The sequence below is a fragment of the Rhodanobacter sp. OR92 genome, assembly GCF_000427545.1.
GTDB classification, from domain to species: domain Bacteria; phylum Pseudomonadota; class Gammaproteobacteria; order Xanthomonadales; family Rhodanobacteraceae; genus Rhodanobacter; species Rhodanobacter denitrificans.
In genome coordinates this window covers 1-56,519 of the sequence record NZ_ATYF01000017.1, presented here as the reverse complement: position 1 = coordinate 56,519, position 56,519 = coordinate 1, and the positions used below count along the sequence as shown (strand labels likewise).

The window sequence follows — 56,519 nt, the reverse complement described above, 5'->3', positions numbered from 1 at the left end:
CACGATGATGGAACACATGGTCGACGAACACTTCGTGCGCCCCGAACAGCGCGACAGCATCTGGTTTGGCGACGACGCCTCCGTGCTGTTCGACTGGATGCAGAGCTATCAAGGCAGCTACATTCCCAAGTGGATCGACACCAGCAGCGTCAGCGCCTGAGCGGCTGGCGAGGGACATCAAGATGACCAGCTTTCGCGCATTTCGCATCCACCACGACGACGCCGGTTACCGCGCCGGCGTCGAAACCATGGACGCCGCCGCGCTGTTGCCCGGCGAAGTGCTGGTCAAGGTTGCCTATTCCTCGGTGAACTACAAGGACGCGCTGGCCGGCACCGGCAAGAGCCGGATCCTGCGCACCTATCCGCTCAACGGCGGCATCGACGTGGCCGGTCACGTGGTCGCCTCGACCGACCCCACCTTCAGGGAAGGCGACGCGGTGCTGTGCACCGGCAGCGGCCTGTCCGAGACACGCGACGGCGGCTACGGCGAATACGCGCGCCTCGACGTGCGCTGGACGATTCCGCTGCCGCCGGGCCTGAGCCTGCGCGAGAGCATGATCCTCGGCACCGCCGGCTTCACCGCCGCACTGGCCCTGCTGCACATGCAGGACAACCGGCAAACGCCGGCGCTCGGCCCGATCGCGGTAACCGGCGCCAGCGGCGGCGTCGGTCAACTGGCGATCGACATCTTCAGTCGCGCCGGTTACGAAGTACATGCGATCAGCGGCAAGGCGGACCACTTCGACTTCCTGCGCAGCCTCGGCGCCACGGACTGCATCGACCGCCACCAGCTCGCCTTCAGCGGCAAGCCGATGGACTCTGCCCGCTTCGGCGGCGCGCTGGACAACGTCGGCGGCGGCATGCTCGGCGGCCTGCTGCCGCTCATCGCGCCGTACGGCAACGTGGCGATCTGCGGCAACGCCGGCGGCATCGCATTCGACAGCACGGTGATGCCGTTCATCATCCGTGGCGTGAGCCTGCTCGGCATCGCTTCGGCCGGCACCGCCCGCGAGCTGCGCGACAGGGTCTGGCAGCTACTTGCTGGCGACTGGAAGCCGCGGCAGTTGGAACGCATCGTCACGCGCGAAGCGGGCCTCGACGAACTGCCCGGAGTGTTTGCGCGCATGCTCGCCGGCGACTCGTTCGGGCGCACCCTGGTGCGTATCGAAGGCACGCTTTGACGAAGCCATGCTTGGAAGTAGCATCACCACGGCTTAGAATTAACGAAACTCGCAGGGACTATCACCTTATGGCACGCATCCTGATCGTCGACGACTCCCCGTCGCAATTGCTGGGTATCAAGCGGATCGTCGAGAAACTCGGGCACGAGACCCTTTCGGCCGAGGACGGCGCCGCGGGCGTGGAAGTGGCCAAGGCGGAAAAGCCCGATCTGATCCTGATGGACGTGGTCATGCCGAACCTCAACGGTTTCCAGGCAACCCGCACGATCAGCAAGAACGCCGATACCGCGCACATCCCGATCATCCTGGTCACCACCAAGGACCAGGAAACCGACAAGGTCTGGGGCATGCGCCAGGGTGCCAAGGCCTACGTGACCAAGCCGATCAAGGAAGAGGAGCTGCTCAAGGCGCTGCAGGAGTTCCTGCCGGGCTGATCCGCACCGAATCGGGTTCACGAAAAACGGCGCCTGCAGGCGCCGTTTTCGTTTGCGCCGTCCGCACGGCTCAGCGGCGCGGATCGAAGTGCTTGAACGCCTCGTGCAACGCCTCGTAAGCCGTCCGCTGCTGGTCGTTCTCCGCCGTCGGCGCACGAATCGACAGCTCCACCAGCTGGTCGCCCGGATTCGCGCCGGGCATCCCGCGCCCCTTCAGGCGCAGCTTGCGTCCCGACTGCGAGCCGGCCGGAATGCGCAGGTCGACCGCCCCGGCCAGCGTCGGCACCGGCACGGTGGCGCCCAGCGCCGCTTCCCATGGCGTGATCGGCAGCACGTGCACCACGTTGCGGCCCTCCAGACGGAAACGCGCATCGTCGCGGATGCCTACTTCCAGCAGCAGGTCGCCGCTCGGCCCGCCGGCCATGCCGGCCTGGCCCTGGCCGGACAGGCGGATCACCTGGCCCGGCTGGATGCCGGCCGGAATCTTCACTTCCAGCACGCGCTCGCCGCCGGCGGAGTCATGCATCGACAGCCGCGTGCGGCCGCCGTCGAACGCGGTTTGCAGGTCGATCTGCACCGAGGCCTGCACGTCGCGGCCGCGACGCGCCCGCGGCGGCCCCCGATGCCCCTGGGCCGCCCCGCGACCGAACAGGCTCTCGAAGAAATCGCTGAAGTCGCCGTCGTCGCCGCCGAAACCCTGCTGACCCTGCCAACCCGGGGGCGGGCGGAACTGCTCGCCCTGCCGATAGCCGCCGGCCCGCAGCTGGTCGTAGGAGCGCCGTTTCTCGGCATCCTTGAGTACTTCGTTGGCCTCGTTGACTGCCTTGAATTTTTCCTCGGCGCCGGCTTCCTTGTTCTTGTCCGGGTGATATTTGCGCGCCAGCTTGCGATACGCGGCCTTGATCTCGGCCTCGCTGGCGTCGGGCTTCACGCCCAGGATCTCGTAATAATCTTTGAATTCCACGCACCACTCCGCCGATTCGATTTCCTGCACACGCGACGACCCGTCGCGGATCATCGTCCGCGGCGGGTCGCCTGCGCAACACTCGCGGAAATGCCTCAGCTGCCGGTATTGATGGTGATGCGGCGCGGCGTGGTCTCGGCCTTCTTCGGGATGACGATCTCCAGCACGCCATCCTTGCCATGGGCGGTGACGCCGTCCGCATCGGCACTGTCGGGCAGCGCGAAGCGGCGATGGAACAGTCCGTGCGAGCGCTCCAGGCGAGTGAACTTGCCGTTCTGCTCAGTGTTCTCCACGGTGCGCTCGCCCTTGATGGTGAGGATGCCCTTCTCCATGCTCACCTCGATCCTGCCGGGCTCCACGCCCGGAACATCCGCATAGATCACGAAGCGCTTGTCCTCTTCCTTGATGTCCACGCGCGGCGCCCACTGGCTGGTCACCACGTTGGACTGGTCCGTCTCGGCCGGGTTGCCCAGCAGGCGATCGAACGCCTCGCGGATGTCGCCGACGTTGGCCATGCTTGCCGGGTTCCACGGAAAGTTGCGACTCAGATTCATGTTCGTATCTCCTCGTCGGTGGGAAATTGCGGCTCACTGCCGCCTGCCCGGGAAATGGGTTTGCATGGCCCTCGATTCAAGGCGACAAGCTTCATCCCGCGGCGCTAGCATGGCGGAATCGCCAACGAAGGAAGCCCCCCCATGACCATCCAGATCGGTCAGCCGCTGCCAGATGTCGAGCTGTCGACGGTCGGCGAAAATATCCACCCCTGCCGCACCGGCGAGTTGTTTGCCGGAAGCCGCGTGGTGCTGTTCGCCGTCCCCGGTGCCTTCACGCCGACCTGCTCCAACCGGCACCTTCCCGGCTACGTCGAACGCTACGCCGACTTCCACGAAGCCGGGGTGAAGGTGATGTGCCTGGCGGTCAACGATGCCTATGTGATGCAAGCATGGGCTCTCGCCCAGCAAGTTCCCCCGGGCCTGCTGATGCTGGCCGACGGCAACGCCAGCTTCACCCGCGCGCTGGGGCTGGAACTGGACGGCACCGCCTTCGGCATGGGCCTGCGCGCGCGGCGTTTTGCACTGTACGCGGAAGACGGCGTGGTGCGCCTGTTGCAGGTGGAGGCGCCCGGCGAGCTGCGCGCCTCCACGGCCGAGGCGATGCTGGCGGCGATCCGCCGGTAACTTTGCCGATGCCCCCTGGTGCACAGACGAGCAGCGCAGGGATAAAGTCGCTTAAATGAATGTAACCTATAGGTTGCTTTATGGAACTGATAGGTTATATGTTCACCCCGAGCACGATGACTCGAAAACCGCCGGGAGAAGCGACATGCAGCACACGGATAATCAGACAGACAAGCTGGTAAGGAACGAGCGCCGCGGAGTGTGGCTCGCCCTGATCGTCGTCCTCGTTCTGGCCTCGACGCTCGTGCTTGGCAGCGATACCAGGCGCGCGCTACTTCAGGCACTGGCCATCGCCATCGTATTCGCCATCATCTGGCTGGGCCAGCAACGGACGCGCGGCATGAAAAACGCCATCCGGGAAAGACGCGATGCTGTCATGCGTGATGAATTGCGGCAGTCGGCGATCACCCACGCCTGCAAGTCGGCGTTTTTCACCGTACTGGGAGCGCTGGCGTCGTTCTGCTTGCTGAGCGTACTGGTGACCATCAGCGTGCCCGGTCAGCTGGTGGCGGCACTGGTCATTGCGCTTGCGGCGACCGCCTTCCTCGCGGTTTTCCTGCTGCTCGACCGGGGTTGATCCATGCATGAAGAGCGACTGGCGAACCGTCTGAAAATCCTGCGCGCGGAAAAAGACTTGACCCAGAACGCATTGGCCGACCTGATCGGAACCACGCGCAAATCGATCAATGCAATCGAAATGGAGCGGATGGTTCCATCGACCTTGCTCGCACTCAAACTGGCACGTGCGCTGGACACCCCGGTCGAGCAGTTGTTCTTTCTGACGAAACCGCATGGCCGGACTTGACGATCGTCGGCCGGAATGGAATGGGCCCCGCGACACCCTCCGCCCAGAGAAAAACCCCGGCGTGCCGGGGTTTTTCTCGTTTCAGGCGTGGCTTGGATTCACTCGTTGGCGGCCGAAGGCTCGACGACCTCGGCATCCTCGCCGTTGTCCTCTTCCGCATCCAGCCGCATCACGCTGACCAGCGTTTCGTCCGCAGGCAGCCGGATCAGGGTGACGCCCTGGGTATTGCGGCCGAGCTGCGAGACCTCGGCCACGCGGGTACGCACCAGGGTGCCCTTGTCGGAAATCAGCATCAGCTCGTGCGCCTCGGTGACCTGCACCGCGGCAACCAGCGCGCCGTTGCGCTCGGAGCACTGGATGCCGATCACGCCCTGGGTGCCACGCCCCTTCTTGGCGAACTCGGCCAGCTCGGTACGCTTGCCGTAACCGCGTGCAGTAGCCGTGAGGATGTCGCCTTCCGCCGCGACGATCAGCGACACCACCTCGGCGCCGCCAACCAGCTTCATGCCGCGCACGCCGGTGGCCGTGCGTCCCATCGAGCGCACGGTGTTCTCGTCGAAGCGGTTGACCTTGCCGTTGGAGGCGAACAGCAGGATGTCGCTGTTGCCGTCGGTGAGCTCCACGTTGACCAGCGCGTCGCCCTCGTCGAGCTTGATCGCCTGCTTGCCCTTCTGCAGCTGATAGGCGAACTCGGTCAGCGGCGTCTTCTTGACCGTGCCGTGACGGGTAGCGAAGAACACGTAACGGTCGTCGCTATATTCGCGCACCGGCAGCACTGCCTGCACCTTTTCGCCCTCGCCCAGCGGCAGCAGGTTGATGATCGGCTTGCCGCGCGCGCCCGGGCCTGCCTCCGGGATCTGGTAGACCTTGAGCCAGTAGACGCGGCCGGTGCTGGTGAAGGTGAGCAGCGTGTCGTGCGTGTTGACCACCCACAGCTGCTCGACCACGTCCTCATCCTTCAGCGCCGAGGCCGAGCGACCCTTGCCGCCGCGCCTCTGGGCGCGATACGTGCTGGCCGGCTGGCGCTTGACGTAGCCGGTGTGCGACAGCGTGACCACCATGTCCTCCGGCGCAATCAGGTCGAGGACGTTGAGGTCTTCCTGCGAATGCTGGATCTCGGTGCGCCGCGCATCGCCGAACTCCGCCTTGACCGCCTCCAGTTCCTCGCGGATCACTTCGAGCAGGCGGTTCGGGTTCTCCAGGATCTCGATCAGGCCGCGGATGGTCTCCAGGATCTGCCGGTACTCGTCGGAGAGCTTTTCCTGTTCCAGCCCGGTGAGGCGGTGCAGCCGCATCGCCAGGATTTCCAGCGCCTGCGCCTCGGACAGCTGATAGCCGTCGTCTTTCAACCCGTCGCGCGGATCCATGTCTTCCGGGCGCGATGCGTCGGCGCCGGTGGCGGACAGCAGGGCCCGCACCAGGCCCGCTTCCCAGCGCCGCGCCACCATGCGCTCACGTGCCTCCGCCGGCGACGACGAGGTCTTGATCAACTCGATCATCTCGTCGATGTTCGCCAGCGCGACGGTGAGGCCTTCCAGGATGTGCGCACGGGCGCGCGCCTTGCGCAGGTCGAAAATGGTGCGGCGGGTGACCACCTCGCGCCGATGGCGGATGAACGCCTCGAGGATGTCCTTGAGGTTGAGCAGCTTCGGCTGGCCGTCCAGCAGGGCCACCATGTTGATGCCGAACGTTACCTGCAGCTGGGTCTGCTGGAACAGGTTGTTCAGCACCACGTCGCCCATCGCGTCCTTGCGGATCTCGATGACGACGCGCATGCCGTCCTTGTCGGACTCGTCGCGCAGTTCGCTGATGCCTTCGAGCTTCTTCTCCTTGACCAGCTCGGCGATTTTCTCGATCAGCCGCGCCTTGTTCACCTGGTACGGCAGCTCGTGGACGATGATCGTCTCGCGGCCATTCGACTCGGTCTCGATCTCGGCCTTCGCGCGCACCAGGATGCGGCCGCGACCGGTGCGGTACGCCTCGATGATGCCGGAAGAACCGTTGATGATGCCGTGGGTCGGGAAGTCCGGGCCCGGGATGTAGTGCATCAACTCGTCGATCGAGAGCGTGGGCTCGTCGATCAACGCGATCGTCGCCGCGATCACCTCGTTGAGGTTGTGCGGCGGGATGTTGGTGGCCATGCCGACCGCGATGCCGGCCGAACCGTTCACCAGCAGGTTCGGCACGCGCGTGGGCAGCACCAGCGGTTCGTGCTCGCTTTCGTCGTAGTTCGGGCCGAAATCGACGGTTTCCTTGTCGATGTCGGCCAGCAGCTCGTGGGTGAGCCGCGACATGCGCACTTCGGTGTAGCGCATCGCCGCGGCGCTGTCGCCGTCGACCGAACCGAAGTTGCCCTGGCCGTCGACCAGCAGGTAGCGCAGCGAGAACGGCTGCGCCATGCGCACGATCGCATCGTATACCGACTGGTCGCCATGCGGATGGTACTTACCGATGACGTCACCGACCACGCGGGCCGACTTCTTGTACGGCTTGTTCCATACGTTGCCGAGTTCGTTCATCGCGAACAGTACGCGGCGATGCACGGGTTTCAGGCCGTCACGCACATCCGGGAGTGCGCGGCCCACGATCACGCTCATGGCGTAATCGAGGTAGCTCTGGCGCATCTCGTCTTCGATGTTGACGCGAATCACTTCTTTGGCGAGCTCTGCCATCAATCGGCTTCCCTGATAACGAAAAAAGGGTGCTGGCACCGCGCCTCAAGCGCATGCGCCATGCGACCCGAAATCAACCTTGAAAGTATAGCATGGGCGACATCAAAAAGACAGGATTTAATCCTTTAGAATCAGATATTTATATCGACGCCTTCACACTCCCGCGACCATCCGCGCAGACTGTCGACAAATTGAGCAGCCACGCTTCCGCCACGCTTGCCGGCGACGCGCCCCCAGCCGCTAAAAAACATCCAGTCCGGCAGGCTCAGCAGCCGAACATGGCCTGCATGGCGATACTGTTCGGCCGCTCGATCACGCCGCGCTCGGTGACAATGGCGTCGATCAGTTCCGCCGGCGCCACGTCGAACACCGGGTTCCACGCCTGCGCTCCTTCGACCACGGTGCGGCGGCCGCCGGTGCTGAGCAGTTCGGCCGGGTCGCGCAGTTCGATCTCGATTTCCTCACCGCTGCCGGTGGCCATGTCGACGGTGGAAGACGGCGCCACCACCATGAACTTCACGCCGTGGTACTTCGCCGCGATTGCCAGCTGGTAGGTGCCGATCTTGTTCGCGGTATCGCCGTTCGCGGCGATCCGGTCAGCGCCGACGATCACCCATTGCACCGCGCCGGACTTCATCAGATGCGCGGCGGCGGAATCGGCGATCAGCTGTGCCGGGATGCCGTCGCGCACCAGTTCCCACATGGTCAGTCGGGCGCCCTGTTGCCACGGCCGGGTTTCGCCGGCGTAGACGCGCGCGATCCGCCCCGCCGCCACGCCGGCGCGAATCACGCCAAGTGCAGTGCCGTAGCCGGCCGTGGCCAGCGAGCCAGTATTGCAATGGGTCAGCACGCCCGAACCGGTCGAGATCAGCGCGGCTCCCAGTTCGCCCATCCGGCGGTTCGCGGCAAGGTCTTCATTCTGGATCGCCTGCGCCTCGCGCAGCAGTGCGCCGGCATCGGCACCGGCCGCGATGCGTTTCTTCATCCGGTCCAGCGCCCACATCAGGTTCACCGCGGTGGGACGCGCGGCGCGCAGCATGGCCAGCACCGGCTCCAGCGGTGCGCCTTGCTGCGCCGCCATCGCCACGCCCCACGCCGCGGCAATGCCGATCGCCGGTGCGCCGCGCACGGCCAGGTCGCGAATGGCCTGGGTGACCTGCGCGGCGTCGCGGCAGTCGATCCAGCGTTCCTCACCGGGCAGCAGGCGCTGGTCGAGCAGGCGCAGGTGGTCGCCCTGCCACTGCACGGCGCGGATGGAGTCGTGGGTTTCGGCGGCGATGATCATCCGGCCATTATCGCCCGTCGTGCACGCCTTGCGCACGACGGACGAGGGCGATTCAGTCGCGCTGGCGCAGCCACTGGTGGATCGCCGGCGGCACTTCGCGCTGCGCGCGGCTGGACACGTAGATGCCGATGTGGCCGCCCTTGAACGCGAGCTGGGTGTAGTCGGCGGTGCCGACGTGCTTGCCCAGTGCGCGTGAGGCATCCGGCGGCACCAGGTGGTCCTGCTCGGCGAAGATGTTCAGCACCGGCTGGGTGATCAGCCCCAAGTCCACCGTCCGGCCGCCGATCTGGAGCGTGCCCTTGACCAGCTTGTTGCCCTGGTAGAAATCCTTGATGAACTGGCGGAACGCTTCGCCAGCCTGGTCGGGCGAGTCGAAGATCCAGCGCTCCATGCGCAGGAAGTTCTCCAGCTCGACCGGATTGTCGAGGATGTCGACCATGCCGATGTACTTCTGCTGGTTCAGCCGCAGCGGCTTCAGGGTCAGATAGACATAGTTCATCAGCCCGGCAGGGATGTTGCCCATGGTGTCGACGAACAGGTCCACGTCCATGCGGCGGCACCAGTGCGACAGCATGTTGTCCGGCGTGTGGAAATCCACCGGGGTGACCATGGTGATCAGGTTCTTCACCTTGTCCGGGTGCAGCGCGGTGTAGCACAGCGAGAACGCACCGCCCTGGCAGATGCCCAGCAGGTTGATCGCCTCCAGGCCGTGACGCGTGCGCACCGCATCGACGCAGCGGTCGAGATAGCCGTTGATGTAGTCGTCCAGGGTCAGCCAGCGGTCCGCGCCGTCGGGATAGCCCCAGTCGATCAGGTAGACGTCCTCACCCTGCTCCAGCAGGTTGCGCACCATCGAGCGGTCGGCCTGCAGGTCGGTCATCCACACCGTGTTGACCAGCGCGTAGACGATCAGCAACGGGGTCTTCGCCGTCGCCTTGCCGAGGCCGGTGAAGTGCCACACCTTCAGCTTGTCCTCGCTGTAGACCAGCTCGCGCGGAGTGTTGGCGTACTCGGGCTCGTGCATGTTGCGCAGGTTCGCCATGCCGGCGGTGAGCTTGCGCTGGAACGTGGCGATGTCGGCCAGTACTTTGGCCGGGTCGATGCGCATCGGCGTCTGCATGACGAGCCTCCTTTACTTGCGCTTGCGCGGGCTGGGAACGGCTGCGGCGGCAGGTTTGCGGACCGCTTTTGCCGACGTCTTCCTTGCCGCCGCCGCGGCCTTCGAGGGCGCGGCCTTGCTCGTCGCCGGCGCTGCGGCTTGGCCGCCGGCCAGCTGGCGTTTCAGCGCCGCCAGTTCCCGGCGCAGCGCCACGATCTCGTCGTCACGGTCGACGGACGCACCGGCACGACTGGCGCGGAACTCACGGCGCAAGGCCTGCAGCCGCTCGCCGAGGCTGGACACCTCGCTGCGCGTCGGCACGCCGAGTTGCTGGCACAGCTGTTCAGTCTGCTGCTGTTGCAACTGGCGCACGCGCATCTGCGTGTTGACCATCTCGCCGTAGACCTCGCGGAACTCGTCGGACAACGCGATCTCGGCATAGGCCTCTTCCGAGGCATCCACCCACAAGTCGTACAGCCCCTTCAGCGAGTCGATCTGGCGGCCCGGTTCGGCCAGCTTGTCCTGCAGGCGCTGCATGCCTTGCGTGTTGGCGCGCTGGATCAGTTCCTGGTAGCGGACGGATGCCCGCATCGACTCCAGCAAGGCCGTGGCCAGCGCCTGCTGCTGCATCTGCTGCTCGCGATTCAGGCCGAACGCCGGTGTCGGCCCGCGCATGCCCGGCAGGTCGCCGAAACCGGCGGGGCGGGCTGCCTGCAGCCAGGACTGCCATTGCCGCATGAAGCCTTCCGCACCGGCGCTGTCGATGCCGCCGAACGCCTGCGCAAACGGCTGCTGGGCGCCGCCGAACATCTGCTGCAGTTGCTGGCGCCAGTCGCTGCCGGGCGACGGAGCCGCGCTGCCGGCAGCGGCCGCCTGCATCCAGTCGAAGTAGCCCTTCAGGCCAGCCAGCGTGCGTTCCACCATGTCGTTGCCGGCGACCGGCGCCGGCGGTGGCGCAAACGGATTGGCGGCGGGCTGCTGCTGGAACTGGCGCGCCCAGGCATCCCACGACTGCTGTGCCAGCGCCTGGTAATCCCTGATGAAATCGTTTGCCGGGTCGACCATCGGTGCATTCTCCTGCAAGATCCATCCATCCTAGCAAAAGCGTGTTGCACAAAATCACCGACGCCGAAACGTACAAGGCCCGGCATCGGCCGGGCCTTGCGGAACCGCCTTGTCCGGGACAATTCAGACGCCGGCGCGCTCTTCCTCGGTCACCGCCTTCATCGACAGGCGGATGCGGCCCTGCTTGTCCACTTCGAGCACCTTGACCTTGACGATGTCGCCTTCCTTCAGCTTGTCGGATACCTTCTCGACACGCTCGTCGGAGATCTGCGACACGTGCACCAGGCCATCCTTGCCCGGCATGATCGTGACGAAGGCGCCGAAGTCCATCAGCTTGGCCACCTTGCCTTCGTAGATGCGGCCCGGTTCGACGTCGGAGACGATCTGCTCGATGCGCTTCCTGGCGGTTTCACCCGCGTCGCGATTGACCGAACCGATGATGATGGTGCCGTCGTCGCTGATGTCGATGGTGGTGCCGGTCTCCTCGGTGATCGAGCGGATGGTGGCGCCGCCCTTGCCGATCACTTCGCGGATCTTGTCCGGGTGGATCTTGATGGTGATCAGGCGCGGGGCGTACTCGCTCATTTCCGCGCGGGCGGTGCTGATCGCCTTGTTCATCTCGCCGAGGATATGCAGGCGACCGCGCTTGGCCTGGGCCAGCGCCACCTTCATGATCTCCTCGGTGATGCCGTCGATCTTGATGTCCATCTGCAACGCGGAAATGCCCTCGGCGCTGCCGGCCACCTTGAAGTCCATGTCGCCGAGGTGATCCTCGTCGCCCAGGATGTCCGAAAGCACGACGAAGTCGCCGCCTTCCTTGACCAGGCCCATCGCGATGCCGGCCACCGGCGCCTTCAGTGGCACGCCGGCATCCATCATCGCCAGCGAGGAGCCGCACACCGAGGCCATCGACGAAGAGCCGTTGGACTCGGTGATTTCCGAGACCACGCGCAGCACGTACGGGAACGCCTCGATGCTCGGCTTCACCGCCTGCACGCCGCGCTTGGCGAGGCGGCCGTGGCCGATCTCGCGACGCTTCGGCGCACCGAAGCGGCCGGCCTCGCCCACCGAGAACGGCGGGAAGTTGTAATGGAACAGGAACGGATCCTTCGACTCGCCACCGGGCGCGTCGATGATCTGCGCGTCGCGCGTGGTACCCAGCGTGACCACGACCAGCGCCTGCGTCTCGCCGCGGGTGAACAGCGCCGAGCCATGCGTGCGCGGCAGCACACCGACGCGGGCGGTGATCGCGCGCACGTCGTCCAGCTGGCGGCCGTCGATGCGTACCTTGGTCTTCAGCACGCTGTCGCGCAGGGTGTGGTATTCGAGTTCCTCGAATTCCTTGGCCATCGCGGCGGCGGACCAGCCGTTCTCTTCGGCCTGCGCCTTGAGCCCGGCCAGTACATCGGCCTTGATCGCGGAGATCGCGTCGCGACGCTCCAGCTTGTCGCGCACCTGGAACGCGGCGGCCAGCTGATCGCCGACAGTGCCCTTGACGGCGGCAACCAGCGATTCGTTGCGGGCCGGTGCCTGCCAGTCCCACGACGGCTTGCCGGCCTCGGTGGCCAGCTCGGCGATCGCGCGGATCGCGGTCTGCATCTGCTGATGGCCGAACATCACCGCGCCGAGCATCACGTCCTCGGACAGCAGCTGCGCTTCGGATTCCACCATCAGCACGGCGCCGGCGGTACCGGCGACGACCAGGTCCAACTGGGAGGTCTTCAGTTCGGTGGCCGACGGGTTCAGCAGGTACTTGCCATCGGCGTAACCGACGCGGGCGGCGCCGATCGGGCCCTTGAACGGGATGCCGGCCAGGCTCAGCGCGGCGGAAGCACCGAGCAGCGCCGGGATGTCGCCGTCGACCTCGGGGTTGAGCGAGACGACCTGCGCGATGACCTGCACTTCGTTCTTGAAATCTTCCGGGAACAGCGGACGCACCGGACGATCGATCAGGCGCGAGGTGAGCGTCTCCTTCTCGGTCGGACGGCCCTCGCGCTTGAAGAAGCCGCCCGGAATGCGGCCGGCGGAATAGAACTTCTCCACGTAGTCGACGGTGAGCGGGAAGAAGTCCTGGCCTTCCTTCTGCTTGGCGGCGGCCACGGCGGTGACCAGCACCACCGTGCCTCCCATGCTGACCATCACCGCACCGGACGCCTGGCGGGCAATTTCGCCCGTCTCCAGTGTGACTTCGTGATTACCGTACTGGAATGACTTGGTTACTTTTGCCACGTTGGAATTCCTGAGTTTTATTTGAGAGTGCGGCCAAGGATGGCCGCTTCTTGATCTCAGCGTTCACGGACGAACGCACAAACTACTCCCGCACGAATTACCGACGCAGGCCGAGGCGTTCGATCAGGGTCTGATAGCGCGCAAGATCGCGGTCCTTCAGATAGCTGAGCAGGCGCTTGCGCTGGTTGACCAGTTTCAGCAGGCCACGACGGGAATGGTGATCCTGCTTGTGTTCCTTGAAGTGGCCGGTGAGGTGGTCGATGCGGGCGGACAGCAGGGCCACCTGGACTTCGGTCGAGCCGGTGTCGTTCGGCACGCGGCCGAAATCAGCGATGATCTTGCCGGTTTGTTCTGCGGTAAGAGACATGAGGTATACGTTTCCTTGAAAGGCGATGCGAAGCTTGCGCTTGCATCATCGCAATGACGCAAGCGCAAGCTTCGCCTAGTTGAGTGAAAGCGTTGAAATAACTTGCCTATTCTACTGATGGGAGCGGTGTTTCAACAAGAGCGCGGCGGCTCATCGAAGCAAATCGGTCAGTCTGGCGGCAGGTTGAAGCCGCGCACGATGCGCGCACGTCCTCCGGCATCGGCTTCCAGCAGCGCCAGCAGTGCGCCATCGCTGGCATACGCCACGCAGCGCCCGACTTCCGGCAGGCCCGGCAGCGCGATCTGCTGGCCGCGCGAGATGGCCATGCTCTGCGTCTCATCGAGCCGCAATACCGGCAGATCGGACAAGCCGGCGGAAACCGGCAGCAACCAGGCCAGCAAGGCCTCGTCGCCCTGTTCCGCCGCCTGCTCCAGTTGTGCCAGGGTCACCATTTGCGGCTCGCGGAACGGCTCTACCCAGATCCGGCGCAGCGCGGTCAGATGGGCGCCGCAACCCAGGTCCTCGCCCAGATCCACCGCCAGCGAGCGGACGTAGGTACCCGAGCCGCACTCCACCAGCAACTGCAGCGTGTCGCCGTCGCGCGCCAGCAGCTCCAGCCGGTATACCTCCACCTCGCGCGGCGGCACCTCCACGGTTTCGCCACGGCGCGCCTTCGCATACAACCGCTCGCCGCCCTGCTTCAACGCGGAGTACATCGGCGGCACCTGCAGGATACGCCCGCGCAGCTCGACCAGCGCCGCCTCGATCGCGGCAGCACCGAGCTGCGGCACCGGGCGTTGCCGAACGACCTCGCCCTCGCTGTCGGCTGTCTCCGTGGTGACGCCGAGCCGGCACTCGGCCAGATAGGCCTTGCGCGCCCCCAGCAGGCTGCCGGCCAGCTTGGTCGCCTCGCCGAAGCACAGCGGCAGCAGGCCGGTGGCCAGCGGATCGAGCGCGCCGGTATGGCCGCCCTTGGACGCGCGCAGCAGCCGCCGCACGGCTTGCAGCGCCTGGTTGGAGCTCAGGCCCCGGGGCTTGTCGAGCAGCACGATGCCGTGCAGGTCGCGGAACTGGATGCGCGGCGGGCGGCTCATCGGCTCGGCGGGACCCCGTACTGACCGGTTCAATCGTGCTTGTCGCCGCCCGGCGGCGCCAGGTCGCGCGCCTGCTGGCGCAGCAGCGATTCGATGCGCTCGCCCTTGTCGACCGAATCGTCGTACTTGAACTTCAGCTCGGGCACCCGGCGCATGCGCATGCCGCTGTGTGCCAGCGCATGCCGGATCTCGTGGCTCAGCTCGTTGAGCGCCTTCACCGCGGGCAACCCCTGTTCGGGCAGCATCGTGGTCACCCATACCGTGGCCCAATCCAGGTCACGGGTGATTTCCACGTCGCACACGCTGGTCGACGGCAAGCCGTGATCGCGTACGGCCGCGTGCACCAGCAAGCCGAGCTCACGGCGCAGTTCGGCACCAATGCGGTCGGTACGTTTGAAATCACGGGAGGGCATGAAAAACTCCGAAGGACAATCTTCCTTCTCCCCTCGGGAGAAGGTGCCCCCGAAGGGGCGGATGAGGGTTCCCGACCCTGAGTGAACTCTGCATCGGGAAGGCTGCGCAAACCGTGAACCCCACCCCGCCCCTCTCCCGACAGGAGAGGGGCTCAAGGTCAAAGCGTGCGCGCCACTTCGGTGCGTTCGAAGCACTCGATCTGGTCGCCCGGCTTGACGTCGTTGTACTGCTTCACGGCGATGCCGCACTCCATGCCGTTGCGCACTTCGTCGACGAGGTCCTTGAAGCGGCGCAGCGATTCCAGCTCGCCCTCGAAGATCACCACGTGGTCGCGCAGCACGCGGATCGGCTTGCTGCGCTTGACCACACCCTCGGTGACCATGCAACCGGCCACGGCACCGAATTTCGAGCTGCGGAACACGTCGCGAACCTCGGCGGTGCCGATGATGTCCTCGCGCACTTCCATGCCGAGCAGGCCGGTGGCCGCCTGGGTCACCTGGTCGATCACGTCGTAGATGATCGAGAAATAACGCACATCCAGACCGTTGGTCTCGATCACCTTGCGCGCCGAGGCGTCGGCACGCACGTTGAAGCCGATCACCAACGCCTTCGAGGCGGCGGCCAAGGTGGCATCGGACTCGGTGATGCCGCCGACGCCGGAAGCCACCACGTTGACCCGTACGCGATCGTTACCGATCTGGGTCAGCGATTCGCGCAAGGCCTCGACCGAGCCCTGCACGTCGCCCTTGACCAGGATGTTGAGCGTCTGCTGCTCCTCGCCCTGGCCCATTTTGGCGATGATGTCCTCGAGCCGGTTGCTCTTGCTGACCATCCGCGTCTCACGCCGCTTCAGCTGGCGCTCCTCGGCGACCTCGCGAGCCAGGCGCTCGTCCTCGACGGCAACGAAATCGTCGCCGGTTTCCGGCACTCCGGACAGGCCCAGCACCTGCACCGGGATCGACGGGCCGGCTTCGGCAACCTGCTTGCCGGTCTCGTCGATCAGCGCGCGCATGCGGCCGTATTCGACGCCGCAGACCACGAAATCGCCCTTGCGCAGCGTGCCCTGCTGCACCAGCACGGTGGCCACCGGACCGCGGCCGCGGTCCAGGCTGGATTCGATCACCACGCCGGAGGCGCGGCCATCGACGACGGCCTTCAATTCCATCACTTCGGCCTGCACCGAGATCGCGTCGAGCAGGTCCTCGACGCCCATGCCGGTCTTGGCCGACACCGGCACGAACTGCACGTCGCCGCCCCAGTCTTCCGGCACCACTTCCTGTGCCACAAGGCCCTGCTTGACGTTGTCGGGGTTCGCGCCGTCCTTGTCCATCTTGTTGACGGCCACGATCAACGGCACCTTGGCGGCGCGCGCGTGCTTGACCGCTTCGATCGTCTGCGGCTTGACGCCGTCGTCGGCGGCCACCACCAGGATCACGATGTCGGTCGATTGCGCGCCACGGGCACGCATCGAGGTGAACGCGGCATGGCCCGGCGTGTCCAGGAACGTGATCACGCCCTTCGACGTCTGCACATGGTACGCACCGATGTGCTGGGTGATCCCGCCGGCCTCGCCCGACGCGACCTTGGTGCGGCGGATGTAGTCGAGCAGCGAGGTCTTGCCGTGATCGACGTGACCCATGATCGTCACCACCGGCGGCCGCGAGACCTTCTCGCCCTCCAGCTCGATGGTCTGGGTATGCGCCGCCAGCGTCTCCTCGGCGTTGTTCTGGTTGTCCGCCACCGGCGTGTGGCCGAGCTCCTCGACCACCAGCACCGCGGTGTCGTGGTCGACGGTCTGATTGATGGTCGCCATCACGCCCATCTTGAACAGCGCCTTGACCACCTCGGAGCCCTTGACCGCCATCTTCTGCGCCAGCTCGGCGACGACGTTGGTATCGCCCACCACCACTTCACGCACCACCGGCGCGGTGGGCCGCGAGAAGCCGTGAGGGCCGGTCGGCCCAGCACCGCCCCCGCGCAACGGCTCGCGGCCGCCGCTGCGGCCCGGCTTGCCGCGCTTGCTGCTGGAAGAGCGGCGGGCCCGGTCGGCCTCGCTCAAATGCATCTGCCCGCCGGCAAAGCGCTTGCCGGCGTCGCGGTCTTCCTTGCTGCCGACGCTGTCATTGCGCTCGCGCGGATGCTTGGGCTTGCCGCGACCGGCATCGCCGGCAGCGGTCGGAGCAACGGCACCACCGGCCACCACGGCACGCGCCGCGGGGGCGACCGGTGCAGCGGGAGCCGCGGCCGGCTTGACCGGCTTTTCGCGTTTGCGCGGCTCATGGATGCGCGGCAGGATCATGCCCAGGTCGCGCTGGTCGATGCGCTGGACGGCTGCCGCCGCGTCATCGCCGGCGGCCACGGGCGCCGCCTCGGCCGCCGGCTCCGGCGTCGCCTCGACGTGCTCGACCACGGCCGGCTCGACTGGGCCGGCCGGCTCCACCTCGTGCTGCTCTTTCTCGGCTCTCCGGCGCTGTTCGTCCAGGGCGTGCTGCGCCTCCGCCTGGCGGCGCTGCTCGGCCTCGGTCCGCTCGCGCTCTTCCTGCTCGCGCTGCTGCTGCGATTCCTGCAGCTTGCGCACGGCATCCTCGCGCTCGGGCTCGGCGCTGGCTTCCTCGGCGATCACGCTGCGCTTGACGTAGGTGCGTTTGGCGCGCACCTCGACATTGACCGTCTTGGCTGCACCCGTGGCACCGCGGCCGCCCGGCGCAGCCACCTTCAGCTCGCCGACCGTGCGGCGCTTCAGGGTGATCTGGCGTGGTGCGCTGTCGTCGACCTCGGCGGCGGCTTCGCTCTTGCCATGCGTGCGGCGCAGGAAGCCGAGCAGCTTCACCTTCTCGGTGCTGCTGATGACCTGCTCCTGGTCGGAGAATTTCATGCCTGCCTCGCCAAGCTGGGTCAGCAGCTTGTCGACCGGCATACCCAGCACCTGGGCGAGTTGTTTGATCGTGACGTCCGACATCGTGTTCTTTGCTCCGCCGTTCCCGCGCCTATCGTCTGTGCGGCATCATCTGCGCCGCCACCTCCATCCGTGGTGAAAGGCTTCGGAGGAAGCCTTTCCCGGCAACCCCTCCGGGGTTGCCGCCGCCCGCGGTTAGCCACCCTTCTCCAGTCGCGCGATCATCGGCGCACGTGCAGCCATGATCAGTGCCGCGGCACGCTCTTCGTCCATGCCTTCGATGTCGATCAGGTCGTCCACCGCCAGGTCGGCCAGGTCGTCGACCGTGGTCACCGCACGCGCGGCCAGTGCAAAGGCGGTCTCCTCGTCCATGCCCTCCAGCGCCAGCAGTTCTTCGGAAGGCTGATGTTCGTCGACGCCCTCCTCCACCGCCAGTGCCTCGGTCAGCAGCGCGTCGCGGGCGCGGGCGCGCAGTTCCTCGACGATGTCCTCATCGAAGCCCTCCACCGCGAGCAACTCGGCGCTGGGCACATAGGCGATTTCCTCGATGCTGGAGAAGCCCTCCTGCACGAGGATCACGGCGATCTCCTGGTCCACTTCGAGCTTGTCCATGAACAGCTGGCGCGCAGCCTCCTGCTCGGACTCGCTCTTGGCGGTGACCTGGTCCTGGGTCATCACGTTGAGCTGCCAGCCGGTCAGCTTGCTGGCGAGACGCACGTTCTGGCCACCCCGGCCGATCGCCTGGGACAGCTTGTCCTCGGCCACCGCGATGTCCATCGAGTGCTTTTCCTCGTCCATGATGATGGACTGCACTTCGGCCGGCGCCATCGCGTTGATGACGTACTGCGCCTGGTTCTCGTGCCACAGGATGATGTCGACGCGCTCGCCGTTGAGGTCGTTGGAGACCGCCTGCACGCGCGAACCGCGCATGCCGATGCAGGCACCGATCGGATCGGTGCGGCTGTCGTGGGCCAGCACGGCGATCTTGGCGCGATCGCCCGGATCGCGCGCGCAGCCCTTGATCTCGACCAGGCCCTGGCCGACCTCCGGCACTTCCAGCTTGAACAGCTCGATCATGAATTCCGGCGCCGCGCGCGACACGAACAGCTGCGGGCCGCGGGCCTCGGAGCGCACTTCGTACAGGTAGCCGCGCACGCGGTCGCCGACGCGGGCCGATTCGCGCGGAATGGTCTTGTCGCGCGGGATGAACGCCTCGGCGTTGCTGCCCAGGTCGAGGTAGATGTTGCCGCGCTCGACGCGCTTGACGATACCGGTGACCAGTTCACCCACGCGATCGGCGAAGGCGTCGACCACCTGCTGGCGCTCGGCTTCGCGCACGCGCTGCACGATCACCTGCTTCGCGGCCTGCGCGGCGATGCGGCCGAATTCGGCGTTCTCGATCTGATGCTCGATGTACTCGCCCACCTTGGCGTCGGCGCGCTCGTCCAGCGCGTCCATCAGGCGCAGCTGATACGACGGCGATTCCATCTCGCCGTCGTCGGCGATGACTTCCCAGCGACGGAACGTCTCGTATTCGCCGGTGTTGTGGTCGATCGACACGCGGATGTCCGGCTCCTCGTCCGGATAGCGCTTCTTCGCGGCCGAGGCCAGCGCGGCCTCCATCGCCTCGAAAATCACTTCCAGCGGCACGCCCTTTTCATTGGCGACCGCGTCGACGACCAGCAAAAGTTCTTTGCTCATTGCTGCAACTCCGTAGGCACCCCGTCCGGATGCCGATGTTTGAATTGTTGCGTTCGTCCCGAAACGCAAAATTTGGAACGCGGCCGTGGATGGCCGCACTGATCACTTCTTGCCGGGCGCCTTGCCGCCGCGCTTGGGCTGCGGCGCGTAACCGAGCGCCACCCAGTCCGGTACCACACGCGCGCTTTCCACCAGCGCGTGCTCGAATTCGAACGTCTTGCCTTCGGCTTCCAGCACAACGCGCCCGCCTTCGGCCGAAACCAGCTTGCCGCGCAGGCGACGACGGCCTTCCAGCGGCGCCTTCAGCAGCACCTTCACTTCCTGCCCGCCCGCCCGCGCAAACTGTGCGGCGTTGAACAGCGGCCGATCCAGGCCCGGCGAGGAAACTTCCAGCACGTAGTGGCCGGGAATCGGATCCTCCACGTCCAGCAGGGCGGACAATTCGCGGCTCGCGGTCTCGCAATCCTCGATGCCGACCTCACGGCGTTCGCCGTCGCCCGTTTCCCTGTCCAGCAAATCCAGGTAGACGCGCAGGGTACTCTGCCCGTGCGACGGGGTGAACTCCACGCCGAGGCATTCCAGGCCCAGATCGACCAGTACCTCGCTGAAACGTTGTGCCAGTGCCTGCGTATCCATGGGTAGCCTTCCCGGATCACTCTTCCAGAACAGCAGAAACAAAAAATGGGCTCCAACGGCCCATTTCCCTATCTCGCCGATGTTCCTCCTCCTCAAGCAGCTCTTTCCGGCGCACGTGACCGCCAGCGGCGACCCGGCACGACGCATCCTTGCGCCCAACAAAAAAGCCTCACGAGGAGGCTTTCTTGCACCAAGAAAGATCTGGTAGCGGGGGCAGGATTCGAACCTGCGACCTTCGGGTTATGAGCCCGACGAGCTGCCAGACTGCTCCACCCCGCATCAGAGTCCGAAGAGTTTACCGGGGTGGCCGGTTTCTTGCAAGCCTCGAATCCGCTGCTTTCGGTGCCGGGCCGCAATTCACAACCCGAACGCGCGCCGACACCAACCCAGCAGCGGGCCCCAGTACAGGCCCAGCACCAGCAGCGACAGCGCGTTCAGCGACAGCACCACGCGCAACGGCCGGTCCGGCTGTGCCTGCAATGCGCCGCCCTCCTCCGGCTTGTCGAAGTACATCGCCTTGACCACGTACAGGTAGTAGTACAGGCCGATGATGGCGAACACGATACCGACGATGGCCAGCCACAGCATGTTGGCGTGGATCGCCGCCTCCAGCACCAGCACCTTGGCCCAGAAGCCGAACAGCGGCGGCACGCCGGCCAGCGAGAACATCGCCAGCAGCATCAGGAATGCCATCCACGGCGATTTCTGGTTCAGCCCCTTCAGGTCGGCAATTTCCTCGCACTCGAAACCCGCCCGGGTCATCGCCAGCATCACGCCGAACGCGGCCACGCCCATCAGCGCGTAGCAGATCGCGTAGAACATCGCCGCGGCATAGCCTTCCGGACCGGCGGCGGAAAGGCCCAGCAGCAGGTAGCCCATGTGCGAGATGGTCGAATACGCCAGCATGCGCTTCAGGTTGGTCTGCACGATCGCGACCAGGTTGCCGATCGCCAGCGAAGCGACCGCCAGCACCGCCAGCATCAGTTGCCAGTGCTGCGACAGGTCGCCCATGCCGGCATCGAGCAGGCGATAGGCCATGCCGAACGCGGCCAGCTTGGAACCGGAGGCGATGAAGGTGGTGACCGGGGTGGGCGCTCCCTGGTAGACGTCGGGAATCCACATGTGGAACGGTGCGGCGCCCAGCTTGAAACCGATGCCGACGATCATGAAGATCAGGCCGAACAACAGCAAGGTCGGCGCCGTGGTGTAGCTCATCACGTTGTGCAGCTGCGCCAGATCCAGACTCGGCGTGCCGCCCATGCCGGAGGCGCCGTAGACCATCGACATGCCGTACAGCAGCATGCCCGAGGCCAGCGCACCCAGCACGAAGTACTTGATCGCCGCCTCCGGCGGCAGTTTCGCATCGCGGTTCAGCGCGACCAGCGCGTACGACGACAGCGACAACAGCTCCAGCCCCAGGTACACGGTGACCAGGTTGCCGGCCGAAACCAGCAGCATGATGCCGATCACCGCGAAGATCATCAGCGTATAGAACTCGCCGCCAAGCAGCTTGCGGTCGATCAGGTACGGGCGCGCGTAGACGAACACCATCGCGGTGGTACCCAGCGCGAACACCTTGAGGATCTCGGCCACGTCGTCGCGCACGAACATGCCGCCGAACGCGGTCACCGTTTGCGGCGGCTGGCCGGCGACCACCAGGTAGATCGCCACCAGCAGCACGGCGATCGAGATCCAGTGCAGCAGCGGGCGCTGCGCGGGCTTCATGAAGGCGTCCAGCAACAGCAACAGGCACGCCGCTGCCACCAGGTAGAACTCCGGCAGCAGGATCAGGATGTCATTGAAAGTCGGCATGTTGGGTCCCGATCAGATCTTGTGAATGGCAAGCTGCTGCACCAGCTGCGCCACCGAGCCGTCCATCAGGTGGACCAGAGGCTGCGGCCAGATGCCCAGCGCCAGCACGGCGGCGGCAAAGGCGCCCAGCACGAACGTCTCGCGTGCGTTGATTTCCTTCATCTCGGCCACGTGCGGGTTGCCGATCTCGCCCCACAGCACGCGCTTGACCAGCCACAGCGTGTAGCCGGCGCCGATGATCAGGGTGAACGCGGCGAACAGCGCGATCCACGGGCTGGCGCTGAAACTGGACAGGATCACCATGAACTCGCCCACGAAACCGCTGGTGCCCGGCAGGCCGCAGTTGGCCATCGCGAACAGCACGTAGAAGAAGCCGAACCATGGCATCACGTTGATCACGCCGCCGTAGTCCTTGATCAGGCGCGTATGCGTGCGGTCATACATCACGCCGATGCAGGTGAACATCGCGCCGGAGACGAAGCCGTGCGAAATCATCTGCACCATCGCGCCCTGCATGCCGAGCAGCGCCATGTCGGTATGGCCCTGCTCGCGCACCAGCATGAAGGCGATGAAGATGCCGAGCGTGACGAAGCCCATGTGGGCCACCGACGAGTACGCCACCAGTTTCTTCATGTCCTCCTGCACCAGTGCGACGTAGCCGATGTAGACGATCGCAACCAGACTCAGCACGATGACCAGCCAGGCGAAATGCGCGCCCGCGTCCGGCACGATCGGCAGGATGAAGCGCAGCATGCCGTAGGTGCCGACCTTCAGCATCACCGCCGCCAGCACCACCGAACCGCCGGTCGGCGCCTCGACGTGGGCATCCGGCAACCAGGTGTGCACCGGCACCATCGGCACCTTGATCGCGAACGCGATCAGGAACGCGAAGAAGATCCAGGCCTGCTCCTTGAACGTCAGCGGCAGCGCGGCCAGCGTGGCCAGGTCGAACGTGTGCGCCTTCTGGTACAGGTACAGCAGCGCGATCAGCATGAAGACCGAGCCGAAGAACGTGTAGATGAAGAACTTCAGCGTCGCATAGACGCGGCGCGGACCGCCCCAGATGCCGATCAGGATGAACATCGGGATCAGGATCGCCTCGAACAGCGCGTAGAACAACAGCGCATCGGTGGCGCAGAACACGCCGATCAGCAGGCCTTCGAGGATCAGCATCGCGGCCATGTACTGGTGCGGCTTGTCCTGGATGACTTCCCACGCACCGGCGACCACCAGGATGCCGACGAAGGTGGTCATCACGATCAGCGCCACCGAAATGCCGTCCACCGCCAGGCCGTAATGGACACCCCACGAGGCGATCCACAGGTGGCTTTCGACCAGCTGCATCGCGGCGCCGGTGGGGTTGTACTGCACCAGCAGGAACAGGCTGACCACGAAGGTCAGCACCGCCACCAGCAGCGACAGCCAGCGCGCCAGGCTGGGGCGGGCCGAGCCGGCAAGCAGCACCGGGATGGCCCCAGCAACGGGGAGCCAGATCAGCAGGCTGAGCAAATGATTGAACATGGATCTGTTTCCCTTATGGCCCGACCGGCCCGGAACCGATGAGCCAGTACCCGCCAAGCAGCAGGATCAGGCCGAGGATCATCGCGAAGGCGTAGTGATAGAGGTAGCCCGACTGCAGGCGGCGCATCGTGGCGGCGACGCGATGCACCAGATTCACCGAGCCGTTGACCATCGCGCCATCGATCACCGCCGTCTCACTGGCCTTCCAGAAGCCGCGGCCCAGCAGCACGCCGCCACGGGCGAACAGCGCGAAGTACACGTCGTCGACCCAGTACTTGCGATCGAGCACCGTCCACAGCGGCTTCAGCGCGGACTTGATCCGGCCGGCCAGCGCCGGGTTGAACAGGTAGATGTAGGTGGTGGTCGCGAACGCGACGAGCACCAGCAGGAACGGCAACTGGGTGAACCCGTGCAGCGCCATCGCCGCCGCACCGTGGAACTCGTGACCGAGTTCGGCCAGCACGTCATTGGCCTCTTCCACATGGATCGCGCCACCGAACCAGCGGCCGAACAGCGTCGGCCCGACCGTGAAGAATCCGACCAGCAGCGACGGGATCGCCAGCAGCACCAGCGGCAGCGTCACCACCCACGGCGATTCCTTCGGCGCATGCGCCAGCACGCCCGGCTCGTGATGGCCATGGTCGTCATGGCCATCGTGATGGCCGTGGCCACGCGGCTCAACCACCTTGAAGCGCTCCTTGCCGTGGAACGTGAGGTACATCTGGCGGAACGTGTACAGGCCCGTCACCAGCACGCCGGCCATTACGCAGAAATAGGCATACTGCGCGCCCCAGCGGTGCGACAGGCCGACCGCCTCGATGATCGCGTCCTTCGAGTAGAAGCCGGAAGTGAACGGCACTGCCACCAGCGCCAGCGAGCCGATCCACATGGTGATCCAGGTGATCGGCATGTACTTGCGCAGGCCGCCCATGTAGCGCATGTCCTGCTCGTGGTGCATCGCGATGATCACCGAACCGGCGCCGAGGAACAGCAGCGCCTTGAAGAACGCGTGGGTCATCAGGTGGAACACCGCGCCCGAATACATCGACACGCCCAGCGCGACCGTCATGTAGCCCAGCTGCGACAGCGTGGAGTAGGCGATCACCCGCTTGATGTCATTTTGGACTATGCCAATCAAGCCGGTGAACAGCGCGGTGGTGGCTCCGATCACCAGCACGAAACTGAGCGCGGTGGAAGACATTTCGAACAGCGGCGACATGCGCGCCACCATGAAGATGCCGGCGGTGACCATGGTCGCCGCATGGATCAGCGCGGAGATCGGGGTCGGGCCCTCCATCGAGTCGGGCAGCCACACGTGCAGCGGCACCTGCGCCGACTTGCCCATCGCGCCGACGAACAGGCAGATGCAGATCACCGTGGCCGCGTCCCACTGCGTGTTCGCGGTGATCTGCAGGGTCTTGCCGGCCAGGCCGGGGGCCGCGGCGAACGCCGTGGCGTAGTCCAGCGTGCCGACGAAATACAGCACCGCCGCGATGCCGAGCAGGAAGCCGAAGTCGCCCACGCGGTTGACCAGGAACGCCTTCAGGTTGGCGAAGATCGCGGTCGGCCGCTTGTACCAGAAGCCGATCAGCAGGTACGACACCAGGCCCACCGCTTCCCAGCCGAAGAACAGCTGCATGAAGTTGTTACTCATGACCAGCATGAACATCGAGAAGGTGAACAGCGAGATGTAGCTGAAGAAGCGCGTGTAGCCGTGGTCGTCGGCCATGTAGCCGATGGTGTAGACGTGCACCAGCAGCGAAACGAAGCTCACCACCACCAGCATCAGCGCGGTCAGCCGGTCGACCATGAAGCCGACGCTGGCGTTGAACGGGCCGATCTGGAACCAGGTGTAGATGTTCTGGTTGTATTCGGCCGCGCCGCCCAAGGTGAGCTGGTACAGCACGTAGAACGACAGCGCGCACGATACCGCCACGCCGAGGATGGTGACGCTGTGCGAACCGGCGCGACCCAGGAACCTGCCCAGGAAGCCGGCCAGCACGCAGCCGACCAGCGGCGCCAGTGCGATCGTCAGCAGGATGGAGGTGGAGAGACCCATGTGATCAGCCCTTCATGCTGTCGATGTCGGCGATGTTGATGGTGCTGCGCGTACGGAACAGCAGCACCAGGATCGCCAGGCCGATGGCGGCTTCCGCCGCGGCCACGGTGAGGATGAAGAACACGAACACCTGCCCGGAGACGTCGCCGAGGAAGCGCGAGAACGCCACGAAGTTCATGTTCACGGCGAGCAGCATCAGCTCGATCGACATCAGCAGCACGATCACGTTCTTGCGGTTGATGAACAGGCCGGCGACGGCGATGCAGAACAGCACCGCGCCGAGCACGATGTAGTGCGCGAGCGAAATCATGGCTGCGGCTCCTGTGGTGCGGCCGGTTCACCGGGACGGACCGCGGCCATCTTCACGATGCGCACGCGGTCGCGCGGGTTGACCTTGACCTGCTGGCTGGCCGATTCGTAGCGCGCGGCGCGGCGCTCGCGCAGGGTCAGCGCGACCGCCGCCACGATGCCCACGGTAAGGATCAGCGCGGCGATCTCGAACGGCAGCAGGTACGTCGTATACAGCGCATGGCCCAGCCACGCGGTGTTGGACATGCCCGCGGCGATGGCGGGATCGGCGCCCATGACGTGCGTCTGCATCGCACGCACGCCGATCAGGCCGAGCATCTCCAGCAGCATCACGGCGGCCACGACCAGGCCGACCGGCAGGAACTTCACGAAGCCCTCGCGCATTTTTTCCTGGTCGATGTCGAGCATCATCACCACGAACAGGAACAGCACCATCACCGCGCCGACGTAGACCACGACCAGTGCCAGCGCGAGGAACTCGGCTTCGAGCAGCAGCCACAGGCAGGCGGCGCTGAAGAAGGTGAGCACCAGCGCCAGCACCGCATGCACGGAGTTCTTCAGCGTGATCACCGACAGCGCGGCGGCGACGGTGACGAAGCCGAAGGCATAGAAACAGACGAGTTGGAGCAGTTGGGGATTCATCGTTGGCCTCAGCGGTACGCCGCGTCTTGCGCGCGGTCGGCGGCGATCTGCTGTTCGAAGCGATCACCGATGGCGAGCAGCTTCTGCTTGTCCACCACGTTCTCGCCGCGATTCTCGAAATGGTATTCGTGGATCGACGTCTCGACGATCGAATCGACCGGGCAGCTCTCCTCGCAGAAACCGCAGAAGATGCACTTGAACAGGTCGATCTCGTAACGGGTGGTGCGGCGCTGGCCATCGCTCTCGCGCGGCGCCGAGTCGATCGTGATCGCCAATGCCGGACACACCGCCTCGCACAGCTTGCAGGCGATGCAGCGCTCCTCGCCGTTCGCATAGCGGCGCAGCGCGTGCAGGCCGCGGAAGCGGTTCGACTTGGGGATGTGCTCCATCGGGTAGCGCATCGTGTACTTCGGCTTGAACAGGTAGCGCAGGGTCACGCCCATGCCCTGGAACAGCTCGACCAGCAGCAGACTCTTGAAATAACCGGTAACGCGATTCATGGCTTATGCCCCCGTGCCGATGCTGACCAGACCCCAGTATTTCAGGCAGCCAGCCACGAAAACCCATGCGATGGCGATGGGGATGAACACCTTCCAGCCCAGCCGCATGATCTGGTCATAGCGGTAGCGCGGGAAGGTGGCGCGGAACCACAGGAACATGAACGAGAGCAGGAACGCCTTGAGCAGCAGCCAGGGGAAACCGCCCTGCCCGAGGAAGCCCCACGAGGCCGGGAACGGCGACAGCCAGCCGCCCATGAACAGCACCGCGGCCAGGAAGCTGAGCAGGATCATGTTGGCGTATTCGGCCAGGAAGAACAGCGCGAAGGCCGAGCCGGAATATTCCACGTGGAAGCCGGCGACGATTTCCGATTCGCCTTCGGCCACGTCGAACGGCGCGCGGTTGGTCTCGGCCACGCCGGAGATGAAATACACCACGAACACCGGCAGCAGCGGCAGCCAGAACCAGTCGAGGACGCCCTTGCTGCCGGCCTGCGCATTGACGATCGCGCTGAGGTTCAGCGAACCGGCCAGTACCAGCACGCAGACCAGACACAGGCCCATCGCCAGCTCGTAGGAGATCACCTGCGCCGCCGAGCGCATCGCACCGAGCAGCGCATAGCGCGAGTTGGATGCCCAGCCGGCGATGATGATGCCGTACACGCCCATCGAGGTCATCGCCAGCAGGTACAGCACGCCGGCGTTGGCGTTGGACAGCACCATCGTGCTGCTGAACGGCACCACCGCCCACACCGCCAGCGCGGGGATCAGCGCGATCATCGGCGCGGTGTAGTACAGGAAGCGATTCGCCTTGGTCGGCAGGATCACTTCCTTGATCAGCAGCTTGACCACGTCGGCGAGGGCCTGCAGCAAGCCGAACGGGCCGATCTTGTTCGGCCCCATGCGCACGTGCATCCAGCCGAGAACCTTGCGCTCCCAGTACACGAACATCGCCACCGCCAGCACCAGTGGCAGCACGATCGCCAGGATGTACAGGATCGGCACGACGAGCTGATGGATGAGTTGATCAAGCATCTGCTTTAAGCCTTGCTCAGGGTGATGGACGCGCCGTACGGCGGCAGCGTGGCGGTGAGATCCTGCGCAGCCTCGATCCATGCCGTGCCGTCGGGCACCGCCGCATCGATCACCAGCGGCAACTGCACATCCGCTACGCGTACCGGGCCATCGGAGTCGAGACCCAGCCGCCGCGCCTCATCCCCGTTCAGGCGTACCGCCGGGGCACGGTTGAGCGGATGTGCGTTCAGCGCCGTGGCCCGGCGCAGCACCGCATCGCTACGGTAGATCGGCCAGGTGGCCAGACGGGTGATGCCGCCGGCGGAAGCACGTGCGGCCAGGCCGCTGCGCGGCGCCGCGGCACGGTCGGCGATGCCGTCGCGCAGGCCGGCGAGGTCGTCGAACTCGAAACCGGCCAGTTGCAGGGCGCCACCCAGCGCGCGCAATACCTTCCAGCCCGGCCGCGCCTGGCCCGGTGCCTTCGCCCCGGCGGCCACACCCTGGGCCAGTCCGTCGACGTTGACCAGGGTCGCGTCGATCTCCGGCAGCAGCGCGATCGGCAGGATCACGTCGGCCACCTCGCGCAACGCGGCGCTGGCGTAGGCGCTGAATGCCACCACCTGGTCCGCGCCATGCAGCGCCTTCAGCGCGGCGTTGCCGTCGGCGAAATCGTGCGGCGGCTCGACGCCGTACAGCAGGTAGCTCTTGCGCGGCTGCGCCAGCATCGCCTGCGCAGCCAGCCCGCCGTTGCCCGGCACCACGCCGAGCCGCGCCAGACCGACGGCATTCGCGCCGACCGGCAATTCGTCGTAGCCGGCACCGGTGGCGTCGGCGATGAACCGGGCGACTGCGCGCAGCCAGGACGCCTGCGGATGGGTCGCCGCGGCCTCGCCGAGGATCACCACGGCCTTGCCCTGCGCCGACACCGCCTGCTTCAGCGCGGCGATCGCAGCGTCATTGCCTTCGTCGCTCCGCGCGGCACTGATGGCATCGGCCAGTGCTGCCGGCGCATTTGCGCCGGCAGCCACGGCAGCCTTGGCCAGCGCCAGCAGCGCGTCGACCAGCGCCTGCGGCGCCACGACGGCCTCACCGGCCAGTGCGTAGTTGAAATCGAAATGCGCCGGGTTGACCGCGTAGATCTTCGCGCCCTTCTTGGCCGCCTGGTGCAGGCGGTGATTCAGCAGCGGCATCTCGTAGCGCAAGTCGCAGCCGACCAGTAAGGCGGCCCGGACCTGTTCGACCTCCGCCACCGGCAGCGCGAACGGCTGCGCCACGGCGTTGTCGGCGAAATCGAGCTGGCGCAGGCGGTGGTCGACGTGCGCGCTGCCCAGGCCGCGGGCCAGCCGCATCAGCAGGTCGCCCTCCTCGTTCGAGGTCGCCGGATGCAGCAGGATGCCCAGCTCGCTGCCGGGCGCCTTCTTCAGCGCCGCGCCGGCGTATTCCAGGGCATCTTCCCAGCTGGTCGCCTGCCACTGGCCGTTGCGCTTCACTTCCGGCACGCCGATGCGGTCGGCGGCGTACATGCCCTGGTGGCTGTAGCGGTCGCGGTCGGACAGCCAGCACTCGTTGACCGCCTCGTTGTCGCGCGGCACCGTGCGCAGTACTTCGCCGCGACGGGTGTGCAGCCACAGGTTCGAGCCCAGTGCGTCGTGCCAGGCGATCGACGGCTTGGCGATCAGCTCCCACGCGCGCGCCTTGAACTGGAACGGCTTGTTGGTGAGCGCGCCGACCGGGCAGACATCGATGATGTTGCCGGACAGCTCGCTCTCGACGTTCTTGCCGATGTACGTGCCGATCACGTGGCGGTCGCCGCGATCCATGCTGCCGAATTCGTAGGTGCCGGCGATCTCGCTGATGAAGCGCACGCAGCGCGTGCAGTGGATGCAGCGCGTCATCTCGGTGGCCACCAGCGGGCCGATGTCCTCGTCGGCGATGGTGCGCTTGCGCTCGGTGAAGCGCGACACGCTGCGGCCGTAGCCCAGCGCCATGTCCTGCAGCTCGCACTCGCCGCCCTGATCGCAGACCGGGCAGTCCATCGGGTGGTTGATGAGCAGGAACTCCATCACGTTGCGCTGCGCGTGCAGCGCCTTGTCCGAACGGGTGAGCACCTTCATGCCTTCGGCCACCGGCGTGGCGCAGGCCGGCTGCGGCTTGGGCATCGGGCGCCCGCCCATCTCCACCTCGACCAGGCACTGCCGGCAGCTCGCCGCGATCGGCAGCTTGCGGTGGTAGCAGAAACGCGGGATCGGAATGCCGGCCTTGTCGGTGGCCTCGATGATCATCGCGCCCTTGGGCACCTGGATCGGCTTGCCGTCGACCTCGATGTTGACGAGGTTCGGCGCGGTCTGGGTCGGCTGCGCGCTCATGCGGCGGCTCCAAGCTTGTCGTCGACCATGGAGTGGCCATGCTCGACGTAGTATTCGAATTCGTTCCAGTAGTGACGCAGGAACCCCTGCACCGGCCACGACGCCGCCTCGCCGAACGCGCAGATGGTATGGCCCTCGATCTGGCCGGCGACCGCCTTCAGGCGATGCAGGTCGTCGGGCACGCCCTTGCCGGCGACGATGCGGGTGAGCACGCGGTGCATCCAGCCGGTGCCCTCGCGGCACGGCGTGCACTGGCCGCAGGATTCCATGTGGTAGAACTGGCTGATGCGCTCGCAGGCGCGCACCATGCAGGTGGTCTCGTCCATCACGATCACCGCGCCCGAGCCCAGGCCCGAGCCGGCCTTCTGGATCGCGTCGTAATCCATGGTGAGGCCCATCATCACCTCGCCCGGCAGCACCGGCATGGAGGAGCCGCCGGGGATCACCGCCTTGATCCTGTGCCCGTTGCGCACGCCACCGGCCATCTCCAGCAGTTCCGCGAACGGCGTGCCCAGGCGGATCTCGTAATTGCCGGGGCGGTTGACGTGGCCGGACACCGAGAAGATCTTCGGGCCGCCGTTGTTCGGCTTGCCGAGGTTGAGGAACCAGTCGGCGCCGTGGCGCAGGATCGCCGGCACCGAGGCGTAGGTCTCGGTGTTGTTGATCGTGGTGGGCTTGCCGTACAGGCCGTAGTTGGCCGGGAACGGCGGCTTGAAGCGCGGCCAGCCCTTCTTGCCTTCCAGCGATTCCATCAGCGCGGTTTCCTCGCCGCAGATGTAGGCGCCGGCGCCGAGCGCCGCATGGATGTCCACATCGATGCCGCTGCCGCCGATATTCTTGCCGAGCAGGCCGGCCGCGTAGGCTTCCTTCAGCGCCGCCTCGAAGTGCTCGAACGGTTCGTGGTGGAACTCGCCGCGCAGGTAGTTGTAGGCCACGGTGGAGCCGGTGCAATAGCAGGCGATGGCCAGGCCCTCGACCACCGCGTGCGGGTTGTAGCGCAGGATGTCGCGGTCCTTGGCCGTGCCCGGCTCGGACTCGTCCGAGTTGCACAGGATGTACTTCTGCATGTCGCCCTTGGGCATGAAGGACCACTTCAGGCCGGTCGGGAAGCCCGCGCCACCGCGGCCGCGCAGGCTGCTCTTCTTGATCTCGTCGATCAGCGAGGCCGGGTCGGGCTTCTCGGCGAGGATCTTCCTCCACGCCTGGTAACCATCGACCTTTTCGTAGCTCTCCATCGACCACGGCGTATCGAAGTGCAGCGTGGTGTAGACGACCTGGTGTTCCTGGGGCGCGGGTCCGACGGCCATCAGTGCTTCCCCTCGGCATTATGGGCGTGGTCCGGGCCATCCAGGCTCAGGCCATCGAGGATCTCGTCGAGCTTCTCGATGGTCAGATGTTCGTGATAATGGCCATTCACCGTCATCGCCGGCGCGTAGACGCAGGCCGCGATGCACTCTTCTTCCTTCTTCAGGTAGACGCGGCCGTCCGGCGTGCTCTCGCCCAGCTTGATGCCCAGCTTCTTCTCGCAGTGCTGTACCAGGCCATCGGCGCCGTTGAGCCAGCAGGAGATGTTGGTGCAGATCGCCACGTTGTTGCGGGCGACCGGCTTGGTTTCCAGCATCGAGTAGAAGCTGGCCACCTCGTAGGCCCAGATCGCCGGCAGCTCGAGGTACTTCGCGACCGCGGCGATCAGCTCGTCGGTGAGGAAGCCCTTGTTCTGCTCCTGTGCACCGAACAGCGCCTGGATCAGCGCCGAACGCTTGCGGTCGGGCGGAAACTTGGCCACCCAGTGGTCGATGTGCTGGCGGGTGTGCTCGGTAAGTACGACGAGAGGATCGACGTTCCTGACCTGCTCGTAATGTCCGGTGGCTTTCATGCGTTTCTCCGTCGTGCCGGCTCAGCGGTCCACTTCGCCGAACACGAGGTCATAGGTACCGATCATGGCCACCACGTCGGCGAGCATGTGGCCGCGCACGATGGTATCCATGGATGACAGATGGGCGAAGCCCGGGGCGCGCAGGTGCACGCGGAACGGCTTGTTGGCGCCGTCGGAAACCAGGTAGCAGCCGAACTCGCCCTTGGGCGCCTCGACCGCGCAATAGGTTTCGCCAGCCGGCACGCAGTAGCCTTCGGTGAACAGCTTGAAGTGGTGGATGAGCGCTTCCATGTCCTGCTTCATCTCGACCCGCGACGGCGGCGCCACCTTGAAGTTCTTCACCATCACCGGGCCGGGGTTGGCGCGCAGCCACTCCACGCACTGCCGGATGATGCGGTTGGACTGGCGCATCTCTTCCACGCGGACCAGGTAGCGGTCGTAGCAGTCGCCGTTGACGCCGACCGGGATGTCGAAGTCCATCTCGGCGTACTTCGCGTACGGCTGCTTCTTGCGCAGGTCCCACTCGACGCCCGAGCCGCGCAGCATCGCGCCGGTCATGCCCCACTGCTGGGCCAGCTCCGGGCTGACCACGCCGATGCCGACGGTGCGCTGCTTCCAGATGCGGTTGGTGGTGAGCAGCTCCTCGTACTCATCCACCTTCGACGGGAAATCGGCGGTGAAGGCGTCGAGGAAATCGAGCATCGAGCCTTCGCGCCAACTGTTGATGCGCTTCAGGTCGCTGCCCTTGTGCCACGGCGACTCGCGGTACTTCGACATCTGGTCCGGCAGGTCGCGGTAGACGCCGCCCGGGCGGTAGTACGTGGCGTGCATGCGCGCGCCCGACACCGCCTCGTAGACGTCCATCAGCTCCTCGCGCTCGCGGAACGCGTACAGGATCACTGCCATCGCGCCCAGGTCGAGCGCGTTCGAGCCGATCCACATCAAGTGGTTCAGGATGCGGGTGATCTCGTCGAACATGGTGCGGATGTACTGCGCCCGCTCCGGCGCCTCGACCCCCAGCAGGGTCTCGATCGCGCGCACGTAGGCGTGCTCGTTGCACATCATCGACACGTAGTCGAGCCGGTCCATGTATCCGATCGACTGGTTGAACGGCTTGGACTCGGCCAGCTTCTCGGTGCCGCGATGGAGCAGGCCCACGTGCGGATCGGCGCGCACGATGGTCTCGCCGTCCATCTCCATGATCAGGCGCAGCACGCCGTGCGCGGCCGGATGCTGCGGGCCGAAGTTCATCGTGTAGTTGCGGATTTCTTGCATGGTCATGTCTCGCCTGACGGATTTCAGCGAGAAATCGCGAGTGGATTTGCGCGCCAGGCTAGGCGCGAGGAGAAGCCATAGTGGTCACTATGGCGCGGACGAGCAACGACGCATGGCACGCAAAGCCGCCGCGAGGCTCGCTGTAAATTCGTCAGTCGAGACATGCTAGTTCTCCCGCCAGTGGTCGGCGGCTTCGGCCTTGGCCTGCATCAGGTCGGCGTCGTCGCGGATGGTGCGCGGCACCAGCACGCGCGGCTCGATCGACACCGGCTCGTAGATCACCCGCTTCTGCTCGGGGTCGTAGCGCACCTCGACGTTGCCGATCAGCGGGAAGTCCTTGCGGAACGGGTGGCCGACGAAGCCGTAGTCGGTGAGGATGCGGCGCAGATCGTGGTGCCCGTCGAAGATGATGCCGTACAGGTCGAACGCCTCGCGCTCGAACCAGTTCACGCCCGGCCACACCGCGGTCAGCGATGGCACCAGCGGCAGGCTGTCGTCCGCGCAGAACACGCGCAGGCGCAGGCGGCGGTTGTGCTCGATCGACAGCAGCTGGATCACCGCCGCGAAGCGGCGCGGCGGGCTCTCGCCGCGCGGGCGCCCGGCCCAGTCGAAGCGCCCCTGTGCCTGGCCTTCCACGCCGCGCGAGAAACCGGTGCCGGTGACGGTCTCGGTATCCCACTCCACCTGGCCGTAGCCGAGATAGTCGATGCCGCACAGGTCGATCAGTTCGCTGAAGCGGAACGCCGGCTCGTCGCGCAGCGCGGTGGCCACGGCGAGCAGGTCGGCGGCAGCCAGTTCGGCGATGGTCTCGTTGCGCACGGTGCTGATGGCCAGCGTGTCGCCGAATCGCGCGGCGAGCTGCCCGGCCAGCGAGGTCTTTGGAGTGTCGGTCATGGACTGCGCCTTCAGAAACGTGCCATTAAGAGCGCGCGATGGTGCTGGTGCGGCGAATCTTCTTCTGCAACTGCAGGATGCCGTGGATCAGCGCTTCGGCCGTGGGCGGGCAGCCCGGCACGTAGATGTCCACCGGCACAATGCGGTCGCAGCCGCGCACCACCGAGTAGGAATAGTGGTAGTAGCCGCCGCCGTTGGCGCAGCTGCCCATCGAGATCACCCATTTCGGCTCGGGCATCTGGTCGTAGACCTTGCGCAGCGCCGGGGCCATCTTGTTGACCAGGGTACCGGCCACGATCATCACGTCGGACTGGCGCGGGCTGGGTCGGAAGATCACGCCGTAGCGGTCCAGGTCCAGCCGCGACATGCCGGCGTGCATCATCTCCACCGCGCAGCAGGCCAGGCCGAAGGTCATCGGCCACATCGAGCCGGTGCGTGCCCAGTTCATCAGCGCGTCGATGCTGGTGGTGGCGAAACCGCGTTGCACGACCGGGTTGTCGCCGGCTGGCCGCAGGATGTCGTCGACCAGGTTCAGCGGTTCCGGGTTGTGCATCACCCGGCTGACGGAATCCATCACTCCCATTCGAGTGCTCCCTTCTTCCACACGTAGGCGAAACCGACGACCAGCAGCAGCAGGAACAGCGCCATCTCGATCAGCGCAACCATGCCGATCTGCTGGAACACCACGGCCCACGGAAACAGGAAGGCGATTTCCAAATCGAAGATGATGAACAGGATGGCGAGCAGGTAATAACGCACGTCGAAGCGCATGCGGGCGTCCTCGAACGCCTCGAAGCCGCACTCGTAGGGCGAGAGCTTCTCGGCCTCGGGGCGGCGCGGACCGGCCAGCAGGCCGATGGCCAGCAGCACCAGGCCAAGCCCGGCAGCGACGCCGATGAACAACAGGACGGGCCAGTATTCGGCAAGCATGATGCAACCTACCTCCGCGCCAATGGCGCATCAGTGACCGTGGGAATCGGGATGGGCAACCCGCGGTCCGGCGATTTCGATTCGGCAGGCCGGCATGGCCATGGGCTGCAAACCCCGCCCGCAGGCCAGGTAGCCGCGCGCGTCCGACGTTTCGCGAGGTGAATTCGCGAATCTCGCCATTGTATCAGTGCGCAGGAGCACAACAAGCCTTGACCGCCGCTCGGGTGCGAATTGACGCCGCGATCGGGTGATGTCTGCGTGACACCGCATCACATGGTGTGGGTGGGGCGCTCGGAGTTGAGCGTACCGGCAAGGATGTTCTCGATCCGGCTGCGGGCCGCCTCGGCATCGCCCGACTCGTTGAAATGGATGCCGATGCCGGCGGTGCGGTTGCCCTGTGCCCCAACCGGACTGATCCAGACCACCTTGCCGACCACCGACAGGCGCTCGGTCTCCTCGGCCAGCGTCACCAACAGCACGACCTCGTCGCCCAGCGCATAGGACTGCGACGTCGCCGCAAACAGCCCGCCATGCTTGAGGAACGGCATGTAGGCGTTGTACAGCGAGGCCGCATCCTTGATTTTCAGCGAAATGATGCCCTGCCGGGCCGTCATGGGTTTCATGCTTGGCTCCTGCCGGACGTGCAGATCGCCCGATCGATGAGCCGGATCTTAGATGTTGTGATCCGCCCGCACCACTGCTGCGGCATCCGCCCTGCTGCAGCCATGACGCGCAACACGTTCAGGCCCCGTCCGTCTGACTGGCCAGCAGCGACTGGCGCTCGCTGACCAGGCTGCCCCACGATGCCGGCGGCACCCAGCCGGCGACCCACGCCGGCACCGCCTCGGCCGGCATCGGCCGGGAGATCGAGAAACCCTGCAACTGATGGCAGCCCAGCGAAGCCAGCAGGTCGCCCTGCTCCGCCGTCTCGACGCCCTCGGCGATCACTGTCTTGGCCAGCATGCGCGCGGTGGTGATCACCCCGGCCGCGATCGCCATGTTGCGCTCGTCGTCGAGGATGTCGCGCACGAAACTCTGGTCGAGCTTGATGTGCTCGATGTCGAGCTTCTGGATGTGGCTCAGCGAGGCGCTGCCGGTGCCGAAATCGTCCAGGCCGACACGGATGCCGCGCCGGCGGCACTCCTCGATGACGACCTTGGCGCGCGCATGATCCATCGACGGGCCGGTTTCGGTCACCTCGATGCCGAAACCGACGTCCATCACGCCCGGGTAATTCTCCAGCACCGCGTCGATGTCGATGAAGAACGCCGGGTGCAGCAGGTGGCGAGTGCTGATGTTGATCGAGACCGGGATCGAGATGCCCGCACGCATCCACGACTGGCAGCAGCGCAGCGCCTCGTCCAGCACGTAGCGGCCGATCGGCCGGGCCAGCTGCGGATCGTCCAGCACATGCATGAACTTTGCCGGTTCGATCAGTTCGTCGGTGTCACCCAGGCGCAGCAGCGCCTCCATCCCGGCCACGCCGTGCAACCCCGGCAAACCGTCGATGTACACGATCGGCTGAAACAGCAGTTGCAGGTGCGACCGCTGCAAGGCCTGGGCGATCCGCTCGCGCATCGCCTGCAGTCGCAGTTGCTCCAGCTCCATCGCTGGCTCGTAGAGCGAACCGCGGTCCTTGCCCTCTTCCTTCGCCGCGTACATCGCCAGGTCCGCGTGCCGCACCAGGCCCTCCGCATCCGACGCGTCCAGCGGGAACAGCGTCCAGCCCACGCTGGCGGACAGGTACAGTTGCTCGCCCATCAGGTTGAACGGCGCCCGCAGCGCCTGCAGGATGCAGCGACTGATCACGTCGAGCTGTTCGCGGCTGTCCAGGCCGGCGATCACCAGCGCGAATTCGTCGCCGCCGAAACGGGCCAGCACGTCGGCCTCGCGCAGCATGCCCAGAATCCGCGCCGAGGCTTCCGCCAGCACGCAGTCGCCGCCGCCGTGGCCGATCGTGTCGTTGACGCTCTTGAAGCGGTCCAGATCGAGCACGCCGACCGCCAGCAGCGCGCCCTGCTCCGTGGCCCGCGCGCGCGCCTGCTCCAGCAGATCGAACAGCAGCCGCCGGTTCGGCAGGCCGGTGACCACGTCGTAGAAGGCCAGCCGCTCGACCCGCGCCTCGTGCATCTTCTGCCCGGTGACGTCGCGCTGGTGCCACAGCCGCCCCTGCAGCACGCCATCGATCCGGATCGGGGTGAAATCGCGCAGGAAGGTGCGTCCGTCCTTCATCACCACCTCGTCGCCCTCGACCGGCTCGTCCCGGGCCAGGATCTCCTGGATCCGGCGCCACTCGCGCTCGGGGTCGGCGCAGGCCTGCCGCAGGCGCTCGTAGAACGCTTCCGCCGGCAGGCCTTCCAGTTCCGCCGGCGTCTCGGCCAGACCGAACAGCGTGCAGAACGCCTCGTTGGCAAAGCTCACCCGACGGTCTTCGGACATCACCACGATGCCGGCGTGCTGTCGGGACAGGATGGTGCGGAAGTACTGCAGGCCGAAGCGCAGATCCCGCTCTGCCGCCAGCCGGGCCGCCTGGGCGTTCTGCATCTGGATGCCCAGCCCCAGCTCGACCGCCATCTCCGCAAAGACCCGGATCTCGATCGCGCCGAAGGCATCGACCTCGTCCGCGCCGATGACGAAGCAGCCCACCACCGCTCCGCCCGTCCGCAGCGGCAACGCCAGCAGCGTGCGCATGCCGGAGGGTCCCTCCCCGGGCGCCCACTCCGGCCGGTCCGCTCCCGCCGCGTGGCCGACCTGCGCCTCGCCGGTGGACAGCGCACGCGCCACGGCATCGCCGGCGTGCGCATGCTCGGCCGGGACGAAACGGGCACCCGTCACATCATCTGCCAGGCCTTCCTGTGCCCGTACGCGCAAGGCCGCCGGATCGCCCTCCTCGCACAGGCCGATCCAGGCCGCACGGTAGCCGCCGATGCCTCGCGCCACACGGCAGGCACCCGCCAGCAGCGACGGCTCGTCCGCGCTGTGCGTAACCAGCTTGACCATCTCGCTGAACAGCCGCAGCACGCGGCGCTGGCGCGCCTCGTCCCGCACCGACTGCAGCAACCGCGCGCGCTGCTCGCAAGCCTCCAGCCCCAGCCCGATGCTCGCCGCTGCCTGCCGCAGCAGCTCGATCATCGGCGCCGAGAAAAAATCGGCGTCCCCGGCTCTTATCACCAGCGCCGCGCAGACCTCGCCGAATTTCAGCACCGGTACGGCCGCCACGGCGCGTACACCATGGCGCACATAGGCCGGACGCAGCGCCTCCAGGCCCTCGAGCTGGCGGACGTCCGACTCCAACTGCGGCTCGCCCCGCCAGAACGCCGGCCGTGCCAGCGCGAACGGCAGGCGCTCGGGGTAGACGTCGGCCACGCCCGGCGCCGTCCGCGCCGGCGCGATGCGTCGCCACTGGCCGCCCTGCAGTTCGCCGACCATCACCAGCCGCGCACCGATTCGCCGTTCGAGTACCTCGATCACCGCCTCGTACAGCATCGGCGGCTCCAGCGAGCGCATCAGCAACTGGCCGATCTCGGACAGCGCGGCGTAGAAGCTCTCGCTGGGCGTGGCCATCGCGACGGCGTCGATCTGCATCGCGTTCTGATCCGGTGTATGCATTCCCGTGGCCAGCCAGATAGGCGGATTCAGCCGCTGCTGCCTTGATTCGGACGAGTCGTCGATCAGTGTGGATGCGCTCGGGCGATTGCCGAACGAAACACGGCGACGGCCCGTGCCGCACCCAGTCCCCCCGGCGCGAAACTAGCCCGGTCAAACCGCCTGCGCAAGAGCCGGATCGGCACAGCCGGACAGTTCGCACCAGCCCCAGTGGTCGAAAATCCAGGGCGACCGCACGGTCAGCGCCAGGCGCACGAAACACGGCCCCGTGCCGATCCCCGCCGGCACCGCCAGGCGGAAGCTGCCGCTGCGGTCGCACCGCAACGGGGCATCACGCCAGCGCCAGCTGCGCGCGCCGGCCGCACCAACCACGCTGAGCCGCAGCCACGGCCGCAGCCAGCGGGGTGGTTGCCAAGGCAACGCGGGCAGCAGCGTCGGCAACCCGGCATGGCACTCGGGGCGGGCGGCCAGGCGCAGCNGNCNCCTGCCGCTCAGCGCCATCTGGCTGCGATGTGCGGCCAGCGCCGCGCGCTTGCCCGCCGACTGCTGCGCCGTGCCGTGGATCTCGACAACCTTGCCGTCGCCGCCGCGACCATGCACCAGATAATTCAACAATGGCGGCGGATCGGCCTGTTCCGCCAGCGCCAGCCGTGTCAGCACATGCGCCGCGGCGTGATCGGGGTGGCGGTCGGCCAGCGCCGGTGCCACCACTAGGCTGGGGCCGAACTGGCCGATCGCCGCCACCAGCGCCGATACCGAGGCGCCGCACGACTGCAGCAGTTGGTCGGTGAGGCCGAGATCCGGCCAGCCCAGCGACTGCAACGCCGACGCCGGCATGCCCAGGCACGCCAGCGCCTGCAGCATCTCCGCGTGGCGACGGTGCCCCCAGCGCAGCCGGTCGGCGCGGTCGATACGCACACGCCGTTCCAGCCAGCGCTGCGGCCACGGGTTGTTGTCGCCTTCGGTCAGCAACAGGATCCGCACCGCGCCGCCGGCCGCCCGCACCTGCTGGATCAGCAGCCCGGTCGCGAGGGTCTCGTCATCCGGATGCGGCGCCACCACCAGCAAGCGGGTCTGCGCGGAAAATGCCGGCAATCCGTTCGCCGCGGCCGACGGTGCGCAGGCGCCGGTTCTGCTCACCGCCACTGCGCCAGCAGTTCCAGCAGCAGCAGGTCGGCGCGCAACGGGCCGCGCAGACCCTCGCGGGTGCGATTGGCCGCGTCGTACCAGTGACCGAGCGCCTCGACGTCCATCGCGCTGGCCAGCGGCCCCGCGCCTTGCGCCGAGCGCGCCTTGATCTCGTCGGCAGCGGCCTGGGCGGCAAACCACAGTCGCTGTGCCGGTTCACTGTCCAGCCAGCGCCTGACCACTTCGGTCGGCTGGCCGCGGCCGGCGGCCAGCGCGGCCAGATCCCGGCGAACTTCCTGCCGCCGCTCCAGCGCGCCTTCCCCGGCCCAGGCCTTGGCCAGGCCGGGATTGCCGCCAGCCGCGGCAAGCGCACCCGCCGCATCGCGCGCGCCTTCCGCCTGCAGCCAGGCCAGCGCGTCGGCGGTGACGGGCAGCTGGAACTCGATCCGCTGGCAGCGGCTGCGAATGGTCTGCGGCAGACGCCACGGCGCATCGGCCAGCAGGATCAGCATGGTCTGCGCGGCCGGCTCCTCCAGTGTCTTCAGCAGCGCATTGGCGGCGGCGGGATTCATCGCGTCGGCGGGGTCGATGAGCGCCACCTGCCAGCCGCCGAACTGGCTGGCCATGGCCAGCCGCGCCGACAGCTCGCGGATCTGGTCGACCACGATCTCGCTGCGCTGCACGCCGTCCTTGCGCAGCCCGAAGCCGAGCGTCACGACGTCCGGGTGCGAGCCGGCGTTCAGCAGCAGGCAGCTGCGGCAGTGTCCGCAGGCGTCGCCGTCCACCGGTTCGGCGCACAGCAGGCCCTGCACGAAGCGCTGCGCGAACGCGCGCTTGCCCAGGCCGGCGGCACCGCACAGCAGCAAGGCGTGCGGCAGCGCATCGCGCTGGCGGCGCGCCTGCAGCCGCGTCCAGTGTTCGGCATGCCAGGGCAATCCGTTCATGCCTGCGCTTCTCCAAGCAGTGCCGCCAGCGCCTGCGTCGCGGCGCGCAGGACGGCAGCAGGCGACTGGCTGGCGTCGATCACCCGGAAACGCTGCGGCTCGGCCGCGGCGCGTTCGCGATAACTCGCGCGCACCCGTTCGAAGAACGCATCGGCCTCGACCTCGATGCGGTCCGCGTCGCCGCGGCCGGCGGCGCGCGCACGGCCGGTCGCCACCGGCAGGTCGAGCAGCAGGGTCAGGTCGGGTTTCACCCCGGCGCAGGCCCAACTCTCCAGCTCCGCGATGCGTTCCACCGGCTGGCCGCGGCCGCCACCCTGGTAGGCGTAGCTGGCATCGGCAAAACGGTCGCACAGCACCCATTGCCCGGCGGCCAGGGCTGGTTCGATCAGCTCGCGCACCAGCTGTGCGCGCGAGGCGAACATCAGCAGCAGTTCGGTCTCGGCGGTCAGCCCGCGCTGGGCCGGATCGAGCACGATCGCGCGTACCGCTTCGCCCACGGCGGTGCCGCCGGGCTCGCGCGTCTGCACCAGCGCGATACCGTGCCGTTCGATGTGCTCGCGCAGGCCGGCCAGCAAGGTGCTCTTGCCGGCGCCCTCGCCGCCTTCGAGGCTGATGAATTTCCCGCGCGGGGCCGTCATCGGCAACGCTTCCGCTGGTAGCAGTCGACGTTGCGATTGTGTTCCTCCAGCGTGCGGGCGAACACGTGGCCGCCGTCGCCACGCGCCACGAAGTACAGCGCATCGCCGGCGGCCGGGTGCAAGGCGGCCGCCAGCGCCGGCCTGCCCGGCAACGCGATCGGCGTCGGTGGCAGGCCGGCGCGGGTATAAGTGTTGTACGGCGTGTCCGCGGTGAGATCGCTCTTGCGGATGTTGCCGGCGTAGCTCGCGCCCATGCCGTAGATCACGCTGGGGTCGGTCTGCAGCAGCATGTGGTTCTGCAGGCGCCGCACGAACACGCCGGCGATCTGTGCGCGCTCGTTCGGTCGGCCGGTTTCCTTCTCCACGATCGAAGCCAGGATCAGCGCCTCGTACGGCGAGGCCAGCGGCAAGCCCTGCGCGCGTCCCGCCCACAGTTCATCGAGCGTCTTCGCCATTGCGGCATGCGCGCGCCTGAGGATGTCCAGGTCGCCGTCGCCCTTCACGTAGGCGTAGGTCTCGGGCAGGAAACGGCCTTCCGGCGCTTCGCCGCCGGCGCCGATCTTCCGCATGATCGCGGCATCGTCCAGCGCGGCGCTGTCGTGGTTCAACTTCTCGGCCCTGGCCAGCGCCTGGCGCAGTTCGGCGAAGGTCCAGCCGTCGACGATGGTGAAATTGCGCTGCAACACCCGGCCGGCGGCCATGTTCGCCAGCAGCTGGCGTGGGGTGATGCCGGGTTCCAGCGCGTATTCGCCTGCATGCAGCTTGCCGGCCACGTGCATCTGCTCGGCCAGCAGGCGCCAATACCACGGGTTGGCGGTGCTGAATCCGCGCTGGCGCAATTCGACGACGATGGCCTTGAAGCTGCTGCCGCGGCCGACGTCGATGCTGTCGCCCTGCGCCGCCACGTTTAGCGGCGCGCTGCCGAAGCGGGCGTAGTCGTTCCAGCCGTAGACCAGCACGCCGGCCACCGCCAGCAGCATGATCAGCAACAGTCGCCGTGGCCATGCGCGCCTGCGCACCGGTTGGTCGCTCATCCGCCCTGCTCCATCGAAAACCCCAGGTCACGCCAATGCTGCTGCAAGCGGCGGGTCGTCGTCCCCGGCGCATAGCTGCGGCCATCCAGCGAACGCACCGGCACAATGCCGCGCACGCTCGAACTCAGGAACACCTCGCCGGCACCCAGCAACGTATCCAGCGCCAGCTCGCCGACCCGCACCTGCGGACAGGCTGCCAGCACCTCGGCGCGCGCCACCCCGGCCACGCCGCAACGGTCCAGCGCCGGGGTCAGCCATTGGCCGTCGACCAGCGCGAACAGATTGGCCATGGTCGCCGAAATCACCCGCCCGTGGCTATCGAGCAACAGACCTTCGGCAATCGCCGGATCGTTCCATTCGGCGCGTGCGAGCACCTGCTCCAGCCGGTTCAGGTGCTTGATGCCGGCCAGCAGCGGCTGCTCCGCCAGGCGGATGCTGCACACGCGCATGCGCACGCCTTGCGCATAGACCTCGGCGGCGACCGGCGGCGGCGCGAACGCGGCGACCACTCGCGTCGGTTGCGGCGCGGCTGGCAGGGCGTAGCCGCGTTCGCCCGGGCCGCGGGTAACGGTGATGCGCAGTACCGCGGCCGGCATGTCGCGACTGACTTCCAGCGCCTCGCGCCACAGCTGCGCCGGATCGGGCGCCGGGATGCGCAGGCGCGCGCAGCCTTCGGCCAGCCGCTGCATGTGCCGCGGCCACAGTGGCGCGATCGCATCGACGAAACGGATGCTCTCGAACAGGCCGTCGCCATAGGCCAGGCCGCGATCCAGCGCCGATACCTGTGCCGTCGCCACGCCGTTGACCCGCATGCGCGCCGTCATGAGTCCGGCACTCCCAGCGCACGCAGCAGTCCGCGCGCCTTGGCGCGGGTCTCGTCCAGTTCGCTGGTGGCGACCGAATCGGCCACGATGCCGGCACCGGCGCGCAGGCTCACTTCATCGCCGGCCAGGGTCAGGGTGCGGATCAGGATGTTCAAGTCGAGCTCACCGTTGCGGTCGAGATAACCCAGCGCGCCGGTGTAAGCGCCACGCGGCGCGTCTTCCAGCGCGGCAATGATTTCCATGCAGCGCACCTTCGGACAGCCGGTGATGGTGCCGCCGGGAAACGTGGCGGCGATCACCTCACCCGGCGTCACCCCGGCGCGCAGGCGCCCGCGTACATTGGAGACGATGTGGTGAACGTGGGCGTAACTCTCCACCGCCATCAGCTCGTCGACCTCGACCGTACCTGGCACGCAGACGCGGCCGAGGTCGTTGCGCTCCAGGTCGATCAGCATCACGTGCTCGGCGCGTTCCTTGGGATGCGCGCTCAGCTCGCGGATGCGCGCCGTGTCGTCGTCGCCGGGCAACCGGGGACGCGTGCCGGCGATCGGCCGGGTCTGCGCCACGCCACCGCGCACCTCGACCAGCCGTTCCGGCGAGGAACTCGCCACCGCCCAACCCGGCTGTTGCAGCAGGCCGGCGAACGGCGCCGGGTTGGCCCGGCGCAGCACCGCGTACAGCGAGGCCGGCACGGGCGGCTGTGCAAAATGCGCGCGCCAGGCACGTGACAGGTTCACCTGGAAGATGTCGCCGGCATGCAGGTGTTCGTGGATGCGCACCACGCCGTCGAGGAACTGCTGCCGCGCGTCTTCGTCCCAGTCGCGCAATGCCGGCAGCGGCGGCATCGACGGTACGGCCGCGAGATCGGCTTCCAGCGCATCGAGCAGATGTTCGCAGCCGGCCTCGGCGACCAGGATCGTGCAATTGCGCACATGATCGACGATCACCGCGGCCGGACAGCGCACCGCCAGTGCCAGCGGCAGCGTCGACGGCGGTCGCAGTTTCAGTGTCGGCTCGATCTCGCCGGCCAGTTCGTAGGCCAGCAACAGCACCCAGCCGCCGTGGAACGGCAACCCGTCGCTTTCCGGCGGCAATCGCTCGGCCTGCCAGGCAGCGTCCAGCGCATCGAGGAAGCGCCCTTCGCGCACCACACCTGCATCATCGCGCAGGCCGCCGTCGGCATGCAGGCTCATTCGCTCGCGCGGGAACGCGAACAGGATGTCGTGGCGCGACTGCGCGGTGCCATGCACCACGCTTTCCAGCAGACAGGGATAGCGCCCGGGACATGCAGCGGCCGGCGCGAGCAGGTCGCGCCGGCCGTCCAGGATACGGCGATGGCAGGTCACGCCCGATCGATCGGTCAGACGCGACGGAACGCCAGCGTACCGTTGGTGCCGCCGAAACCGAACGAGTTGGAGATCGCCACCTCGACCTTTGCCTCGCGCGCGGTGTTCGGCACGAAGTCGAGGTCGCAGCCTTCGCCGGGCTCGTCCAGGTTGATCGTCGGCGGCAGCACCTGGTCGCGCAGCGCCAGGATGCTGAAGATCGCCTCGACGCCGCCGGCCGCACCGAGCAGGTGGCCAGTGGTGGACTTGGTCGAGCTCATCGCCAGCTTGTACGCGTGGTCGCCGAACACCTTCTTCGCCGCCATCACCTCGCCCAGGTCGCCCAGTGGCGTGGAGGTGCCGTGCGCATTGACGTACTGCACGTCGGCCGGATTGAGGCCGGCATCGTTCAACGCGGTCTGGATGCAGCGTGCTGCGCCTTCGCCGCCCTCGCTCGGCGCGGTCATGTGGAACGCGTCGCCACTCATGCCGAAGCCGACCAGCTCGGCGTAGATGCGCGCGCCGCGGGCCTTGGCGTGCTCGTACTCCTCCAGCATCAGCACGCCGGCGCCGTCGGACAGCACGAAGCCGTCGCGGTCCTTGTCCCACGGGCGGCTGGCCCGGGTCGGCTCGTCATTGCGGGTGGACATCGCCTTGGCCGAGCAGAAGCCGGCCATCGCGGTGCCGGTGGTGGCGAACTCGGCGCCGCCGGCGATCATCGCGTCGGCATCGCCGTACTGGATCATCCGCGCGGCCAGGCCGATGTTGTGCGCGCCGGTGGTGCAGGCGGTGACGCAGGCGATGTTCGGGCCTTTCAGGCCGAACATGATGGAGAGCTGGCCCGAGACCATGTTGATGATCGAGCTGGGCACGTAGAACGGCGAGACCCGGCGCGGACCCTTCGCCGCCAGCTCCAGCGTGGTGGCTTCGATCGTGTACAGGCCGCCGATGCCGGCGCCGACCGCCACGCCGATGCGCGGCGCGTTGGCCTCGGTCACTTCCAGCCCGGAATCACGCAGGGCCTGGGTGCCCGCCGCCACGCCGTAGTGGATGAACGGGTCCATCTTCTTGACGTCCTTGAGCGGCATCCACTCGGCCGGATCGAAGCCGCTGACCTGGCCGGCGATGCGCGTGGAATAAGCGGAGGTATCGAAGTGGGTGACCGGGCCGATGCCGCTGGCGCCCTTGAGCACACGATCCCAGGCGCTGGCGATGTCGTTGCCGACCGGCGAGATGATGCCCATGCCGGTCACTACCACACGTCGCTTGCTCATGCTGATGTTCCTTACGTGATTGCGTGGATCTGCCGCTGCCGGCAGCCGTCCCGCGCGGGGAGCGGAGACGTCGTCCGGTCGTGCCTGGCGGGCATCCCGCTCACCATACGGGGTCGGACGTTGCAAATTGCAGAAACGAAAACTGCGCCAAGATGGCGCAGCGTTCGGTGCCGCCGCAAAGGCAGATCGACCTGCGCGAGGCAGGCCGGCCGATCGGCGGCGATCAATTCCGTGGCGATCAATCCTTGGAGTGGGCCTTGATGTAATCGACGGCCTGCTGCACGGTGGTGATCTTTTCGGCGTCCTCGTCGGGAATCTCGGTCTCGAATTCTTCCTCGAGCGCCATCACCAGCTCCACCGTGTCCAGCGAATCTGCGCCCAGATCGTCCACGAACGAAGCGTTCGCCGTGACTTCATCTTCCTTCACGCCGAGCTGCTCGACGACGATTTTCTTGACGCGCTCTTCGATGGTGCTCATGTTGCCCATACCTCTCAAGGGAGTAATTGATTGTCTGTGCCGGCGCGAGGCCCGCGAAAGGCCGGCGCATTGTAGTGGCTAAACCGCGTGGCCGCCACGATTGGCCGGTGACGAGGAGGCGAGCCTCCCGTGACCGGCGCGAAAACGCGATTGTCGCCTAAAACGAAGCCGCTGGCGACAACCGCGTCTCCCGTTGCTACGGCATGTACATGCCGCCATTGACGTGCAGGGTTTCCCCGGTGATGTAGGCGGCCGCCGGCGAGGCCAGGAAACCCACCGCCTTGGCGATGTCCACCGCCTCGCCGAGCCGGCCCAGCGCGATCTGGCCGAGCAGCGCCTGCTTCGACTCCTCCGGCAGCGCGCGGGTCATGTCGGTGTCGATGAAGCCGGGCGCCACCACGTTGACGGTGATCCCGCGGCTGCCGATCTCGCGCGCCAGTGACTTGGAGAACGCGATGATGCCGGCCTTCGCCGCGGCGTAGTTGGACTGCCCCGGATTGCCGGTGAGCCCGATCACCGAGGCGATCGAGATGATGCGGCCCTTGCGCGCCTTCATCATGCCGCGCAGCACCGCCTTGGAAGTGCGGTAGACCGAGGTGAGGTTGGTGTCGAGGATCGTCTGCCAGTCCTCGTCCTTCATCCGCAGCAGCAACTGGTCGCGGGTGATGCCGGCGTTGTTGACCAGGATCGAGACCGCGCCAAATTCCTTCGCGATACCGTCGATCAGCCCCTCGACCGCGGCGCCGTCGGTGACGTTCAGCACGCGGCCGTGGCCGCCGCGCGCGGCCAGCCGCACGCCGATCGCGGCGGCGCCACCTTCGCTGGTGGCGGTGCCGATCACGGTGGCACCCAGCGCCGCCAGTTCGTCCGCGATCGCCGCGCCGATGCCGCGGCTGGCGCCGGTGACCAGCGCGATTTCGCCTTGCAGTGGTTTGCTCATGGGAAGCGTTCCTTCGGGAATCGGAAAATCGGGGCTCACGCCCATTCGGCGCGGGCGGCGTCGAGTTCGGCCGGAGCGCCGATCGCGCGCGCCTCGATGCTCTTGTCGATGCGCTTGATCAGGCCGGCAAGCACCTTGCCCGGGCCGCACTCGGCGATGCGTGCGGCGCCGCCGACGGCCAGCGCCTGCACACATTCGGTCCAGCGCACCGGCAGATACAGCTGGCGCTGCAGCGCGCCGCGGATCCCGTCCAGCGTGGCGTAACTTTTAGCCTCGGCGTTCTGGATCACCGGGATCGACGGCAACTGCCAGTCGATCGCGGCCATCCGCTCGCCCAGCCGGTCGGCGGCTCCGCGCATCAGCATGCAGTGCGAGGGCACCGACACGGCCAGCCTGATCGCCTTCTTCACGCCCAGTTCGGCCAGCCGGGCCAGCGCGCGGTCGACTGCCTCGGCGTTGCCGGCGATCACCAGTTGACCCGGCGAATTGAAGTTGGCCGGCGCCACCACCTGGCCCTGCGCCGCGTCTTCGCACACCTGCGCGATCTGCGCGTCGTCGCCGCCCAGGATTGCCGCCATCGCGCCCGTGCCGGCCGGCACCGCGGCCTGCATCAGCCGACCACGCTCGGCCACCAGCGCTGCCGCGTCGTGCAGCGACAACGCGCCGGCGCAGACCAGCGCGCTGTACTCGCCCAGGCTGTGGCCGGACAACTGCGCCGGCTGCGCGCCGCCCAGCTTCTGCCACACGTGCCATACCGCCACACTGGCGGCCAGCAGCGCCGGCTGGGTGTGCTCGGTGCGGTTGAGCTGATCTTCCGGGCCGTGCGCGCTCAGCTTCCACAGATCGATGCCGGCGCCCTGCGAGGCTTCCTCGAACGTGGCGCGCACCTCGGCATGCGCCGCGTCCAGCTCGGCCAGCATGCCGACCGACTGCGAACCCTGGCCGGGGAAAACGAAAGCGAGCGAAGCGGAAACGGAACTCATGAGATGGGCGGACCCCGTCGACGAAAACCGCCATGGTGCCAGCATTGCCGCCCATACGCAGCTGTATTCAATGTTTTTCGCGATGCAAAACACGATGCCGCCCGGGCGGGCGGCATCGTGGAGGACGACTCGAAACGGCGGTGGCTCAGTAGCGCAGCAGCGCCGAGGCCCAGGTGAAGCCGCCGCCGAACGCCTCCAGCAGCAGGTTCTGGCCACGCTGCGCCTTGCCCGAGCGCACCGCATAGTCCAGCGCCAGTGGCACCGAGCCAGACGAGGTGTTGGCGTGCTTGTCGACCGTCACGATGACGCGCTCCATCGACATGTTCAGCCGCTTTGCAGTCGCCTCGATGATGCGCAGGTTGGCCTGATGCGGAATCAGCCAGTCCACCTGCGACTCGTCCATGCCGGCGGCCTGCAGGGTCTCGCCGACCAGCGAGTCGAGCGTCTTCACCGCAACCTTGAACACCTCGCGGCCGGCCATGCGGATGCGCACGCCGTGGCCCGGCTCGTCCTTGAAGCCGGCCGACACGCCGACCGGGTTGTACAGCAGTTCCTTGTAGCCGCCGTCGGCATGCAGGCAGGTGGCGTAGATGCCCGGTTCGCTGGAGGCTTCCAGCACCACCGCGCCGGCGCCATCGCCGAACAGCACGCAGGTCTCGCGCTCGTTCCAGTCGACCATCCGGGTCAGCGTCTCGGCGCCGATCACCAGCGCCTTCTTCGACTGTCCGCTCTTGATGAACTTGTCGGCCACGCCGAGCGCGTAGACGAAGCCCGAGCAGGCCGCGTTGACGTCGAACGCGGCGCAGCCGTTCGCACCGAGGCGATGCTGCACCAGGCAGGCGGTGGACGGGAAGATGATGTCCGGCGTGGTCGTGCCGAGCACGATCAGGTCGAGTTCGGACGCCTTGACGCCGGCCGTCTCCAGCGCCTGCTGCGCGGCACGAAAAGCCAGGTCGCCGGTGGTCTCGCCCTCGGCCGCGATGTGCCGCTGGCGGATGCCGGTACGGGTGCGGATCCATTCGTCACTGGTGTCGACGATCTTTTCCAGATCGGCGTTGGTTACCACGCGCTCCGGCAGTGCACTGCCGGTGGCGATGATGCGGGAATAGATCTGGGCCATTCAGCTGTCCATCAACGTAAACGCAGGATTGAACGCCTTGGGCAGCGCCAACGCAACCGCCCGATGCGACATACGGAGGTATCCATCAACGCAAAACGGCGCGTTGCCGCGCCGTCTCGCCTGACCGGAATCCGGGAACCCCGCGGGGTCCGGAAAACCGATCAATCCTCGACCGACACCGCGCCCTTGGTCTCGATCACCTTCTTGCCGCGGTAGTAGCCGTCCTTGGTGACGTGGTGACGCTGATGCACCTCGCCGCTGGTCGGATCAGTGGACAGCTGCACGGTCTTCAGCGCGTCGTGCGCACGACGCATGCCACGGGTGGACGGGGTACGGCGGCTCTTGGCAACGGCCATGGTAGTTCTCCAGCTGAAACTTGATGATTGAAACTTGGGATGATCGGTTGCGTCATGACCCGGGTCGGATGACTCGGGCCGGCGGTTACTTCTTCAGTTCGCGCAACACCGCGAACGGACTTTCGGCACGCCCCTCGCCGGCAGGATCCGGCTCGTGGCCTGTCATGTCGTCGGGCAGGTTGCTGTCCGGGTTGACCGGGACCAGCGGCAGTGCCAGCAGCAATTCGTCTTCTATCACATCCGCCGGATTCAGCCGGCCATCCTCGGCCACCAGCAGCGGCTCGCAATCCGGCGGCAAGCCAGCCTCGTCGCGTTCCTGGCGGATCAGGCCGAGCCGCGTATCCACCGCGACCGGCAGCATGAACGGCTCCAGCGTGCGTTGGCAGACCAGCGCCAGCGATGCCCGCACGCGAACGTCGACGTAGCTGATGCCCAACTCGTCACGACCGAAATCCAGCTCGTACTGCAGCAGTCCATCGGGGCCCGCCAACACCCCGCACAGGCGGGACAGGGTCGCGATGGGTAGCGTTCCTTCGAACGAACGCCGCGCCGAGACCATGCGCCAAGCGTCCACGGACTCTGGCAGTGTCACGGACATAATCGCGAAATGTTAGGTTCGAAGCGGCGCGAAGTCAACCGACACGGCCTCATCCCATTCCCTCCGCCGCCGATTTTGCCTGATCCGGCCCCGATGGGGCAGACTGAACATCCCCTCGCCCGAGCCCTCGCCCTTGAACTCCTATCTGACGCTCGGTGCCGCCGTATTGCTGGCGCTGCTGATTGCCTTGGTGGCCGCGGCGCTGCTACTGCGTCGGCGCCAGACACGGCGCGGCAGCAGCCTCAAGACCCTGCTCGACCTCGCCGACCGGCTGGAAACCGACCTGAAGACCTGCCGCAGCGGCCTGCGGCAGGCTCATGCGGTGATGTCGCTCAACCCCGATCTGCCGGCCGCCAGCGAACAGGATGCGCAGCATGCGATCGACGCCGGCCTGCGCGCGCTGCTGCAGCAGCGCCTGTGGATTCGCGACCGCTCCCCGCGCGCCAGCCAGCATGAGCTGGACGAGGCCGCCGCCTCGATGCGCAGCACCCGCGACCGCCTGCAGCCGCTGCTGAAGGCCCTCGACCAGGCCCAGACCGACCTCGACAGCGCGATGCGCGAACACCTCCGGCGCGAATCGGACACATGATCGCGCCCCGCTCCACGCCCCGCATCGTGCTGGGGTCGACCTCGCACTACCGCGCTGAACTGCTGCGCCGGCTGCTCCCGGATTTCGAACAGGCCGCACCCGGCACCGACGAGACCCCGCTGCCGGACGAGCCTCCCGCGGCTCGCGCCCTGCGCCTGGCGATCGCCAAAGCCGCGGCGGTCGCGCGGGACTACCCGGACGCGCTGGTGATCGGCTCCGACCAGGTCGCCGAGCTCGACGGCGTGGTCCTCGACAAGCCCGGCAGCGCCGAACGCGCCCGCACCCAGCTCGCCGCCAGCTCCGGCCGCGAGGTACATTTCCATACCGCACTGTGCCTGCTCGATACCCGCGACGGCCGCCGGCACACCCATGTCGACCACACCCGCGTGCACTTCCGCGAACTGGACGCGGCGGCGATCGCCCGCTACGTCGAACGCGAACAGCCGCTGGACTGCGCCGGGAGCTTCAAGTGCGAGGGCCTCGGCATCAGCCTGTTCAAGGCGATCGACAACCGCGACCCCAGCGCGCTGATCGGCCTGCCGCTGATCGCGCTGGCGCAACTGCTGCGCGCGGCGGGCGTCGAGTTGCCCTGAAGCGACCGCTACACTGCCTCCAGCCCCCCGCCTTCGCAAGGAACGGAGCTTCATGTCCGCATTGACCCAGCCCCACGACGAATCCCTGCAACAGCGACTGGACGCGGCGATGGCCCAGGTCAACCGCGTGCTGCTGGGCAAGCCGCGCCAGGTGAAGCTCGCCTTCACCTGCCTGATCGCCGGCGGCCACCTGCTGCTGGAAGACGTGCCCGGCGTGGGCAAGACCACCCTGGCGCACGCGCTGGCGGCCACCTTCGCGCTGGAGTTCCAGCGCGTGCAGTTCACCAGCGACCTGCTGCCCTCGGACATCATCGGGGTCAGCGTGTACGAGCGCGAGACCGGCCAGTTCCGCTTCCACCCCGGCCCGATCTTTACCGGCCTGCTGCTGGCCGACGAGATCAACCGCGCCAGCCCGAAGACGCAGAGCGCGCTGCTGGAAGCAATGGCCGAAGGCCAGGTCACCGTGGACGGCCAGACGCATGCGCTGGCGCAGCCGTTCTTCGTGGTGGCCACGCAGAATCCGCTGGATCTCAACGGCACCTTCCCGCTGCCCGACTCGCAGCTCGACCGCTTCATGCTGCGGCTGTCGCTGGACTACCCGGATGCCACCGCCGAGCGCGCCCTGCTCACCGGCAGCGACCGCCGTGACCTGCTGGCCCAGTTGATGCCGCAACTCGACGGCGCGGCGTTGCTGGCGCTGCACCGGCAGGCGCAGGCGATCACCGCCAGCACCGCCCTGCTCGACTACCTGCAGGCCCTGCTCGCCGCCAGCCGGCGCCACGCCGACATCCGCGTGGGCCTGTCGCCGCGCGCCGGCCTGGCCCTGCTCGCCGCGGCGCGCGCGTGGGCGCTGCTCAGCGGCCGCGGCCACGTGCTGCCGGAAGACATCCAGGCGCTGTTCGTGCCGCTGACCGCGCATCGCCTGCTGCCGACGCGCGGCGCCAACGGCGACACGCTGGCACGGCAGCTGCTGGCCGAGGTGGCGGTGGACTGATGCGCGACCTGCTGCAGCGGCTGCTGCGACGGGCCGAGTGCCGGCTGCCCGCACTCACCCGCTACCGTCGCCCGGGGAGCCTGCCGATCGAACTGCACCGGCGGCGCATCTACATCGTGCCGACCGGCTTCGGCCTCGGCTTCTCCATGCTGCTGCTGGTGATGCTGGTCGGCGCGCTGAACTACGCGAACAACGCCGGTCTGCTGCTCACCTGCCTGCTCGGCGCGGCCAGCGCGGCCAGCATGCTGGTGGCGTTCCGCAGCCTCGACGGTTTGCGCCTGGGCCACATCCGCGCCGGCCATGCGGTCGCCGGCCAGTCGCTCGAACTCACCCTTACGTTCGACTCCCGGCGTCCGCGCAACGCGATCCGCGTCGATCTCGGCGACAGCACCGTGGCGTTCGCGCTCGATGGCCACGCCAGCACCCTGGTGAAGCTGGCCTTGCCCACTGAACGGCGCGGCTGGCAGCCGCTGCCGCGCCTGCGGGTGTGGAGCACCTGGCCACTGGGCCTGTTCCGCGCATGGAGCTGGCTGCACCCCGAGCAGCCCGTGCTGGTGTGGCCGCGCGGGGAAGCCGCCGGGCCGCCGCCGCAGGCCCGCGCCGACGACGCCCGCCACCTGCGCCTGCACCGCGGTGACGAACTGGCTGCACTACGCGACTACCGCGCCGGCGACCCGCAGCGGCACATCGCCTGGAAGGCCAGCGCCCGCCACGAGAACCTGCTGGTGAAGGACTTCGAACAACCGCAAAGCCATCCACAATGGCAACTCGACTGGCGCCAGCTGGGCGGACTGGACCACGAGGCGCGCATCGCCCGGTTGGCGCGCTGGCTCAACGAGGCCCAGGCCCAGCGCCGCCACTACAGCCTGTGGCTGCCCGGCCACGAGATTCCCGGCGGCAGCGGGCCGCTGCACTACGCGCGCTGCATGAACGCGCTGGCGCAGCTGCCATGACGCCACGCCCACCCCGGCCGCCGAGCGAGCGGCCGATCGACACCCGCGCGTTCGACCTGCTCAGCCTGACCATGGCCCTGGTGCTGGGCCTGCACTCGCCGCACCTGCCGTGGTGGCTCGGCATCGCACTGGCGCTGATCCTCGGCTGGCGCTGGTGGCAGCGGCGGCGTCAGGCCGGCCGGGTGCCGCGCTGGCTCAAGCTGCCGTTGCTGGTCCTGCTGACGCTGGCGGTGATCGTGCAGTACGGCAACATCTTCGGCCGCGAACCCGGGGCGGCGCTGGCGGTCGGCCTGCTGGTCCTGAAGCTGCTGGAAACCGAGGCCGCGCGCGACGTACGCGTGGGCATCAGCTTCGCCTGCTTCGCGCTGATGACCGCGCTGCTGTTCGACCAGGGGCTGGTTGCCACCGTGGTGGTCGCGCTGGGCCTGCCGCCGGCGCTGGCCACTTTGCGCGCGCTGGAACCCGGGCAGCTACCGACGCCCGGCCTGCCGCGGGCCTTGCTGCCGGCGCTGGCGCTGACCACCGCGGCGCTGCCGCTGGCCCTGCTGGCCTTCCTGCTGGTGCCGCGGCTGAGCTCGCCGCTGTGGGGCGCCCCCGCGCAGGACCAGGCGCGCACCGGCCTCGGCGACAGCATGACGCCGGGCAATTTCACCGACCTGCTCACCGACGACCATCCGGCGATGCGGGTCAGTTTCGACGGCGCGCCGCCGGCGCCGGACCGGCGCTATTTCCGCGCCTACGTGATGTGGAATTTTGACGGCCGCAGCTGGCGCCGGCTCGACCCGCGCTACGCCCCGCCGCAGCCACCGGCGCCGCTGGAGGCGGCCGCCTCGATCCGCTACCGGATCAACCTGCAGCCGACCCGGCGCCGCGTGCTGCCGATGCTGGACGTGCCGCTGCAGGCGCCGGCGCAGGCCACCCTGCAAGCCGACCACGAGGTGATGGCCGACAAGCCGGTCAACGACCCGCTCGACTACGCCGCGCGCTCGGCAGTGCGCTACCGGCTGCAACCCGATCTGGACGAGCGCTCGCGCCGGCTCGGCCTGCACCTGCCGGCGGATTTCAACCCGCGCACGCACGCACTGGCCGCGCAATGGCGGCAGCGCTACGGCAGCGACGACGCCGCGATCGTGCAGGCCGCGCTGGATCTGTTCCACGACGGCGGCTTCCGCTACACGCTGGCGCCGGCGCCGCTGGGGCGCGACTCGGTGGACGACTTCCTGTTCGACACCCACGAGGGTTTCTGCGAGCACTACTCGTCGGCGTTCACCGTGCTGATGCGCGCCGCCGGCATCCCGGCGCGGGTGGTCACCGGCTACCAGGGCGGCTACTGGAACAAGCTCGGCGACTACCTGCTGGTGCGCTATTCCGACGCACATGCGTGGAGCGAGGTGTGGCTGGCCGGACGCGGCTGGGTGCGCGTCGACCCCACCGGCGCGGTGCGCCCGGAGCGCGTTTCGTTGGGCGCGGCCGCAGCCGCCGGCGACCAGTTGTCCTGGTACCGCAACGACTGGCTGCAGGGCCTGCGCAATCGCTGGGACATCGTCAACCGCTGGTGGGACCAGGGCGTTATCGGCTTCGATGCGCTGCGCCAGCGCGGCCTGCTGACGCCGTTCGGCATCCGCGATGCCGACACGGCGACGCTCGGCGTGCTGCTGGCGATCAGCAGCGTGCTGTTCATCGCGATCGGGCTGGCGTGGGCATTGTTGCGGCGGCAGCCGCGCGACCCGTTGCGCGGCGCGCTGCGCGAGCTGGAGCGGAAGCTGGCACACAAGGGCATGGCGCGCCGCCCAGCCGAAGGTCCGCAGCATTACCTGAGCCGCGCCGGCCGTGCGCTGCCGGGTCAACGCGACGAACTGGCAAGCCTGATGAGGAGTTACCTGGAACTGCGTTATGCCCATGACGAACCGCCGACTGAACCATTGCGCGCGTTCCAGCGCGCGGTGCGGGATTTCCGTATCGTCAACGTGGTCAAATAAGAGCCGACACGACGGCGCAGGCCGTCACCCCCGTATGGAGAGATCATCATGTCCCTGCATCGCCCATTGACCCTCGCTGCCGCACTCGCCCTGCTGGCTGGGTGTGCGACGATTCCGAAACCGCTGGAAGGCACCTATACCGACGTTTCCACCACCAGCGCCCAGCAAGGCGGCGCGGGTGGCACCCGGGTGCGCTGGGGCGGCGAGATCATCAAGACCGAACCGGGCCCGCAGCAGACCTGCTTCTACCTGCTGTCGCGCCCGCTGGACAGCCAGGCACGCCCGGAAACCGGCAACAGCGGTGAGAACCAGGGCCGCTTCGTCGCCTGCCGCGACGGCTTCTACGACCCGGAAGTGTTCGTGCGCGGCCGCGAGCTGACCGTCACCGGCACGCTGCATGGCACGGTGTCGCAGAAGGTGGGTGAGTTCGACTACGCCTACCCGCGCGTCGAGGCTGACGTGGTCTACCTGTGGCCGAAACGTCCAGTCATCGTCAATTACCCGCCGGGCTTCTATGACCCGTTCTGGGGTCCGGGCTTCGGCCCGTACTGGGGTGGTTATCCCTACGGTTACTATCCGCCCCGCGTGATCGTGGTGCGGCCGCCTCCGCCGCCTCCGCCGAAGAAGTAAGTTCACACGAAAACGCCGGCTTCGAGCCTAATGCCAGTCAGTTAAGGTATTGACGAAGCCGGAACGACCCAAGAGGCTCATGGTTTTCCATGAGCCTCTTGCTTTGATCTCAGCCCTGCAAGCCAACTTTGATGCGGTAGGCGATCTGTCTCCCGACGCGTTTGATCGTTTCAGCCAGCTCATTCCGGCCGCCTGGATCGAGCAAGCATTGCAAGCGACTGGCACGACGTCACTGCGCCGTCGACGTCTGCCGGCCGAGCGATTGATCTGGCTGGTCATCGGCTTAGCGCTGTTTCGCAACGAACCGATCTGGCACAT

General features: G+C 67.2%; 55 protein-coding genes and 1 tRNA gene (1 of these 56 running past the window's edge). 13 read left to right on the top strand and 43 right to left on the bottom strand.

Annotated features, from left to right (window positions below; genetic code table 11):
• The 3 genes from RHOOR92_RS0110600 to pilH all read left to right on the top strand — a co-directional run.
• A protein-coding gene (locus tag RHOOR92_RS0110600; RefSeq protein ID WP_007513260.1) for a TIGR00730 family Rossman fold protein crosses the window boundary here: on the top strand, window positions 1-160 show its final stretch. The gene continues 437 nt to the left of window position 1, outside the view; only the last 160 of its 597 coding nucleotides appear in the window; its start codon lies off the left edge, out of view; it ends in the stop codon at window positions 158-160.
• A 22-nt stretch (window positions 161-182) separates the two neighbouring features.
• On the top strand, window positions 183-1,181 hold the full coding sequence (locus RHOOR92_RS0110595; RefSeq protein WP_027490201.1) for a YhdH/YhfP family quinone oxidoreductase: 999 nt from the start codon (window positions 183-185) through the stop codon (window positions 1,179-1,181).
• Window positions 1,182-1,249: 68 nt separating this feature from the next.
• On the top strand, window positions 1,250-1,615 hold the full coding sequence (pilH, locus tag RHOOR92_RS0110590; protein WP_007513255.1) for a twitching motility response regulator PilH: 366 nt from the start codon (window positions 1,250-1,252) through the stop codon (window positions 1,613-1,615).
• 70 nt (window positions 1,616-1,685) lie between these two features.
• Here the strand turns inward: pilH and RHOOR92_RS0110585 are convergent, their stop codons facing one another.
• Window positions 1,686-2,579, bottom strand: coding sequence for a DnaJ C-terminal domain-containing protein (locus RHOOR92_RS0110585; RefSeq protein WP_027484015.1), 894 nt, complete (start codon window positions 2,577-2,579; stop codon window positions 1,686-1,688).
• Window positions 2,580-2,674: 95 nt separating this feature from the next.
• Window positions 2,675-3,133 (bottom strand): Hsp20/alpha crystallin family protein, encoded by a 459-nt coding sequence (locus RHOOR92_RS0110580; RefSeq protein WP_015447426.1) that lies wholly within the window; start codon window positions 3,131-3,133, stop codon window positions 2,675-2,677.
• Window positions 3,134-3,274: 141 nt separating this feature from the next.
• Here RHOOR92_RS0110580 and RHOOR92_RS0110575 point away from each other — a divergent pair, with 141 nt between their 5' ends.
• The 3 genes from RHOOR92_RS0110575 (at window position 3,275) to RHOOR92_RS0110565 (ending at window position 4,562) form a co-directional block, all read left to right on the top strand.
• Window positions 3,275-3,757: a peroxiredoxin gene (locus RHOOR92_RS0110575; protein ID WP_007513250.1), complete on the top strand. Its 483-nt coding sequence runs from the start codon at window positions 3,275-3,277 to the stop codon at window positions 3,755-3,757.
• Between the two features lie 145 nt (window positions 3,758-3,902).
• Window positions 3,903-4,334, top strand: coding sequence for a hypothetical protein (locus tag RHOOR92_RS0110570; protein WP_027490200.1), 432 nt, complete (start codon window positions 3,903-3,905; stop codon window positions 4,332-4,334).
• Between the two features lie 3 nt (window positions 4,335-4,337).
• Window positions 4,338-4,562, top strand: a complete 225-nt coding sequence (locus tag RHOOR92_RS0110565; RefSeq protein ID WP_015447424.1) for a helix-turn-helix domain-containing protein — start codon at window positions 4,338-4,340, stop codon at window positions 4,560-4,562.
• Window positions 4,563-4,660: 98 nt separating this feature from the next.
• Here the strand turns inward: RHOOR92_RS0110565 and gyrA are convergent, their stop codons facing one another.
• From gyrA to RHOOR92_RS0110355, 41 genes are all read right to left on the bottom strand, one after another.
• The gene (gyrA, locus tag RHOOR92_RS0110560) at window positions 4,661-7,234 is read right to left on the bottom strand and encodes a DNA gyrase subunit A (protein WP_007513244.1); all 2,574 of its coding nucleotides are present in this window, start codon (window positions 7,232-7,234) and stop codon (window positions 4,661-4,663) included.
• Window positions 7,235-7,499: 265 nt separating this feature from the next.
• Window positions 7,500-8,519 carry an S-methyl-5-thioribose-1-phosphate isomerase gene (gene mtnA, locus RHOOR92_RS0110555; RefSeq protein ID WP_015447422.1) on the bottom strand — a complete coding sequence of 340 codons (1,020 nt, stop codon included), beginning with the start codon at window positions 8,517-8,519 and terminating at the stop codon, window positions 7,500-7,502.
• Window positions 8,520-8,571: 52 nt separating this feature from the next.
• Entirely contained in the window at window positions 8,572-9,639 is a 1,068-nt protein-coding gene (locus RHOOR92_RS0110550; RefSeq protein ID WP_027484019.1) for a class III poly(R)-hydroxyalkanoic acid synthase subunit PhaC, read from the bottom strand.
• 12 nt (window positions 9,640-9,651) lie between these two features.
• Complete coding sequence (locus tag RHOOR92_RS0110545) at window positions 9,652-10,683, bottom strand: poly(R)-hydroxyalkanoic acid synthase subunit PhaE (protein WP_007513238.1); 1,032 nt, start codon at window positions 10,681-10,683, stop codon at window positions 9,652-9,654.
• 123 nt (window positions 10,684-10,806) lie between these two features.
• Window positions 10,807-12,912 (bottom strand): polyribonucleotide nucleotidyltransferase, encoded by a 2,106-nt coding sequence (gene pnp, locus RHOOR92_RS0110540; RefSeq protein WP_027490199.1) that lies wholly within the window; start codon window positions 12,910-12,912, stop codon window positions 10,807-10,809.
• Between the two features lie 97 nt (window positions 12,913-13,009).
• Complete coding sequence (gene rpsO / locus RHOOR92_RS0110535) at window positions 13,010-13,279, bottom strand: 30S ribosomal protein S15 (RefSeq protein ID WP_007513234.1); 270 nt, start codon at window positions 13,277-13,279, stop codon at window positions 13,010-13,012.
• A gap of 167 nt (window positions 13,280-13,446) precedes the next feature.
• Entirely contained in the window at window positions 13,447-14,373 is a 927-nt protein-coding gene (truB, locus tag RHOOR92_RS0110530) for a tRNA pseudouridine(55) synthase TruB (RefSeq protein WP_027484021.1), read from the bottom strand.
• A gap of 29 nt (window positions 14,374-14,402) precedes the next feature.
• Window positions 14,403-14,786, bottom strand: a complete 384-nt coding sequence (gene rbfA, locus RHOOR92_RS0110525; protein WP_007513229.1) for a 30S ribosome-binding factor RbfA — start codon at window positions 14,784-14,786, stop codon at window positions 14,403-14,405.
• Window positions 14,787-14,944: 158 nt separating this feature from the next.
• A complete protein-coding gene (gene infB / locus RHOOR92_RS0110520) occupies window positions 14,945-17,746 on the bottom strand; it encodes a translation initiation factor IF-2 (RefSeq protein WP_027484022.1) in 2,802 nt (933 codons plus the stop codon).
• Between the two features lie 132 nt (window positions 17,747-17,878).
• Window positions 17,879-19,384: a transcription termination factor NusA gene (gene nusA / locus RHOOR92_RS0110515; protein WP_007513225.1), complete on the bottom strand. Its 1,506-nt coding sequence runs from the start codon at window positions 19,382-19,384 to the stop codon at window positions 17,879-17,881.
• 102 nt (window positions 19,385-19,486) lie between these two features.
• A complete protein-coding gene (gene rimP, locus RHOOR92_RS0110510; RefSeq protein WP_007513223.1) occupies window positions 19,487-20,020 on the bottom strand; it encodes a ribosome maturation factor RimP in 534 nt (177 codons plus the stop codon).
• Between the two features lie 202 nt (window positions 20,021-20,222).
• Window positions 20,223-20,299: transfer RNA gene (locus RHOOR92_RS0110505), tRNA-Met, on the bottom strand.
• A gap of 78 nt (window positions 20,300-20,377) precedes the next feature.
• Window positions 20,378-21,832, bottom strand: a complete 1,455-nt coding sequence (nuoN, locus tag RHOOR92_RS0110500) for an NADH-quinone oxidoreductase subunit NuoN (protein WP_027490198.1) — start codon at window positions 21,830-21,832, stop codon at window positions 20,378-20,380.
• A gap of 12 nt (window positions 21,833-21,844) precedes the next feature.
• Window positions 21,845-23,353 (bottom strand): NADH-quinone oxidoreductase subunit M, encoded by a 1,509-nt coding sequence (locus RHOOR92_RS0110495; RefSeq protein WP_027484024.1) that lies wholly within the window; start codon window positions 23,351-23,353, stop codon window positions 21,845-21,847.
• A gap of 13 nt (window positions 23,354-23,366) precedes the next feature.
• Window positions 23,367-25,412, bottom strand: coding sequence for an NADH-quinone oxidoreductase subunit L (nuoL, locus tag RHOOR92_RS0110490; protein ID WP_027484025.1), 2,046 nt, complete (start codon window positions 25,410-25,412; stop codon window positions 23,367-23,369).
• A gap of 4 nt (window positions 25,413-25,416) precedes the next feature.
• A complete protein-coding gene (nuoK, locus tag RHOOR92_RS0110485; protein ID WP_007513213.1) occupies window positions 25,417-25,722 on the bottom strand; it encodes an NADH-quinone oxidoreductase subunit NuoK in 306 nt (101 codons plus the stop codon).
• Window positions 25,719-26,363: an NADH-quinone oxidoreductase subunit J gene (locus tag RHOOR92_RS0110480; RefSeq protein WP_007513211.1), complete on the bottom strand. Its 645-nt coding sequence runs from the start codon at window positions 26,361-26,363 to the stop codon at window positions 25,719-25,721. The genes nuoK and RHOOR92_RS0110480 overlap by 4 nt, the downstream gene beginning before the upstream one ends.
• 8 nt (window positions 26,364-26,371) lie before the next feature.
• Window positions 26,372-26,863, bottom strand: a complete 492-nt coding sequence (gene nuoI, locus RHOOR92_RS0110475) for an NADH-quinone oxidoreductase subunit NuoI (RefSeq protein WP_007513208.1) — start codon at window positions 26,861-26,863, stop codon at window positions 26,372-26,374.
• Between the two features lie 3 nt (window positions 26,864-26,866).
• Window positions 26,867-27,895: an NADH-quinone oxidoreductase subunit NuoH gene (nuoH, locus tag RHOOR92_RS0110470; protein WP_027490197.1), complete on the bottom strand. Its 1,029-nt coding sequence runs from the start codon at window positions 27,893-27,895 to the stop codon at window positions 26,867-26,869.
• A gap of 5 nt (window positions 27,896-27,900) precedes the next feature.
• Window positions 27,901-30,240, bottom strand: coding sequence for an NADH-quinone oxidoreductase subunit NuoG (gene nuoG / locus RHOOR92_RS0110465; RefSeq protein WP_027484026.1), 2,340 nt, complete (start codon window positions 30,238-30,240; stop codon window positions 27,901-27,903).
• Window positions 30,237-31,547 carry an NADH-quinone oxidoreductase subunit NuoF gene (nuoF, locus tag RHOOR92_RS0110460; protein ID WP_007513202.1) on the bottom strand — a complete coding sequence of 437 codons (1,311 nt, stop codon included), beginning with the start codon at window positions 31,545-31,547 and terminating at the stop codon, window positions 30,237-30,239. The genes nuoG and nuoF overlap by 4 nt, the downstream gene beginning before the upstream one ends.
• Entirely contained in the window at window positions 31,547-32,116 is a 570-nt protein-coding gene (gene nuoE, locus RHOOR92_RS0110455) for an NADH-quinone oxidoreductase subunit NuoE (protein WP_015447413.1), read from the bottom strand. Before nuoE ends, nuoF begins: the two co-directional genes overlap by 1 nt.
• A 21-nt stretch (window positions 32,117-32,137) precedes the next feature.
• Entirely contained in the window at window positions 32,138-33,391 is a 1,254-nt protein-coding gene (locus RHOOR92_RS0110450; RefSeq protein WP_007513198.1) for an NADH-quinone oxidoreductase subunit D, read from the bottom strand.
• Window positions 33,392-33,556: 165 nt separating this feature from the next.
• Entirely contained in the window at window positions 33,557-34,285 is a 729-nt protein-coding gene (locus tag RHOOR92_RS0110445; RefSeq protein ID WP_027490196.1) for an NADH-quinone oxidoreductase subunit C, read from the bottom strand.
• 25 nt (window positions 34,286-34,310) lie between these two features.
• Window positions 34,311-34,868 carry an NADH-quinone oxidoreductase subunit B gene (locus RHOOR92_RS0110440; protein WP_007513194.1) on the bottom strand — a complete coding sequence of 186 codons (558 nt, stop codon included), beginning with the start codon at window positions 34,866-34,868 and terminating at the stop codon, window positions 34,311-34,313.
• Window positions 34,859-35,215, bottom strand: coding sequence for an NADH-quinone oxidoreductase subunit A (locus RHOOR92_RS0110435; protein WP_007513192.1), 357 nt, complete (start codon window positions 35,213-35,215; stop codon window positions 34,859-34,861). The genes RHOOR92_RS0110440 and RHOOR92_RS0110435 overlap by 10 nt, the downstream gene beginning before the upstream one ends.
• Window positions 35,216-35,484: 269 nt before the next feature.
• The gene (locus RHOOR92_RS0110430; protein ID WP_027484029.1) at window positions 35,485-35,838 is read right to left on the bottom strand and encodes a PilZ domain-containing protein; all 354 of its coding nucleotides are present in this window, start codon (window positions 35,836-35,838) and stop codon (window positions 35,485-35,487) included.
• Between the two features lie 118 nt (window positions 35,839-35,956).
• Window positions 35,957-38,800, bottom strand: coding sequence for an EAL domain-containing protein (locus tag RHOOR92_RS0110425; protein WP_007513188.1), 2,844 nt, complete (start codon window positions 38,798-38,800; stop codon window positions 35,957-35,959).
• A gap of 174 nt (window positions 38,801-38,974) precedes the next feature.
• Window positions 38,975-39,967 (bottom strand): PIG-L family deacetylase, encoded by a 993-nt coding sequence (locus RHOOR92_RS0110420; protein ID WP_027490195.1) that lies wholly within the window; start codon window positions 39,965-39,967, stop codon window positions 38,975-38,977.
• Window positions 39,958-40,893 (bottom strand): DNA polymerase III subunit delta', encoded by a 936-nt coding sequence (gene holB / locus RHOOR92_RS0110415; protein ID WP_007513185.1) that lies wholly within the window; start codon window positions 40,891-40,893, stop codon window positions 39,958-39,960. Before holB ends, RHOOR92_RS0110420 begins: the two co-directional genes overlap by 10 nt.
• Complete coding sequence (tmk, locus tag RHOOR92_RS0110410) at window positions 40,890-41,531, bottom strand: dTMP kinase (protein ID WP_007513184.1); 642 nt, start codon at window positions 41,529-41,531, stop codon at window positions 40,890-40,892. The genes holB and tmk overlap by 4 nt, the downstream gene beginning before the upstream one ends.
• Window positions 41,528-42,565 carry an endolytic transglycosylase MltG gene (mltG, locus tag RHOOR92_RS0110405; protein ID WP_007513183.1) on the bottom strand — a complete coding sequence of 346 codons (1,038 nt, stop codon included), beginning with the start codon at window positions 42,563-42,565 and terminating at the stop codon, window positions 41,528-41,530. The genes tmk and mltG overlap by 4 nt, the downstream gene beginning before the upstream one ends.
• Entirely contained in the window at window positions 42,562-43,389 is an 828-nt protein-coding gene (gene pabC / locus RHOOR92_RS0110400; protein WP_007513182.1) for an aminodeoxychorismate lyase, read from the bottom strand. Before pabC ends, mltG begins: the two co-directional genes overlap by 4 nt.
• The gene (locus tag RHOOR92_RS0110395; protein WP_007513181.1) at window positions 43,386-44,735 is read right to left on the bottom strand and encodes an aminodeoxychorismate synthase component I; all 1,350 of its coding nucleotides are present in this window, start codon (window positions 44,733-44,735) and stop codon (window positions 43,386-43,388) included. Before RHOOR92_RS0110395 ends, pabC begins: the two co-directional genes overlap by 4 nt.
• Window positions 44,736-44,749: 14 nt before the next feature.
• On the bottom strand, window positions 44,750-45,988 hold the full coding sequence (fabF, locus tag RHOOR92_RS0110390; protein WP_007513180.1) for a beta-ketoacyl-ACP synthase II: 1,239 nt from the start codon (window positions 45,986-45,988) through the stop codon (window positions 44,750-44,752).
• Window positions 45,989-46,226: 238 nt separating this feature from the next.
• Window positions 46,227-46,466 carry an acyl carrier protein gene (acpP, locus tag RHOOR92_RS0110380; protein WP_007513179.1) on the bottom strand — a complete coding sequence of 80 codons (240 nt, stop codon included), beginning with the start codon at window positions 46,464-46,466 and terminating at the stop codon, window positions 46,227-46,229.
• Window positions 46,467-46,662: 196 nt separating this feature from the next.
• Window positions 46,663-47,406, bottom strand: coding sequence for a 3-oxoacyl-ACP reductase FabG (fabG, locus tag RHOOR92_RS0110375; RefSeq protein WP_027484032.1), 744 nt, complete (start codon window positions 47,404-47,406; stop codon window positions 46,663-46,665).
• A 35-nt stretch (window positions 47,407-47,441) separates the two neighbouring features.
• Window positions 47,442-48,389, bottom strand: coding sequence for an ACP S-malonyltransferase (fabD, locus tag RHOOR92_RS0110370; protein ID WP_027490194.1), 948 nt, complete (start codon window positions 48,387-48,389; stop codon window positions 47,442-47,444).
• Between the two features lie 145 nt (window positions 48,390-48,534).
• Complete coding sequence (locus RHOOR92_RS0110365) at window positions 48,535-49,509, bottom strand: beta-ketoacyl-ACP synthase III (RefSeq protein WP_007513173.1); 975 nt, start codon at window positions 49,507-49,509, stop codon at window positions 48,535-48,537.
• A 161-nt stretch (window positions 49,510-49,670) separates the two neighbouring features.
• On the bottom strand, window positions 49,671-49,865 hold the full coding sequence (gene rpmF / locus RHOOR92_RS0110360) for a 50S ribosomal protein L32 (protein WP_007513171.1): 195 nt from the start codon (window positions 49,863-49,865) through the stop codon (window positions 49,671-49,673).
• Window positions 49,866-49,950: 85 nt separating this feature from the next.
• Window positions 49,951-50,424: a YceD family protein gene (locus RHOOR92_RS0110355; protein WP_007513169.1), complete on the bottom strand. Its 474-nt coding sequence runs from the start codon at window positions 50,422-50,424 to the stop codon at window positions 49,951-49,953.
• Window positions 50,425-50,596: 172 nt separating this feature from the next.
• Here RHOOR92_RS0110355 and RHOOR92_RS0110350 point away from each other — a divergent pair, with 172 nt between their 5' ends.
• The 7 genes from RHOOR92_RS0110350 to RHOOR92_RS18685 all read left to right on the top strand — a co-directional run.
• Window positions 50,597-51,052: a hypothetical protein gene (locus RHOOR92_RS0110350; protein ID WP_007513166.1), complete on the top strand. Its 456-nt coding sequence runs from the start codon at window positions 50,597-50,599 to the stop codon at window positions 51,050-51,052.
• Window positions 51,049-51,645 (top strand): Maf family protein, encoded by a 597-nt coding sequence (locus RHOOR92_RS0110345; RefSeq protein WP_007513164.1) that lies wholly within the window; start codon window positions 51,049-51,051, stop codon window positions 51,643-51,645. The genes RHOOR92_RS0110350 and RHOOR92_RS0110345 overlap by 4 nt, the downstream gene beginning before the upstream one ends.
• 52 nt (window positions 51,646-51,697) lie before the next feature.
• Window positions 51,698-52,639, top strand: a complete 942-nt coding sequence (locus tag RHOOR92_RS0110340) for an AAA family ATPase (protein WP_027490193.1) — start codon at window positions 51,698-51,700, stop codon at window positions 52,637-52,639.
• Window positions 52,639-53,592 (top strand): DUF58 domain-containing protein, encoded by a 954-nt coding sequence (locus RHOOR92_RS0110335; protein WP_027490192.1) that lies wholly within the window; start codon window positions 52,639-52,641, stop codon window positions 53,590-53,592. Before RHOOR92_RS0110340 ends, RHOOR92_RS0110335 begins: the two co-directional genes overlap by 1 nt.
• The gene (locus RHOOR92_RS0110330; protein ID WP_027490191.1) at window positions 53,589-55,571 is read left to right on the top strand and encodes a DUF3488 and transglutaminase-like domain-containing protein; all 1,983 of its coding nucleotides are present in this window, start codon (window positions 53,589-53,591) and stop codon (window positions 55,569-55,571) included. Before RHOOR92_RS0110335 ends, RHOOR92_RS0110330 begins: the two co-directional genes overlap by 4 nt.
• Window positions 55,572-55,619: 48 nt before the next feature.
• Window positions 55,620-56,201, top strand: coding sequence for a Slp family lipoprotein (locus RHOOR92_RS0110325; protein WP_027490190.1), 582 nt, complete (start codon window positions 55,620-55,622; stop codon window positions 56,199-56,201).
• Window positions 56,202-56,280: 79 nt separating this feature from the next.
• Window positions 56,281-56,519, top strand: a 239-nt coding sequence (locus tag RHOOR92_RS18685; RefSeq protein ID WP_037114954.1) for a transposase domain-containing protein, incomplete at its 3' end; no start/stop codon positions are given.

Bases quoted from the DNA above. Each gene is read 5' to 3' on its own strand.
- pilH (WP_007513255.1), top strand. From the start codon at position 1,250: ATGGCACGCATCCTGATCGTCGACGACTCCCCGTCGCAATTGCTGGGT.
- truB (WP_027484021.1), bottom strand. From the start codon at position 14,373: ATGAGCCGCCCGCCGCGCATCCAGTTCCGCGACCTGCACGGCATCGTG.
- nuoG (WP_027484026.1), bottom strand. From the start codon at position 30,240: ATGAGCGCGCAGCCGACCCAGACCGCGCCGAACCTCGTCAACATCGAG.
- RHOOR92_RS0110430 (WP_027484029.1), bottom strand. From the start codon at position 35,838: ATGAAACCCATGACGGCCCGGCAGGGCATCATTTCGCTGAAAATCAAG.
- RHOOR92_RS0110480 (WP_007513211.1), bottom strand. From the start codon at position 26,363: ATGAATCCCCAACTGCTCCAACTCGTCTGTTTCTATGCCTTCGGCTTC.
- nusA (WP_007513225.1), bottom strand. From the start codon at position 19,384: ATGAGCAAAGAACTTTTGCTGGTCGTCGACGCGGTCGCCAATGAAAAG.
- rimP (WP_007513223.1), bottom strand. From the start codon at position 20,020: ATGGATACGCAGGCACTGGCACAACGTTTCAGCGAGGTACTGGTCGAT.
- RHOOR92_RS0110575 (WP_007513250.1), top strand. From the start codon at position 3,275: ATGACCATCCAGATCGGTCAGCCGCTGCCAGATGTCGAGCTGTCGACG.
- RHOOR92_RS0110440 (WP_007513194.1), bottom strand. From the start codon at position 34,868: ATGGGAGTGATGGATTCCGTCAGCCGGGTGATGCACAACCCGGAACCG.
- nuoI (WP_007513208.1), bottom strand. From the start codon at position 26,863: ATGAATCGCGTTACCGGTTATTTCAAGAGTCTGCTGCTGGTCGAGCTG.
- RHOOR92_RS0110580 (WP_015447426.1), bottom strand. From the start codon at position 3,133: ATGAATCTGAGTCGCAACTTTCCGTGGAACCCGGCAAGCATGGCCAAC.
- RHOOR92_RS0110570 (WP_027490200.1), top strand. From the start codon at position 3,903: ATGCAGCACACGGATAATCAGACAGACAAGCTGGTAAGGAACGAGCGC.
- mltG (WP_007513183.1), bottom strand. From the start codon at position 42,565: ATGAGCGACCAACCGGTGCGCAGGCGCGCATGGCCACGGCGACTGTTG.
- gyrA (WP_007513244.1), bottom strand. From the start codon at position 7,234: ATGGCAGAGCTCGCCAAAGAAGTGATTCGCGTCAACATCGAAGACGAG.
- RHOOR92_RS0110335 (WP_027490192.1), top strand. From the start codon at position 52,639: ATGCGCGACCTGCTGCAGCGGCTGCTGCGACGGGCCGAGTGCCGGCTG.
- rpmF (WP_007513171.1), bottom strand. From the start codon at position 49,865: ATGGCCGTTGCCAAGAGCCGCCGTACCCCGTCCACCCGTGGCATGCGT.
- RHOOR92_RS0110450 (WP_007513198.1), bottom strand. From the start codon at position 33,391: ATGCAAGAAATCCGCAACTACACGATGAACTTCGGCCCGCAGCATCCG.
- fabF (WP_007513180.1), bottom strand. From the start codon at position 45,988: ATGAGCAAGCGACGTGTGGTAGTGACCGGCATGGGCATCATCTCGCCG.
- RHOOR92_RS0110365 (WP_007513173.1), bottom strand. From the start codon at position 49,509: ATGGCCCAGATCTATTCCCGCATCATCGCCACCGGCAGTGCACTGCCG.
- rpsO (WP_007513234.1), bottom strand. From the start codon at position 13,279: ATGTCTCTTACCGCAGAACAAACCGGCAAGATCATCGCTGATTTCGGC.
- RHOOR92_RS0110445 (WP_027490196.1), bottom strand. From the start codon at position 34,285: ATGACCGACACTCCAAAGACCTCGCTGGCCGGGCAGCTCGCCGCGCGA.
- RHOOR92_RS0110345 (WP_007513164.1), top strand. From the start codon at position 51,049: ATGATCGCGCCCCGCTCCACGCCCCGCATCGTGCTGGGGTCGACCTCG.
- nuoE (WP_015447413.1), bottom strand. From the start codon at position 32,116: ATGAAAGCCACCGGACATTACGAGCAGGTCAGGAACGTCGATCCTCTC.
- RHOOR92_RS0110495 (WP_027484024.1), bottom strand. From the start codon at position 23,353: ATGTTCAATCATTTGCTCAGCCTGCTGATCTGGCTCCCCGTTGCTGGG.
- nuoK (WP_007513213.1), bottom strand. From the start codon at position 25,722: ATGATTTCGCTCGCGCACTACATCGTGCTCGGCGCGGTGCTGTTCTGC.
- RHOOR92_RS0110565 (WP_015447424.1), top strand. From the start codon at position 4,338: ATGCATGAAGAGCGACTGGCGAACCGTCTGAAAATCCTGCGCGCGGAA.
- RHOOR92_RS0110425 (WP_007513188.1), bottom strand. From the start codon at position 38,800: ATGCAGATCGACGCCGTCGCGATGGCCACGCCCAGCGAGAGCTTCTAC.
- RHOOR92_RS0110545 (WP_007513238.1), bottom strand. From the start codon at position 10,683: ATGGTCGACCCGGCAAACGATTTCATCAGGGATTACCAGGCGCTGGCA.
- fabD (WP_027490194.1), bottom strand. From the start codon at position 48,389: ATGAGTTCCGTTTCCGCTTCGCTCGCTTTCGTTTTCCCCGGCCAGGGT.
- RHOOR92_RS0110325 (WP_027490190.1), top strand. From the start codon at position 55,620: ATGTCCCTGCATCGCCCATTGACCCTCGCTGCCGCACTCGCCCTGCTG.
- RHOOR92_RS0110550 (WP_027484019.1), bottom strand. From the start codon at position 9,639: ATGCAGACGCCGATGCGCATCGACCCGGCCAAAGTACTGGCCGACATC.
- nuoL (WP_027484025.1), bottom strand. From the start codon at position 25,412: ATGGGTCTCTCCACCTCCATCCTGCTGACGATCGCACTGGCGCCGCTG.
- mtnA (WP_015447422.1), bottom strand. From the start codon at position 8,519: ATGATCATCGCCGCCGAAACCCACGACTCCATCCGCGCCGTGCAGTGG.
- RHOOR92_RS0110355 (WP_007513169.1), bottom strand. From the start codon at position 50,424: ATGGTCTCGGCGCGGCGTTCGTTCGAAGGAACGCTACCCATCGCGACC.
- RHOOR92_RS0110340 (WP_027490193.1), top strand. From the start codon at position 51,698: ATGTCCGCATTGACCCAGCCCCACGACGAATCCCTGCAACAGCGACTG.
- nuoF (WP_007513202.1), bottom strand. From the start codon at position 31,547: ATGGCCGTCGGACCCGCGCCCCAGGAACACCAGGTCGTCTACACCACG.
- holB (WP_007513185.1), bottom strand. From the start codon at position 40,893: ATGAACGGATTGCCCTGGCATGCCGAACACTGGACGCGGCTGCAGGCG.
- tmk (WP_007513184.1), bottom strand. From the start codon at position 41,531: ATGACGGCCCCGCGCGGGAAATTCATCAGCCTCGAAGGCGGCGAGGGC.
- nuoN (WP_027490198.1), bottom strand. From the start codon at position 21,832: ATGCCGACTTTCAATGACATCCTGATCCTGCTGCCGGAGTTCTACCTG.
- RHOOR92_RS0110330 (WP_027490191.1), top strand. From the start codon at position 53,589: ATGACGCCACGCCCACCCCGGCCGCCGAGCGAGCGGCCGATCGACACC.
- rbfA (WP_007513229.1), bottom strand. From the start codon at position 14,786: ATGCCCTCCCGTGATTTCAAACGTACCGACCGCATTGGTGCCGAACTG.
- RHOOR92_RS0110595 (WP_027490201.1), top strand. From the start codon at position 183: ATGACCAGCTTTCGCGCATTTCGCATCCACCACGACGACGCCGGTTAC.
- nuoH (WP_027490197.1), bottom strand. From the start codon at position 27,895: ATGCTTGATCAACTCATCCATCAGCTCGTCGTGCCGATCCTGTACATC.
- pabC (WP_007513182.1), bottom strand. From the start codon at position 43,389: ATGACGGCGCGCATGCGGGTCAACGGCGTGGCGACGGCACAGGTATCG.
- acpP (WP_007513179.1), bottom strand. From the start codon at position 46,466: ATGAGCACCATCGAAGAGCGCGTCAAGAAAATCGTCGTCGAGCAGCTC.
- RHOOR92_RS0110435 (WP_007513192.1), bottom strand. From the start codon at position 35,215: ATGCTTGCCGAATACTGGCCCGTCCTGTTGTTCATCGGCGTCGCTGCC.
- fabG (WP_027484032.1), bottom strand. From the start codon at position 47,406: ATGAGCAAACCACTGCAAGGCGAAATCGCGCTGGTCACCGGCGCCAGC.
- infB (WP_027484022.1), bottom strand. From the start codon at position 17,746: ATGTCGGACGTCACGATCAAACAACTCGCCCAGGTGCTGGGTATGCCG.